This window comes from Citrobacter sp. Cb023, from assembly GCF_030336805.1.
Lineage (GTDB): Bacteria > Pseudomonadota > Gammaproteobacteria > Enterobacterales > Enterobacteriaceae > Citrobacter > Citrobacter braakii.
In genome coordinates this window covers 221,697-277,791 of sequence record NZ_JAOWCV010000038.1, presented here as the reverse complement: position 1 = coordinate 277,791, position 56,095 = coordinate 221,697, and the positions used below count along the sequence as shown (strand labels likewise).

Sequence of the window (56,095 nt, the reverse complement as noted above, 5' to 3'; positions counted from 1 at the left end):
AGAGTTTCGATATCACCGTCGCGTAGACGAATACAGCCGGAACTGACGCGCATTCCGATGCCAAAGTCAGCATTAGTTCCGTGCAGCAGGTACACACCGCCGTATGCCGCTAAGCGAATGGCATGATGGCCCATCGGGTTATCCGGCCCGGCAGGCACCACGGCAGGAAGGTCGATCCCGTTCGCTTTGTATCGCGCGCGGATATTTGCCGTAGGCGTCCAGGTCGGGTTGGCACGTTTATCAGAGATGGTGGTTACCATTGTGGGCGTCAGCGTGTCACCGCCTAACTGGCCAATACCAATAGGATACACGGTCACCGAATTTGTCCCTGGCTGGTAATAATAAAGACGCAGTTCGGCGAGGTTGATAACAATGCCTTCGCGTGGCGCATCCGGCAGCAGGGTTTGTAACGGAATAGTCAGCACGCTGCCCGGACGTGGTACGTAAGGGTCAACGCCGGGGTTGGCCTGTAGCAGCGCCAGAAAGCCGACATTGTATTTTTTCGCAATCGCTTCCAGAGAACCGCCATTGTCTTCGACAACGTGAACGGCATTCTGACCCACCACGCGGCTTCCCGGTGGCGGCAGCGGCCAGGTATTTGCCTGGGCCGGAAGTGCTAACGCGAAGGTCGCGGCAAGCGTAAAAAATGCTAACCAGCGAGAGAGTCGTTTATTGTTTAACATCACCATAAATCCATTGTTTTTACGTGGTTTTTATTATGTAAAAGTAAACAAGAATTATGGCGGTTTGCAGTGTCGGGAAGTGCAGGGAAGTGCAAAGAGTTTGTAAATTCATCAGGCCGGGTGAGTGGAGGACTCACCCGGCTTGACGCTAGGCTACGGCGTTCTCTTCAAGCTGGCGCATAAACTGGCGAACCCAGTCGATCCGTGCTTTACGCTCGCCCAACTCCTGCATGAATTTCAGGCGTGTTGGACCATCCAGACGGAAGTGTTGCGGTTGTTTTTGCAGTAAACCAATTAGCCAGACCGGGTTAACGTGGTTTTTCTCGGCAAACTCAATAGTACCGCCTTTTTCATTGCCTTCGAGCTTTCTGATCCCCAGTTTCTGCGCCTGCTGGCGTAAACGGGCAATATCCAGCAACGTCCGGGCCGGGTCGGGCAGCAGGCCAAAACGGTCTATCAGCTCGACCTTAATTTCTTCCAGCTCGGTTTCGCCTTTCGCACTGGCAATGCGCTTGTAGAACGACAGTCGCGTGTTGACATCCGGGATATAGTTATCCGGCAGAAGCGATGGCATGCGCAGTTCGACTTCGGTTTGCTGGCTGGTGAGATCTTCCAGCGACGGTTCACGCCCTTCTTTGAGTGCATCGACAGCGTTTTCCAGCAGCTCCATATACAGTGAGAAACCGATGCTTTCCATGGAGCCACTTTGATCTTCGCCCAGCAGTTCCCCAGCGCCACGAATTTCGAGGTCGTGGGTCGCCAACGCAAAACCTGCACCTAAATCTTCCAGTGAGGCGATGGCTTCCAGGCGTTTTTGTGCGTCGGTGGTCATCGCTTTTGGGTGCGGCGTTAGCAGCCAGGCGTATGCCTGATGATGTGAGCGTCCCACACGACCCCGTAGCTGATGCAATTGCGCTAAACCGAAGTGGTCAGCTCGTTCAATGATGATGGTGTTGGCAGTGGGAATGTCGATCCCGGTTTCGATAATGGTGGTACATACCAGCACGTTAAAACGCTGATGGTGGAAATCGTTCATCACGCGTTCCAGTTCGCGCTCGCGCATTTGCCCGTGGCCGATACCAATGCGCGCTTCCGGCACCAGTTCCGCTAATCGGTCAGCGGTTTTCTGGATATTTTCGACGTCGTTAAAGAGATAATAAACTTGTCCCCCGCGCATAACTTCACGCAGGATAGCCTCGCGTACCACCAGGTTGTCATATTCGCGCACGAAGGTTTTGACCGCCAGACGACGAGCGGGTGGTGTGGCGATGATCGACAGGTCGCGCATGCCGCTCATCGCCATGTTGAGCGTGCGTGGAATTGGCGTTGCTGTCAGAGTCAGAATATCCACATCCGCGCGCATTGCCTTGATACGCTCTTTGTGGCGAACGCCGAAACGGTGCTCTTCATCGACAATCAGCAGCCCCAGATCTTTTAGCTTCACATCCGCTTGCAGCAGTTTGTGAGTGCCGATGAGAATATCGATTTTACCTTCGGCAACCTGCTCCAGAATCTGCGCTTGCTCTTTGGCGCTACGGAAACGGGACAGCATCTCAATGCGTACCGGCCAGTTGGCAAAGCGGTCGCGGAAGTTGTCGAAGTGCTGCTGAGCGAGCAGAGTGGTCGGTACCAACACGGCAACCTGCTTGTGATTCTCTACGGCGAGGAAGGCGGCACGCATTGCGACTTCGGTTTTACCAAAGCCGACATCGCCACACACCAGGCGGTCCATGGCCAGCGGTTGACACATATCGCTGAGTACCGCGTTGATCGCCTGCGCCTGGTCGGGCGTGGTTTCAAACGGGAAGCTGTCGCAAAACAGCTGGTACTGTTCACGGTCATGCTTAAAGGCAAAGCCTTCTTTCGCTGCGCGCTGGGCATAAATATCCAGCAGCTCAGCCGCGACATCGCGGACTTTCTCAGCGGCTTTCTGTCGGGCGCGTGACCAGGCATCGCCGCCCAGTTTATGCAGCGGCGCATTCTCTTCCGCGCCGCCGGCGTAGCGGCTTATCAGATGCAGCGACGACACCGGCACATACAGTTTGGCGTCGTTGGCATAGGTGAGCATCAGGTATTCACCGGTAATGCCGCCTGCTTCCAGCGTGGTCATACCGGCATAGCGACCGACGCCGTGCTCCAGATGCACCACTGGCTGACCGGGATGCAGCTCCGCGAGGTTACGAATTAACGTGTCCGGGTTGATGGTGCGACGAGAATCCTGGCGGCGACGCGCCACACGTTCACCGAGCAGATCGCTTTCACAAATCAGCGCCAGATTGCGTTTGCTATCGATGAAGCCGTGCTCGGCTGAGCCAATCATCAGATAACGACCGTTGTCTACGGCTTCGTCGAGTCGCAATATCCGCTTCGGCGCGACTTTGATGCGGGCGAGCAGTTCGCCTAGCGCTTCCCGGCGTCCTTCACTTTCCACCGAGAAAATTACCGGACCGGTAAAGCCCTCCAGGAATTTACGTAATGCATCTAACGGTGCTTTTTGCTGTGCCTGAACGGCGATATCTGGCAGCTTCTGGAACCCGAGGTTGGTATTCGCCGCTTTCTTCGGCAGACTCTCGGTTTTCAGCTGAACACGCGGCCAGCGTTTAAGTTCAGAAAACAGCTCATCAACCCGCAGCCACAGCGATTCCGGTGGCAGAAGCGGGCGCATCGGATCAACGCCGCGATTCTCAAAGCGTGACAGGGTATCGGCCTGGAAGCGTGCAGCGCTGGTCTCGATATCGCCGGTATTTACTAATAACGTATTGGTGGGGAAGTAGCTGAACAGCGGCGGCAGCGGCTCGCTGAAAAACAGCGGTTGCCAGTATTCAATCCCCGTAGGTAATGTGCCTTTGCTGACCTGTTGATAAATATGCTCGGCGTCGCGTTTTACCTCAAACGTATCACGCCACTGACTACGGAACAGCTCAATGGCCGTTTTGTCAGTCGGGAATTCGTGTGCGGGCAGCAAATTAATGGCATCGACTTCTTCCAGCGTGCGCTGAGTGTCAGTATCAAACAGACGCAGGCTGTCGATTTCGTCATCAAAGAAATCCAGACGATAAGGCAATTCGCTGCCCATCGGGAACAGATCTAACAACGCGCCACGTGTGGCGTATTCGCCGTGTTCCATGACCTGATCAACATGGCGGTAGCCAGCACTGTCCAGTTGTTCGCGCAGGGCGTCGCGCGAAAGCCGCTGGCCTTTTTTCATGACCAGCGCATGACCGTGCAGATAACTGTGCGGACAGACACGCTGCATCAGCGTATTTACCGGAACGATCAGCACGCCGCGCTGCATGGCGGGCAGTTGATACAGCGTGGATAGCCGTGAGGAGATAATCTCCTGATGGGGAGAAAAGCTGTCATAGGGAAGCGTTTCCCAGTCAGGCAGGTTCATCACCATCTGGTCAGTAAACTGACGAATTTCATCATGCAGACGCAAAGCATTTTGCATGTCCGGCGCGATCAGCACCACTGGACCCGCGTGACGTTCGGCGATTTCGGCGACCAGCGTTGCGCAGGCGGCACCCGTAAGCTCACCCAACTGGCGCTGATCGGAAGCGCCCGTTGGGAGCGTGTAACGATGTTGTTCAGGCATTCGGTTGTCAGGATCTCGTTTAGATATACATCTGATAAGCAATGTTCTTTATTATCCGTGATCGTTTCTCATAAGCAAATTGATTCGCCCCCGAATGGGGGCAAAAAGCGCGAAGGGGTTAGCGCGAGGCGAGCGATAAAGAGGGCGGGGAAAAGAGCAGATCGGCCACGGTTTTTTGTGAAATCTTACGCACCAGCAGGCCAAACAGGGTGCACAGCAGCAGACAGGCGAACGGATACACCAGTAGCAGGGCCAGCTCCGCGTATGCAGGCCAGGCGGCATGATTGATTTTGGGGATAAGCGTTAAGCTGAACAGCTCAACCAGAATACGGTGTGTGGTGTAGATGGCGATGGTATTGGCGCCAATCACGCTTAACGGACTGGACGCGCGCATGCCAAAGTGGAGCTCGAACTGATAAAACAGCTTCATGATCAGCACAATGGAAAGGAGAGAAAGCAATAGCGAGACATTTGCCAGCCACGCGACGACGGCGACGATTGTGCAACCCAGAACAATGACCGCATGGCGGCGCAGGGGCACCTCCTTGATCCACGCCATCAGCGTTGCGCCAAACCATGCGCCGAGGCTATACCAGGGCAAATTGCGAATCACGCTGTTCATTCCCCACCACGGGGTCGGGAAAAAATTGATCGCCACGCTCAGCGCCACAAATAATGCTAACAACGGCATCGCCCAACGGCTGAAAATTTTACACAGAACAAAATAGACAATCAGCGCGTACAGATACCACAGGCTGGTGCTGGCGGTCAGCATCCCGTGGGTAAAACCCGCAATCGAATCCGCATAAGCGGCGTTGGCGGCATGGGTCAGATCGCGCTGCGGGGCGAGCCAGTTATTGAGCGCCACCAACGCCAGCCATTGCACCACACCCCAAAGCACAAGCACCCAGGCGATACTCCAGATCCGTTTATCCACGCAGGTTGTCCACGGGACGTTATCGATGTAGCGGCGGATCAGATACCCCGAAATAAAGAAAAACACCGGCATGCGAAACGGTGCCAGGTACAAATTGAGGTAAATCCAGCATTTGCTCAACACCTCTGACAGTGGATGCTGAAAAGTGGTGAGGTGCGGGTAAAATGTGATCACCGAGTGGTAAATCACTACCAGGCAAATGCATAACCCCTTGATTTGATTAATCCATAGTTCTTTTTTATTCATTGAGACGGCGCATCCATATTGATTGCAATAGACTGCCATCCTGCGCAACCCGCCGTGCGCTGTAATGCGTAACTGTCTGCATTTTGTTTTTTTAGGATAAAGGTCAGGGATCAGGGTTGCAGGGGAGAGGGACAACTTTAGCGGTTTGATTTATTTATACTTTTAAGAATAGTGCTGACGAACACTTACGGTTCAGTCATTTACCCATTCCGCTTTCGCTTATATACTCGTGACTTTGCTAACAGCAACCAGACGGATTTCATGTACCAACCTGTCGCTCTATTCATCGGCCTGCGTTATATGCGTGGGCGTGCAGCAGATCGCTTCGGTCGCTTCGTTTCCTGGCTCTCCACCATTGGCATTACTCTCGGGGTAATGGCGCTGGTTACGGTGTTGTCGGTGATGAACGGTTTCGAGCGCGAGCTGCAAAACAATATTCTTGGCCTGATGCCTCAGGCCGTCCTCTCGTCTGAACAGGGTTCCCTAAACCCGCAACAGCTACCGGAAAAAGCGGTGGTGTTGAACGGCGTCAACCGCGTTGCACCGATAACCACGGGGGATGTGGTACTGCAAAGTGCGCGTAGCGTGGCAGTCGGCGTGATGCTGGGTATTGACCCGGCGCAAAAAGATCCATTAACGCCATATCTGGTCAATGTGAAGCAAACAGATCTGCAGCCGGGTAAGTATAATGTCATCCTCGGAGAGCAGCTTGCCGGGCAACTGGGTGTTAATCGTGGCGATCAAATTCGCGTGATGGTGCCCTCAGCCAGCCAGTTTACCCCCATGGGGCGTCTGCCGAGCCAGCGTCTGTTTACGGTAATTGGCACCTTCGCCGCCAACAGCGAAGTCGACGGCTACCAGATGCTGACCAACATCCAGGATGCATCACGTTTGATGCGTTACCCGGTGGGCAATATTACCGGCTGGCGTCTGTGGCTGAACGAACCGTTAAAGGTTGATACGCTGAGCCAGCAAACGCTGCCGCAAGGCACCAAATGGCAGGACTGGCGCGAGCGCAAAGGGGAATTGTTCCAGGCCGTGCGTATGGAGAAAAACATGATGGGGCTGCTGCTTAGCCTGATCGTGGCGGTGGCGGCATTTAATATTATTACCTCGCTGGGTCTGATGGTAATGGAGAAGCAAGGGGAAGTGGCGATTCTACAAACGCAGGGGCTGACGCCGCGGCAGATAATGATGGTGTTTATGGTTCAGGGGGCCAGTGCCGGGATTATCGGCGCGCTGCTGGGCGCGGTGCTGGGCGCATTACTCGCCAGTCAACTGAACAACCTGATGCCAATTATCGGTGTGCTTCTGGATGGGGCTGCGCTGCCGGTTGCCATTGAGCCGCTGCAGGTTATCGTCATTGCGCTGGTGGCGATGGCCATCGCGCTGCTGTCTACGCTTTATCCTTCCTGGCGCGCTGCCGCCACTCAACCCGCTGAGGCTTTACGTTATGAATAAGATCCTGTTGCAATGCGACAACCTGTGCAAACGCTATCAGGAAGGCACAGTGCAGACCGATGTACTGCACGATGTCAGTTTTTGCGTCGGTGAAGGTGAGATGATGGCGATTGTCGGCAGCTCCGGTTCCGGTAAGAGTACGTTGCTGCATCTGTTAGGCGGTCTGGATACGCCAACTTCCGGCGATGTCATTTTTAGCGGTCAGCCGATGAGCAAACTCTCGTCGGCGGCGAAAGCGGAACTGCGTAATCAGAAGCTGGGCTTCATTTATCAGTTCCACCATCTGCTGCCGGACTTTACCGCGCTGGAAAACGTGGCGATGCCGTTGCTGATCGGCAAGAAAAAACCGGCTGAAATCACCGAGCGCGCACGGGATATGCTGAAAGCAGTAGGGCTGGACCATCGTGCCAGCCATCGTCCGTCTGAACTGTCAGGCGGTGAACGCCAGCGCGTGGCCATCGCTCGTGCGCTGGTGAATAACCCGCGCCTGGTACTGGCGGATGAGCCAACGGGTAACCTTGATGCGCGTAACGCGGACAGCATTTTCGAGCTTCTGGGTGAGCTGAACCGCTCTCAGGGCACGGCATTTTTGGTGGTGACACACGATCTGCAACTGGCGAAGCGCATGAGCCGCCAGCTTGAAATGCGCGATGGTCGCCTGACGGCTGAACTGAGCCTGATGGGAGCTGAGTAATGGCTTCGCCTTTATCGTTATTGATTGGTTTGCGTTTTAGCCGTGGTCGGCGGCGCGGCGGCATGGTCTCGCTGATTTCCGTGATTTCCACCGTTGGCATTGCGTTGGGCGTAGCGGTGTTGATCGTCGGCTTAAGCGCCATGAACGGATTTGAGCGTGAGCTTAACAACCGTATTCTGGCCGTGGTGCCGCACGGTGAGATTGAAGCCGTGAATCAGCCGTGGAATAACTGGCAGGAAGCGCTCGACAAGGTACAGAAGGTACCAGGCATTGCCGCTGCGGCGCCTTATATTAACTTTACCGGGCTGGTGGAGAGTGGGGCGAACCTACGCGCAGTGCAGGTGAAGGGCGTTGATCCGCAGCAGGAGCAGCGTTTAAGCGCGCTACCCTCGTTTGTGCAAAACCACGCATGGGATAATTTCAAAGCGGGTGAGCAACAAATCATTATTGGTAAGGGAATTGCCGATGCGCTGAAGGTGAAGCAGGGCGACTGGGTATCGATTATGATCCCTAACGCCAGTGCGGATCATAAGTTACAGCAGCCTAAACGCGTGCGTTTGCACGTCACGGGGATCCTGCAACTGAGCGGTCAGCTCGATCACAGCTTTGCCATGATCCCACTGGAAGATGCGCAGCAATACCTGGATATGGGATCCAGCGTTTCCGGGATCGCGCTGAAAGTGAACGACGTGTTTAACGCCAATAAGCTGGTGCGAGACGCGGGTGAAGTCACCAATAACTATGTGTACATTAAGAGCTGGATCGGTACTTACGGTTATATGTATCGCGATATCCAGATGATCCGCGCCATTATGTATCTGGCGATGGTGCTGGTGATTGGCGTGGCCTGTTTTAATATCGTTTCCACGTTAGTGATGGCGGTAAAAGACAAAAGCGGCGATATTGCGGTATTAAGAACCCTGGGGGCTAAAGATGGCCTTATCCGTGCCATTTTTGTCTGGTACGGCCTGCTGGCGGGGCTGTTCGGTAGCCTGATAGGCGTCGTCATTGGGGTGGTTGTCTCGCTGCAACTGACGCCGATCATTAACGGGATTGAGGCGCTTATCGGCCATCAGTTCCTGTCCGGCGATATCTATTTCATTGACTTCCTGCCATCGGAATTACACTGGCTGGATGTGATTTACGTGCTGGTGACAGCACTCGTGCTGAGTCTTTTGGCAAGTTGGTATCCGGCGCGTCGCGCCAGCAATATTGATCCTGCGAGAGTACTTAGCGGCCAATAACAATATATACACGAAAGCATTCATGCGGCGGTAAGGCGGCAAACCGAAATCTCCACGAGCATAGATAACGATGTGACTGGAGGGTGAGGGCGCAGCCGACCCCAAGGTATCTTGAAGGATGACGTGTATCAAGGAGCGGTGATGTATTACGGATTTGACATCGGCGGGACCAAAATTGCGCTTGGCGTGTTTGATAAGCAACGTCGTTTGCAATGGGAAACTCGCGTCCCTACGCCTCGCGACAGCTATGACGCTTTCCTTGATGCGGTCTGCAATCTGGTGACGGAAGCGGACCAGCGGTTCGGCGTTAAAGGTTCGGTAGGTATCGGCATTCCTGGCATGCCGGAAACGGAAGACGGCACGCTGTATGCGGCCAACGTTCCTGCTGCCAGTGGTAAGCCGCTCCGCGCCGATCTCAGCGCTCGCCTTGACCGCGATGTGCGTCTGGATAACGATGCTAACTGTTTTGCCCTCTCCGAAGCCTGGGATGACGAGTTCACCCAATATCCGCTCGTGATGGGGTTGATCCTCGGCACCGGTGTTGGCGGCGGTCTGGTGCTTAACGGGAAATCCATCACCGGACGCAGCTATATCACCGGCGAGTTTGGTCATATCCGTTTGCCAGTCGATGCGCTGACGTTGATGGGCTTTGATTTCCCATTGCGCCGCTGCGGGTGCGGTCAACTGGGATGCATCGAAAGCTATCTTTCCGGCGGTGGATTTGCATGGTTGTATCAGCATTACTACCATCAATCGCTGGATGCCCGGGAAATTATCGCGCTGTGGGAGCAGGGTGATGAACAAGCACGTGCCCATGTTGAACGCTATCTGGATTTGCTGGCGGTGTGCCTTGGGAATATCCTGACTATCGTCGATCCTGATTTGGTGGTGATTGGCGGAGGCTTGTCGAATTTTACCGCTATTACGACGCAACTGGCGGACCGACTGCCACGTCATCTGCTGCCGGTTGCCCGGGTGCCGCGTATTGAGCAGGCGCGACACGGTGATGCGGGCGGGATGCGCGGAGCCGCTTTCCTACATCTTACCGATTAATACAAAGAGGTTGTTATGCTGTCGCGCCGGGGTCATCGGTTAAGCCGCTTTCGTAAAAATAAACGCCATATGCGCGATCGCCTGCGTCAACGAATCTTTTTCAGAGACAGAGTGGTGCCTGAATTGATGGAAAAACCAAGAGTGCTGGTACTGACGGGAGCGGGAATCTCCGCTGAGTCAGGAATTCGAACCTTTCGCGCGGCGGATGGTCTCTGGGAAGAACATCGGGTAGAGGACGTTGCGACTCCGGAAGGATTCAGTCGTAATCCGCAACTGGTCCAGTCGTTTTATAACGCCCGTCGTCATCAGTTGCAACAGTCAGAAATCCAGCCTAACGCGGCGCATATCGCGCTGGCAAAACTCGAAGCCGAGCTGGGCGACCGTTTTTTACTGGTGACGCAGAACATTGATAACCTGCATGAACGTGCGGGCAGCCAGAACGTAATCCATATGCACGGCGAACTGCTCAAGGTTCGCTGTTCGCAAAGCGGGCAGATTCTGGAGTGGACTGGCGATGTGACTGCGGAAGATAAATGCCATTGTTGCCAGTTTCCGGCGCCGCTGCGCCCGCACGTGGTGTGGTTTGGTGAAATGCCGCTGGGCATGGATGAAATTTATATGGCACTGGCAATGGCCGATGTGTTCATTGCGATTGGTACATCGGGCCATGTATACCCGGCAGCGGGGTTTGTGCATGAAGCTCGACTACATGGGGCGCATACGGTAGAGCTAAATCTCGAACCGAGCCAGGTAGGAAGCGAGTTTGAAGAGAAGTATTACGGTCCGGCAAGCCAGGTGGTGCCTGAGTTTGTTGAGAAATTATTGAAAGGACTGTGATTTTTTTGCCCGATACGCGCAGCGCTATCGGGCATTCCTTACAACGCTGAATTAGCGTCCTGCTTTCAGCTTCTGATAATACTCTTCATAGATAGCGCTGGCGGAACCGACATCATTCTGCCATTCCCCTTTGTTGATGGTTTCTGCATCAGGGTAGAGGGTTTTATCGTTCGCGACTTCAGGGCTTAACAGCTTACGTGCTGCCAGGTTTGGCGTCGGATAACCGATGGTTTCCGCGACTTCTTTCGCCACGTCCGGGCGCAGCAGGAAGTTAATCAGCTTCAGCGCACCTTCTTTATTTTTTGCGTTCGCTGGAATAGACAGGCTGTCCATCCAGAAAATCCCACCTTCTTTCGGCCATACCACTTCCAGCGGAGTACCTGCCTGACGCGCAACATACGCGGAGCCGTTCCACACCATCCCCAGATTGACTTCGCCTTCCATATACGGGTTGGCCGGGTTGTCAGAGTTAAATGCCGCGACGTTAGGCATCAGCTTCTTCAACTCGTTATAAGCGGCTTCAATCTCTTTAGGATCGGTGGTATTGCCGGAGTATCCCAGCTTGCGCAGCGCCATCTGGAACACTTCACGCGCATCATCCGTTAACAGCAGGCTACCTTTGTACTCCGGTTTCCACAGATCGGCCCAGCTGGTTACTGTTTTCGGGTCGATGGCATCGCTATTGATGCCAATGGCCGTCGCACCCCAGATATACGGGATAGAGTAGTCATTGTTGGGGTCGAATGGCTTGTTGAGCATTTCCGGATCGAGGTTGTGGAAGTTGGTCAACGTCGACTTGTCGATCTTCTGGATCATGCCTTCTTTGCGCATTTTATCGACGTAATAGGTGGACGGAACCACCAGATCGTATGCGCCGTCTTTATAGGTTTTGAGCTTGGCGTACATGGTTTCGTTCGACTCGTAGGTCGAATAGATAACCTTAATGCCGGTCTCTTTGGTGAACTGCTCCAGCAGTCCAGGCGGGACATATTCGGTCCAGTTATAGAAATAGAGCGTGTTGTTGTCATTAGCGTGAGCGGCGCTCATGCCCAGTGCCAGAGCACCCGCCGCGAGCAGGTGGCGTGACCATTTTTTCATCATTTAACGTCCCCTGAATTAAGGGCCTTAGCGGCCCTTGGTTTTATCACGTGCAATAAGCTGGCTGGCAATCACCATAACCAGCGACAGAACCAACAAAATGGTCGCCAGCGCGTTCACCTCTGGTGATACGCCGACTTTTACCATTGAGTAGATTTTTAACGGCAAAATTTCATAACCAGGCCCGGTAACGAAGGACGACACGACGACATCATCCATCGACAACGTAAAGCTCAGCAACCAGCCGGCAGCCACTGCAGGCATTGCCAGAGGCAGTATAATCTTGCGCAGAATAGTCACTTCACTGGCGCCGAGATCTTTGGCGGCTTCAAGCATTCGTACATCAAAACCTTTCAGACGTGAGTAAACCGTCACCACCACAAAAGGTAGACAAAAAGTGATATGCGAGAACAGCAGTGACCAGAAACCCAGTTGAATGCCGATCAGCATAAACAGCACCAGCAAAGAAATCGCCATTACGATATCCGGCGACATCATCACCACGAACAGCATGCCGCTGACAAACGGTTTACCGCGAAAACGGTAGCGGTACAGTGCAACCGCTGTGAGTGAGCCGATCAGCGTGGCAAACGTGGCGGATAGCACCGCCATCGTCAGCGAGTGTTGCGCTGCCTGTAGCAGGCTGTCGTTGTTCATCAGCAGGCCGTACCATTTGGTGGTAAAACCCTGCCAGTTGATGCCAAAGCGCGAGCTGTTAAAGGAGTTCACAATCAAAATAATGATTGGAATATACAGATACGCGTAGATGGCGGTCATAAAACCGCCTCTGAGCAGCCGACCGATCATTCGCGTTTCACCTTCTTGTTCAGAAGGCGCGATGTTTTCAGAGTATTGAAAATAATCAACTTTTTCTCTTCTCCAAAATCTCTCCAAAACTTCCCGCCAAAACAGATAGCCAAAAAGAAGCAGCTATCACTAAGGCCGCGAATTTTACAACAATTTTTAGGATGATCGGGAAAAAAAGGCCATTTAAATGACCCGCTTTACCCATTCCTGACTGCGAGTGGCGGTATAGCAATCGGTTCAGGGAACAATTAGCGCACGCTACCGCTGTGGTGGTAAAGGGGAGGTACTTGACTGCAAAGCCACGAAAGAGCATGGCGTCCCAGTGTTTGAAACCTGTGAACGCTGCAGGGAGCATGCTTAACGAAGGGGAACGAAATTGACGGGAATAGTGGTTTTTTGGATATCAATTTCCTGGACCGGTGGTAACAAAAAACAGAAAACACCAGAACGGCGTTTTACGCTATCTACAGCGTAAATTTCTTGAATCACCCTGTTTTACGACACAAGAATTTACCTTTAATGACACCGTCAAAGAAACGGCCTTTAGATTGCACTGTGAGAAAAGAGTTATAGATGCTTTCAGGAACGCCCACATACTGGAAAGTTGAAGAATTTACGAACCCAATCTCCAGAATCTTTTCTAATGGGTAGTAACCAATAAATTTTATTTTTGATGAAATCATTGCCTGTCGTTGCATTTTTTCTCCTTCAAATTTTTTAATTTTCCTTCCCTGATAATACACTGATATGAAACAAAAGGAGCATAGTTTTGTAAATGTTATGGCTGTTTCAGAATTTACTGGTTGGAAGAAATGATTTTCTTTGTTGCTATTAATTTCCTCAGCTGCGAAAAATAGTACGAAAATTCGTTGCTGGATTTTTACGGATTGAAACGGGCTTTCCTTTAAGTAACTGATAAATATGTTCTATTTTATTTTTCGTTATCCGGGTGGCGACCGGCTGTATGTTATTGCTAGTGAACAGAACTCCTTGATTATGCTGTCTCAGTTTCCATTTCTAAGATTTTGCGAAAAATTAAATGAAAAAATAACTTGCTATTGTTTGTGGGGTGTGTGATTAATGAGGGGTTGGTTAGGTACACAGACCCATTAAAGCGGTTTAGTAAAGCAGTTCTCATCTCAAGCGTTATCCACAGATAATCCTTTCTTTTGAGCCTTCTTATCGTTACTAATTAGATTGTGTGCGAAGCCCTTTTCGCCGTAAGGCTACATAGAATTTAAGGAATTACCTGTGTCTAATAAAATGACTGGTTTAGTAAAATGGTTTAACGAGTCTAAAGGTTTTGGTTTTATTACCCCTGACAATGGTAGTAAAGATGTGTTTGTACACTTCTCTGCTATTCAGAGTGGTGGCTTTAAAACGCTGAATGAAGGCCAAAAAGTTGAGTTCAGCATTACTGCTGGTGCAAAAGGGCCGTCAGCTGAAAACGTTGTAGCTGCCTGATATTTTTCCTGATGTAAACTAATATACGATAGCGAAGACGGTGAATGCCTGAGTAGATATATTAGTTTTTCAGAAACTCAACATCTGTCGACATAAAGCTGAACAGATGTCTGAGTCTAATCATTGGGTAGAACAGTTGAAATGATTATTTTATGAATGTCATTTGTTGTTTTACCTCTGTAGTTTTTCTTGCACGCTTAAGTGCATTCGTAAAAGCTAACAACATCCAAAAAATCGCTGGTGCTATAATATAAAGAAAATTATATTATTTTAGATTCCTCATGTGAACTGATAAGAAATATTTATTTTTTATTGCTTTTAATAGTGAGTTGTAACCTGATACTGAAAACCAAGAGAAATCATTAGTTAAATAGATCTTTTGGATATCACTGCGGTAGTGAGTGTTGTAGCAAATAAAGGCTAACATCATGACCGACCATATTTATTTTAAGTGCCCTTGTTGTCATGGGTCACAGTACAGAACTTCCCATTTTGATGTGACTGAGAAAAATCCCTTTGGTGCAAAGTGTATTTTTTGTAAATCATCAATGATCACACCTGATAACTATGCGCCATATACTTCCAGTAAATCAAATGAACAGGTGTTGCGAAAGTAACATTTGGCTCTGACCTTCCAGTTAAGGCGGCAAGATTCATTATCATTGCCAGGCACTGGTTTAAGTCCAACAAGGGCCGTCAGTCAGCTACTACCTCATCGAATTGAGCGGGCGACTTTTGAACTTGCAGGAGACGAGGGTTTGATCCTCTATGGTTACACCATGAATAAAAACCTCGTTCTAACGGGGTTTTGTCATTTCAGGGTTATCCGTGCAACATACAAGTAAGTTGGGCAAAGAATTGTATTTTTTGTTTTGCTATTAACATCATGTCTGATGTGTAACGGTATTACTAATAACCATATAACGGGCAACGCATTGAGAATCATACAAAACCATATTATGGCCCAGGAAATTGGTGAAACAGTTATCCAGCTACTTGAAAATGGCAAAAGGGTTACGACAGGGAATATCATTGATTTGATCGAACGGAAAAGTCATGCCTTGCACGGTCAAAAAGCCGATGAGATAAGAGAAATATTGATATTTATCAGGAAAAAATCTGTTCTGTAAACGAGTTATAAATCACCTACGGTGCTCACGGATTATGGTTTCTCAATCAAAGACCTACTGAGAGGCATCCAGCCTGGTAGTGCAAAACTCTTCTTTTCTGGCCCACACAATAGAATGGGCCTTTTTCATTACTAAAAGATAGGTTGTGATATCTGGACGGTGTGAGGCAATAATGATTACATATTTGTCGATTGACATTGAAATTAATTATTTTCTGTAAGCGCTTTTGTGATTAGGGTTGATAGTGCTTCAAGTTGGATAGCAAGCTGAATGCTCAACCAAACATATCCGTGAACGGCGCTTTCAATGATTTCCTCGCCCTCATTGGCGAGTAAAAGACAATGCAACTCTTTAGTAATTTCGAGAAGATGCTCGCTATTTGATGCTATCGGCGTTGGGTTTCCTTCATGCAAGGCATGTGCGAGGGTGTTGAGGGTGCTACGGGTCATTTGTTCCATATCTGACAGCGTGTGAGTATTCAATATGAGAAATCGACTGCCACGGGATGCCCAGTGGGCATTTATCTGAAATTTTTGCGCCGCTATCATATCGCGGGTTATCGATTGAATATCTTCAAGTAGACTCTTCGCAATCTTTGTTTCTTTATTTACTGGTGTAATAAGGCTGCGCATTTTTACTACATTATTCAGCGCTCGCATTTGAAGTTTGGCCATTCTCGGAGGCGCAAGAACGTTTCGGGAGACTCCCGCAGTTGTTATTTTTAGATAATCAGAAAGAAAGTCAGCAAGTTGTATACGCCAGTTAATGAATGCTCTCTGGGGAAAAATGCTGGTAAACAACATCGCCAGAATGCATCCTATAATAATGTTGGTGCTTCGCCACAATGCTGTTTGTAAGTCTCCTGCAGGAGCGCTGCTGACAACTGCCAGCGTGATACCAATCAATAATGCGGCATAGGGACGTTTACTCATGGCCAGAAAACCACAAAGGAAAGCTGCGCATCCACACCACAGCATCATCATAGTGAGAGAGTACATTTCAATGTGTAATGCGATGATCCCCAAAATCGCACCCCCTACAGTTCCCGCCATACGTTCAAGTGCCCTGGGTATCACATTGCCCATGTAACTAATTGGTCCCATGACCACAACCAGTGTAATCAGGGGCCAGGAGTGGTCTGGTAAATTCAACATTCTTATCAGTAAGAAAGTTATAACAAATGCTAAAGCAATACGGATCCCATGAACTACGCGATAGTTGCGGTAAATCTTAAGTTCTAAAGGACTTATCGGTTTATTCCGTTCAATGGAAAAAATATTGTTTTTCATTGGTTAAAATCTTTAACATAGACAGAATTATAAAGGATGTTCAGATATACACTGAAAAAATAATCTCGTCTTACTTTTTTAACTTATAAAAAAGGAGGGCGATGCCTGACATAGGTTATTGTTAATCAATTGCTAATGCAGTAGCGAAAGAAGAAGTAATTTTTAATACCCACATTATCTTTGGATTTGCCATTATGGTGGTAAGCGGTTCTACACATCTTGAGTGGCCCATGACTTAAATTCAACATGTTGACTTTGACAGATATTAAAAAGTTGTGGACTTCCAAAATACTGGTTAGCATGTTTAAAACGTTTTCTTTTTCAGGTTGTTATAAGGCTAAGCAAAACAGGTCAGATGGTTTCTGTGCACGGCTTTATATCAGCAACGGTATCATTATATTTATAACATATGCACTTTGATGAGCTAAGGCCCGGACCAAAGCTCATGAGATATAAGTTCTGGCTACATTAGATGGAAGCAGTACACAACCTATTCATGTGTTATCGAAAAGCAACTACGTAAACAGAAAGTGCAAGTGCGAGAAATATCCAGTATTGAGAATGGTAATGGAAAAGTTTGAGCATAAATATCCTCCACAGATTCGGTTCCTAATTAATGGCAGATTTAAATGTCAACAACAAACAAAAAAGCATGGGCATTGATTGTTTGATTGTTTCATATTGTTTCAGTGATGCGCTATGACGGTGCGTTTGCACCAACAATAAGATTCTTGCATTGTTATGGTGAGCTTAATGTCAGCCGGGCATTAAGACGCGATCAATCTACTGATAAATATAACCCAGGCAGCCATATGCGGCTTTTTCTATCCTGTCTGTCACTCTTTGCCAGCTGCACACCGATGCAACAAAGCTTGCCCGCCGCCTGAATGCCGCAAAGCACACCGGAAATCTTGCCGTTCCTGCCAAAAGCAAAACAGCCGGAGCTGACGTTGTAATCCTCTCTGACATGCTCGGAAATTTCGTGGTAGATGCTAAATATTATGCTGAGATGGAGGAAATACGACTCTTCCGTGAGTCAAAATCCCTGAAAACTTAGGGTGATAGATAAAGGTCTTAAGCAGCATGACATAATTTTCGATTTAAGCTATTTAAATTCATTTTTATGATAAGAATCATGTGCGATTTCCCTATAAAACTAAATCTTGCTATGTTTGGTTAATCATGCGTTAATGAATTCTTGGTTTGTAACGAATTTATCTAAAGCAAGTGCTGTAATAATTTTATCTCTTGTTCCTGTTGAGACTTCCTTGCTGGCTTTTCTCTCTGATGATTTTTTTCGGACCATTCTACCCAAGGGCTTTCTCAAGAAAGGTAATAATTATGTCTAATAAAATGACTGGCTTAGTTAAATGGTTCAATCCTGAAAAAGGTTTTGGGTTTATCACCCCTAAAGATGGCAGTAAAGATGTGTTTGTACACTTTTCTGCTATTCATAGTAACGATTTCAAGACGCTGAATGAGAATCAGGAAGTTGAGTTTAGTGTTGAACAGGGACCTAAAGGCCCCTCAGCAGTTAATGTCGTGGCTGTATAAGGTAACTGTTATTACACATCATATTCACTTCAGATGCCCGTGTTGCCACGGATCTCAGTACAGAACGTCGAGCTTTGATGTTACTGAAAAAAATCCTTTCGGAGCAAAATGTATTTTTTGCAAATCGGGAATGATTACATTTGACAATGTTGCGCTATACATTCGTTCTGGTCAGACTTCGTTAGATTTTAGAAAATAAAGTTCAGGTTCCTTATGGAGCCTTTTTTGTATGCTAAACCGTTCATCTCTGTACGAACCATCACGGTATCATTATGAAAAAAGTAATCGTTTTTTTTAACTCAGAACCGGCAGTTGTTGTATCCGTAATGAAGGGAATTACTTCGATAATGCGTGAGTTTCCCAATGGGGAAAAAGCACACCTGTCCGTGATGTCAGCAGGATTTCCATCTCTGACAGGAGACCATAAAATAGTTTATGTTGCCTCTGATCGCGATGTCAGTTCCGAAGAGATTCTCGAGGCAGCATCGAAGCTTTTGAAGTGACATCTGATTGTTTCTTTACCGACCGAGATAGTAGTCCAGTGGTTTGCAGATGTTTTGCGCTTTTCTTGTATGAAGATTGTACTGCAACCTCTTGATTATTGAGTCTTTCCATTCTATCTTTTAAACATGTCAGCGCTGTTATAAGTGCTCCACGGGGAATGTTACATACTTGGCGTTGATACGTTAGAGATCAAGAGAGGTAAATAATGAACGTCGAAGAGTTAAAAACAAAAACTGAAGCGGATATTTCTGAATTCATTACAAAAAAAATTGTTGAACTCAAAAAAAAGACAGGAAAAGAAGTTTCCGACATCCAGTTTACTGCTCGTGAAAAAATGACTGGGCTTGAAAGCTATGATATTAAAATTACATTGATCTAATTGTTAAAAGACCCAGCTTGAATGAAAAGCATTATCTTAAAAGGTAATGCTTTTTTTATTGCTGTCAAAAAATTTGGATGTTGTCAAAACCTTCATTTTTAACCATAGAGACAAGGCCTGACTTTTTAATGGGGCTTTTCCGATGCCAGCCCGCGCTATCGGGCTACTGCTGGCTCAGGGCAGGGAATGCACTTGTCGAATATTTCGTGGTCAGTGGGTATCACATTGAGGGGAGTGGGATGACGTAGTAGCCTGCGAATGGGTTAATTATCATTTCGGTCGGGATTGTTAGATAACCCAACTCCTACTTTTACCGCAGCAAACAACATAATGCACAGAGCGGTAATGACGGTAAATACCAATGAAAGGCTGGTAATCATAAATTTTCTTCATTTCAGATGGATTTGATTATTAGACTAAGGCATAAAGGAAAAGTTCAGGGTAAATATCATAGTATTTTCCGGAAAAAATATCGAAGCGGGTGATTGTATACCAGAGCGGGCTGCAGGGAGCCATATCCAAGAGTGGCGGATCAACGGTCTCAACGGCCCCTGTGGCTGCAAATATCTATCTTGGCAAACGTCGTCATCTACCCTGTGATATCCCCCTTTTGGATAAAAAATAGGAAGATAAATTAAATGGTTAAATTTTATCCAAACGTGGTACAGTGAATCTCATTCATCGAAAGGGTAATCATCATGTCTCTCATCGATTACGCAATGAAGTACCTCGGCGGCGTATCGACGACTACTGTCATCTGCCCGGCCTGCGGCTTACGTTCATCCCAATCTATTTCTAAAATTCGCCTTAAGCAGACAATGCTGTGCCCTGGCTGTAAAACACTGTTTGTTTCACCACGATAACCCTGACACTTAGTTGCACCTAAACCCGGTGTTCTATACTTAAGTCAAATCCCGGCAGCTGTTAAATCCCTGATGCCTTACGCCCATCCTGAGAGAACGTTTCTGAACTGATTTCGCAACTGCTCCTGCATGCTAACTCTGCATCAGAGCAATGCTATGAAAATGAATCCCAGGGCGTGGTTTAACCGCTCCCATATTCCGATGAATGCTACCGAAAGCGTAACGTTTTCGGCAAACGATCCTGCCGGTGAAAGCACTCTGCAGTCAGAACTCTTTTCGACCGCCCAGATGGAACGCTACGGTCAGAAGCTCGCACGGACCCATAAATTATCGCCGGATAAACATCCTTATTATCTTCTAAAAAGACTCGGCGAGAATGAGGCCATCATTACCCAAAGCTGTTATGAGCTTAACGCGGGTAAAAAGACCAGCATCATGCCTGCCGGGGAGTGGTTGCTGGACAATTATTATCTGATTGAGGAACAAATCCGCACTGTCCGCCAGCACTTGCCGAAAAGCTTTGGTAAAGGTCTCCCGTCGCTGATGTCGCCGCTGAATTGCCCACGAATTTACAATATTGCATCAGAGGCCATTGCTCACGGTGACGGGCGCTGGGATGCTGCCAGCCTGACCAGCTATCTCACCGCCTATCAACAGGTGACCCCGCTGACATTAGGTGAAGTCTGGGCGTTACCGGGAATGCTGCGCCTGGCGCTGATTGAAAATCTTCGTCGTATCAGTATCGAAGTGATCAAAGCGCAGCAGGACAGAACGCTGGCTGATATGTGGATAACAAAGATTTTCGGATGTGCAGAGAATGCCCCTGGCGATTTAATCATGGTGGTTGCCGATATGGCACGCTCCCGACCTACGTTAACCAGTGCGTTTGTCGCAGAACTGGTGCGGCGTCTGCAGGGGCATGGCAATGCGCTGTCGTTACCTCTGACCTGGGTTGATCAGTGCCTTCGGGAACAGGGGATCACCACCGACGTTCTCATACATAATTTCAATCAACAGCTTGCTGCCAGCCAGCTATCTGTCAGTAACAGCATCGCGGGTCTGCGATTACTGAGTGAAACGGATTGGGCTGATTTCGCCGAAACGATAAGTGTCGTCGAACAGGCATTACGCAATGATCCTGCCGGTATCTATCCTCGGATGCACTTCAATACCCGGGATCATTACCGGCACGTTGTTGAGGTCCTGGCCAGAGACAGTGGTCTCAGCGAGCCTGAAGTTGCTGACAGGGTGCTGACGCTTTCAGGAAACAGTGCTCCCGATACACTGGAACATCATATTGGTTATTATCTCGCAGGCGAAGGTCGGCAGGCGCTGGAAATTCATCTGTTAGCAGACACCTCAAGGCTCATGCGCTTGCGGCACAGTTTCAACAGAATAACCCTGCTGTCATGGCTTGGAAGCCTGGCGTTGTTGACAACCGCAACGACCGCGGCAATTTTGCACGAAACAGCCATGCAGGGCGCAGACTGGCTGTTGATCGCGGTGATATTCCCTCTGATTATCGCTGTAACTCAGTTAATGAGCGATTTACTCAGTGACGCCACCACCCGTTTTCGCGTTCCTCGCCCCTTGCCGCGGATGGATTTCTCAACCGGCATTCCCCCTGACAGCGCCACCCTGTTAGTCATCCCCTGCATGCTGACCAGCCACGCAAGTTTCAGCGAACTCCTCACCAGTCTTGAAGTCTGCTGGTTGGGGAATGAAAACGAAAATCTCAGGTTTGCGCTGCTCACTGATTTCGCTGATTCTGCAAATGAACCCTCGCCGGAAAGCCAGATGCTGCTCAGACAGGCGATCGCCGATATGCAGGCGCTGAATCGCCGCTATCCCTCCAGCCGCCCGCGTTTTTACCTGCTACACCGCCAGCCTGAATGGAACCCTGCTGAAGGAACGTGGATGGGCTATGAACGCAAGCGGGGAAAACTGGCGTTACTGAACAGCTGGTTGCGCCATCCGGGGACACAATTCGTCAGCGTTGCAGACATGCCTGCTAACCTTTTACCGGGCCACATTAAATACGTCATTACCCTGGACAGTGATACGGTGCTGCCGCGCGATACGGCGCACAAACTGGTCGCGACGATGGCGCATCCGCTGAATACGCCAGAGTATGATCCGGTACGCCAGAGGGTTATCAAAGGATTTGGCATTTTACAACCCGGTCTTGCGGAGGAGATACCACGCAACGGTCAGGGACGTTACGCCGCCATGCGCAGCAGCATACCGGGCAATAATCCCTATTCGATGATGTCTTCGGATATCTATCAGGACCTTTTTGGGGAAGGATCGTTCGTGGGCAAAGGGATTTACGATGTTGACATTTTTATGCAGGCCACGGCCAACACCTGCCCGGAAAACCTGGTTCTCAGCCATGATCTACTCGAAGGATGCTATGCACGTTCGGGTCTGCTCAGTGAGGTGTTACTCTATGAACAGTACCCGAATAATTATCTGTCGGATGTTGCACGCCGTTCACGCTGGATCCGGGGTGACTGGCAACTGCTTAACTGGCTGAAACCACGTGTCAGAAGAGCCGATGGGACCCGGACCAGGAATCCGCTGACCGCGCTTTCTTACTGGAAATTACTTGATAATCTGCGTCGCAGTCTGGTCGCCCCCTCATTACTGGTATTGCTGTTCTTCACCCTGCTTGGGGTACCTAATCCGGTTTACTGGCTGGGCGTACTGTCGCTGATATGGCTGTTGCCAACCATCCTCTGCATCACCCATGACCTGCTGCATAAACCTCTGCGTCGCCGCCTGAAGCCGCATCTGTTACTGGTAGGGACGGGCGCGCTGAAGCGTTTGTCAGGTATCGGCCTTAATTTTGCGATACTGCCGCACGAAGCCGGATATTCGCTAAAAGCGATCGCCGTGACGTTATGGCGATTGGGGATCAGCAGGCGTCACCTCAGCCAGTGGGTCAGTCACAGCCTGGACAGCAATCAGGCCGGACCTACTGTCGCGCGTTTTTATCAGGCGATGTGGCTGAATGTTGCATGTGGTGTGATGCTGATAATACTGACCGGACAATTTGCTCCACAACTGCTGGGGATTGCGTTGCCGATCGGTTTGTTATGGTGTGTGGCACCGCTGCTGATGAGCTGGCTGAGTCGCCAGCCTGCGCGTAAGGTGTTTTCGCCCAATCCGGAACAAAAACAGCTGTTGCGCCAGACAAGCCGTGAAATCTGGGCGTTTTTTGAAACCTTTGCCACAGAAAAAGAGAACTGGCTTCCGCCTGATAACTACCAGGAAATACCGCAGCCGACGGTGGCCCATCGAACTTCTCCTACCAATATTGGCCTTTCCCTCATGGCTAACCTGACGGCATGGGACTTTGGCTACCTGCCCGGCGGGGAAGTGCTCCGGCGCGTGTCGCTCACGCTCGACACAATGGATAAAATGGAGCACTACCGGGGCCATCTCTACAACTGGTATGACACTCGTACGCTGGCCCCCCTCAGCCCACGCTATATCTCAAGCGTTGACAGCGGCAACATGGCAGGGCATTTGTTGACCCTGCGTGCAGGGCTGTCCGCCATGCGTCATCAGCCAGTTTTAAACCGCCAACAGATACTGGCAGGGCTGAATGATACGCTGGATATTCTGGAAAAACAGTGGGGTCAGAACCCGCCTGACAGCTTGCGGTTGTTGCGAAAACACTGCCTGAGCGCGGTGTCGCTCTCTCCGCAGACATTTTTCAGCGAGCTGAAAAATATGCGCACCCAGTGCAATCACCTGAACAGGTTATGCCATCAGGGATCTCCTCTTCAGATGCGTTGGGCAGGACATCTGGAGCATCAACTGGTTCAGCTTTGCCATGAGTGGTCGCTGCTGCTTGGCTGGTTACCTGAATCCTGGAACGAACAGACGCTGCCGACTTTGTGCGAGCTTGCCCGCGCAACATTTACTGGTGTAGGAACCCCCCCGGCGTCAGCGAGGGAGCAGGCCCGGATGCGACTCAATATTATCACTGAACTTGAACAACGGCTGGATGAGCATGCCCGGATGGATTTCGCCTTTCTGTACAGCGAAGCAACCAGTCTGCTCAGTGTTGGCTATAACTGTGACACGAATATGCCTGACAAGAGCCACTACGATCTTCTGCCGTCTGAAATCCGCCTGACCAGCTTTCTTGCCATTGCCACTAATCAACTGCCTCTTAAAAGCTGGTACGCGCTTGGGCGACTGTTCACCACCATTGACAATGAAACAGCCCTGATGTCATGGAGCGGGTCAATGTTTGAATACCTGATGCCGAATCTGGTAATGCCCACCTGGCCTGGCAGCCTGCTCGATGAAATGAGTCAGTCGGCGGTTATGCGCCAGATTCATTGGGGGAAAGAACGCGGAGTACCGTGGGGCGTTTCAGAGTCTGGTTATCATGCTTTTGATGTTCAGCATAATTATCAATATCAGGCATTTGGTGTGCCGGGTCTCGGCCTGCGCAGGGGGCTTGCTGATGACATGGTTGTCGCCCCTTACGCCACACTGCTGGCGTTGATGGTCTCCCCACAGAAAGCCTGTGAGAACCTGATCAGGCTGCAAAAAAATGGCGCGCATGGTGAATACGGTTTTTATGAAGCGCTGGACTATACTCCCTCACGCCTCGCAACCGGTCAGCTCTATGCGGTGGTTCAGTCCTGGATGGCGCATCACCAGGGCATGGCGTTTCAGGCGCTGGCTCATGTGCTACTTGACGCCCCGATGACTGAACGCTTCATGTCCAGTACGGTCTTCCGATCAGCGAGCCTGCTGTTACAGGAACGCGTGCCGGATGCGGTCGATCTGTACAGCCCACGCCGTCATTTTGAATCTCATGAGGGCAGGGTCAAACCCGTTCGCTATGAACCCCGTATTTTCTATGGCGTGGACACGCCGGCCCCGGATATTCAACTGCTGTCCAACAACCATTATCATCTGATGTTGACCACGGGCGGCGGCGGCTATAGTCGCTGGAATAATATTGCGCTTACGCGCTGGCGCAGTGATACCACCCGCGATAACTGGGGAGCATTTTGCTATATCCGCGATATACAGACGGGGAATGTGTCGAGCAATACATGGCAACCGACAGCCCACACCAGCGGGCATGACGAGGAAGTGATATTCACCGATGCGAGTGCTGAATTCAGACGCACTTTTGATGGGCTCAGCGTCAAAACTCAGGTTGTGATCTCCCCGGAGGATGATATTGAGTTGCGACGGCTCACACTGATTCATCGTGGTCGCCAGCCCCGCTCTCTGGAACTGACAACCTATGCCGAAGTAGTACTGGCACCTGAAGCCAGCGATCTGGCACACCCGGCATTTAGCAATCTGTTTATTCAGACGGAACTGGATCCTGAGCGTGACGCTATTCTTTGCCACCGGCGCCCGCGTTCTCCGGGTGAAGCGAGTCCCTGCCTGTTTCACATGATGGTGGTGCATGGCGATAACCGTCATAACGTTTCGTTTGAAACAGACAGGGCAAAATTTCTTGGTCGTGGCAGAAACCCTGCTGATGCCCAGGCAATAAAGGCAGGCGGGGCGCTCAGCAACACATCGGGGTCAGTGCTGGATCCGATCCTGGCAATACGCCACACCATCACTCTGCAGCCGGGGCAGCCGGTCACGATTGATATCATTTATGGCATCAGCGAGACCCGCCAGCAGAGCCTGGCGTTGCTGGAAAAATACCGCGATTACCCTATCGCTGATCGCGTCTTTGAACTGGCCTGGTCTCACAGTCTGGTGGTATTACGCCAGATGAACGCCAGTGAAGATGATGCCACTTTGTTTAATCGTCTTGCCAGCGCGGTGCTTTACCCTGTCCAGGAGCTGCGTGCCGAAGGCCAGGCGATCAGCCGCAACCGGCGTGGTCAGTCCGGTCTGTGGGGCTGGGCAATTTCAGGCGATCTGCCGATAGTGCTTCTCAGTATTACCAGCGAGGAAAGTATTGCCTCAGTGACCACACTGATTCAGGCGCACCGTTACTGGAGACAGAAAGGGCTGGATGTTGATTTGGTTATCCTGAATAACAGTCCCGGCGGCTACCAGCAGGGCTTACAAAATCAGATTATGGACTTAATTTATGCCGGGTCTGAAGCCAGTCTGCTGGACAAAACGGGCGGTATTTTTGTTCGTAATGGCGAGCATCTCTCTGCTGAGGATAAGTTGCTTTTGATGAGCGTGGCCTGTCTTTATCTTGATGACCGCACAGGTAGTATCAATGAGCAGCTTAATCAGCGTACTCACACCCTTAAACCTCAGGCCAGAGCACTCATTCCACGGGCTGTACGCGAGCGTAATCAACATACGGACTGGAGTCCCGATATCAGTCAGTTATGCCATTTCAATGGTTACGGTGGATTTTCTCAGGATGGTCGGGAATATCAGATTGTCCTGCGGGAAGATGCGCAGACACCGGCTCCCTGGTCAAACGTACTGGCAAATACCCGTTTTGGCACTGTGATTTCAGAGGCGGGGCAGGCCTACTCCTGGTATGAGAATGCACATGAATACCGGTTGACACCGTGGGAGAACGATCCGGTGAGCGATCGCAGCGGCGAGGCGTTTTATCTGCGTGACGAAGAGAGCGGTGAGTGTTGGTCACCGACGGCTTTACCTGTTCGCGGACATGGTGATTACCTGACCCGCCATGGTTTTGGTTACAGCGTGTTTGCCCATCGAGAGAGTGGTATAGACAGCGAGCTGACGGTTCTGGTTGCCGAAGAGGCGCCGGTTAAATTGGCGCTCCTGACGCTCAGTAACTCTTCGGGTCGGACACGCAAACTTTCCGTCACCGGCTATGTGGAGTGGACGCTCGGAGGAACACGAACTCGCTCAGCCCCTCACATTGTGACACATGCGGCCAGACCGCCTGGCGGCTGCGGAGTGCTGGCGAACAACTTTTATGGCGATAACGGTAGCGGTCGTACTGCCTTTTTTGCCGTCAGCGGTAATGACTGTTCGTTGACCGGGGACCGCCGGGAGTTTATCGGTCGTAATGGTTCTCTGCACGCCCCGTCGGTCATGAAGCTACGCAGGCTTTCAGGTAAAACGGGCGCCGGTCTGGATCCCTGCGGGGCAGTACAATCGGCGGTTACATTAATTGATGGCGATCAGAGGACGTTTATTTTTATCCTCGGCGCAGAGGAGAATCATATTCGAGCTCAGGAGACGCTTGCCCGTTATATGAATGAGGAGACGGTCCGCGACGAGCTGAACCGGGTTCACAACCACTGGCACAATGTGCTCGATAAAATTGTGGTTAACACCCCCGACACATCGGTAAATTTACTGGTGAATGGCTGGCTATTGTACCAGACGGTAGCCTGTCGCCTGATGGCTCGCAGCGGTTACTACCAGTCCGGCGGCGCATTTGGTTTTCGCGATCAACTGCAGGATACGCTGGCGCTGAGTCATGCTGATCCGAACCGGATGAGAGAACAGATAATCCTGTGTGCATCACGGCAATTTATTGAGGGTGATGTACAGCACTGGTGGCACCCGCCACACGGCAACGGGGTGCGCACGCGCTGTTCCGATGACTATCTGTGGCTTCCGCTTGCCGTTTGCCACTATGTTGAAACGACGGGGGATATGGATGTACTGGAAACACGTATTCCTTATCTGGAGGGACGTCCGCTTCAGCCTGGTGAAGAGTCTGCCTATGATACGCCGGTGATCAGCGGTACCGAAGAGACACTCTGGTTACACTGCGTCAAAGCCATTAAGTATGGACAACAGTTCGGGGAGCATGGTCTGCCGCTGATGGGGGCGGGTGACTGGAATGACGGCATGAACCGGGTGGGGATCGACGGCAAGGGTGAAAGCGTCTGGCTGGGCTTCTTTCTGTTCGACATTTTGCAGCGGTTTGCGGCGCTGGCTGATCGCAGGCTGGATGAAAGCGTCGCCTCAATGTGCCGTTCACAGGCTGTGCGCCTGCAAAGTAATCTCGAAGCCCACGCCTGGGATGGGGAATGGTACCGGCGTGGATATTTTGACGATGGTACTCCCCTAGGGTCGAAAGCCTCACAGGACTGCCGGATTGATGCGATTGCCCAGAGCTGGTCAGTATTGTCCGGGGCCGCTAGCCCGGGACGGTGCGCAAAGGCCATGCAGGCGCTGGACAAACACCTTGTGGATAGTGAGGGGGGACTGATAAAACTATTAACGCCGCCTTTCGATGGGCACGGTCCAAATCCGGGTTACATACAGGGCTACCTGCCTGGTGTGCGGGAAAACGGAGGGCAGTATACACATGGCGCTATCTGGGCTGTGATGGCTTTTGCCCGAATGGGGAATGCCGAACGTGCCTGGCAACTCTGGTCCATGCTCAGCCCGATAAATCATACTCTGAATGCGAACTCAGTCGGGATTTATAAAGCCGAGCCTTATGTCATGAGCGCTGATGTCTACAGCGTCGCTCCCCATATCGGACGTGCCGGATGGAGCTGGTATACCGGTTCATCAGGCTGGGCCTGGCGTTTACTTACCGAGGAATTACTGGGGATAAAACGTTCCGGTGCTGATCTTACGGTTCATGCCCGGTTGCCGGATGGGTGGCCGTCTTTTTCTATGGCTTATCAATATGGCGAAAGCCATTATCAGATTAGTGTCTCACGCGGCGATGCAGAATATCGCGTTACACTGGATGGTGCTCTCCTCCCTGATGACAGAATACCGCTGCGGGATGATGGACAAAACCATACGGTTGAGATTATTCAGAACTGACACTGAGTCCGGACGCGCATTAACGTCTGCCGTTAATGCGCTGATTATCCCTGAGAACCTCAATTGCTGTCTGCATGGCGATTTTGTCATCTCGTTTTTTTTGCTTGTCCTGCATGACCTGAAGGTATTCCAGCAAAGTTCGGGTATTAATAGGTCGGCCCTGTTTGCCCACTGCCAGCACGGCTTCGCCAAGAATAATTTTCACTGGTGGCAACTGGGCCGGGTACCAGTCAAGGGTGTCTTCTGATTTCATGATAAATTTCTCACGGAAGGGTATTATATCATAAATCAGACGTTTAATTTTCAATATCTGATATCCTGATTTAATCATAAATTAACATAACTTAAGCCAGTTATTTTTATATTAAGGCGTATAATAATTACTGTGTTCCTCAGAGAATTATTTATGTCTTATACAAAAGGACTCAGGCACTTTAAAGAAAGACCGGTGCATGTTGCCTGCCCGGTATGCGCATACAGAGCCGATCAGAAAGCAGGTAAACTAAGAAAAGATGCGGTTCTGGAGTGCCCTGCCTGCGGGCTGTTGTTCAGACCATCAGAATGCTGGTGTATCGGCGGCTGATCGGCTTCTGCTACCTAACGTGAGTGATGTTGGGAAATGACAATATTGCTCCTGTACTGTAGTTTGAGAGGATATGATGATGAAATCTAAAAAATCTATTTTTATTGAAGGACATATCCTTTCGAACAGCTGTCATGGGCAGGTTGGTCAATCTTTCTGTATCCACAGGGCCAGGTTTAATAATGGTAAATATGCGATTATCCGAGAAGCATCAGGAATATGTTTCAAGCCTGGCGAAATTATTCAACGAAACGATTGCGAGTGGTTTTATAACCTTACCAAAATTCGCCTTCTCTCATTTGAGTACCTTGAAGATGATGAATCCAGAAGACAATTTCTTGAATATCGATAATAAATTCATGCGTATCATGACGGCATAATTTTGCGGGTTTACAATTCCTTTCTGATTTTACAAATCTTATCCCCGTCCGTGACCTGGCATGCAGTTTACTTGAGGGTAAACTGCATGCCATGATCATTTTAACTTTTTGAGTAATATCGGTTAACTATCAATATCGCTAACCTTCTTGTTCAGCAAGCGGGAGGCGCGCCAGTAGATCAGCAGCATCAGACCCATGACGATGGTCAGCGTAATGCTGGTGGCAGCACCGAACGGCCAATCGCGGATGTTCAGGAACTGAACTTTAATCACGTTACCAATCAGCAGGTTTTTCGCCCCGCCCATTAAATCGGAAACGTAAAACAGCCCCATTGCGGGCAGCATAACCAGCAGGCATCCGGCGATAATTCCCGGCATCGTTAACGGAATAATGATGCGGGTGAAGGTCTGAAGTTTACTGGCGCCCAAATCGCGCGCGGCTTCCAGCAGCGGTTTATCGAGCTTTTCAATGCTGGAATAGAGCGGCATCACCATAAACGGCAGCAGGATGTACACCAGGCCGATAATCACCGCGCTGGGGGTAAACATGATGCGAATGGGGGTATCGATCACGCCGAGCCACAACAGAAATTCGTTGAGGTAGCCCTTGGTACTGAGGAATATTTTGAGTCCGTAGATGCGAATAAGCGAGTTGGTCCAGAACGGAACAATCAGCAGGAACAGCAGCAATGGACGCACTTTTTCCGGCAGTTTCACCAAAAACCAGGCAAACGGATAGCCGAGCACCAGACAGGCGAGCGTGGCAATCAGCGCCATATTGAGGGAGTGAACCAATACCTCAAAATAGAGCGGATCGAGCAGGCGTGTATAGTTTTCCAGCGTAAAGACCATTTTGACGAAATTGGCATCGTCGCGGGTCAAAAAGCTGGTGCCGATGATCATCAGGTTGGGCAGAAAGACAAATAACACAAGCCAACCGACAATGGTGACGATCACCACACTCTGGAATTTACTTGTGTTCTTCATCAGCCAGTACGACCTCCCAGCTTTCTACCCAGTTAATCGCCATTTTCTGGTCGAGAGAGTGGTCAAAGTCAGGATCGTCTTCGTTGAAGAATTCACTGACCATCACCATCTTGCCATTTTCCAGTTCCACAACCGACTCCAGCGTCATGCCCTTGTAGTTGCGTTCACGCACGTAGCCGATCAGGCCTTCGATATGATTGTCGTCGTTGATTTCATCAACGCGCAGATCTTCAGGGCGTAACAGGACGTGCAGCTTCTGCCCGGGAATCACCGCGAAGTTGACATAAATATTGCACTCACGACCTTCAACGTTAGCACGAACGCGCTGTTCGTCCAGACGTTCTATCACCGTCGCGTTAAACATATTGATCTCACCGATAAACCCGGCGACGAACAGGTTTTTCGGCTCTTCGTAGATTTCGCGGGGCGTACCGTCCTGCTCAATCTTGCCATCGCGCATCACCACGATACGGTCTGACATGGTCAGCGCCTCTTCCTGATCGTGAGTGACAAAGACAAAGGTGATACCAAGCTTACGTTGCAGCGCTTTCAGTTCGTTCTGCATCTGCTTGCGTAGTTTGTAGTCCAGCGCAGAGAGAGATTCGTCTAACAGGAGTAAACGGGGTTTATTGACCACCGCTCGGGCAATCGCTACGCGCTGCTGCTGTCCACCGGAGAGTTGATGCGGTTTTCGCTGGGCGAACTCTTCCAGCTGCACCATGCGCAGAGCTTCGGTAACGCGGGGAGGAATGTCGGCTGCGGGCGTTTTTTGCATGCGTAAGCCAAAGGCCACATTCTCAAAAACGGTCATGTGGGGAAATAACGCATAACTTTGGAAGACGGTATTCACGTAGCGGTTTTCCGCCGGAACGTGAGTGATGTCCTGGTTGTCCAACATGATATGACCGGAATCAACCGTTTCCAGACCGGCAATCAGGCGAAGAACGGTTGTTTTACCGCAGCCAGAGGGGCCAAGCAGCGTGAGAAACTCGCCATTATTGATGGTCAAATCCAGGCTGGAAATCACCTCTTTGCCATCGAAACTTTTGCGAATTCCCGCTAATTGCACCAGTGGAGAAAGCGAACGCGGTTGTTTATTCAATTTTTTACTCTGTCCCATGTAAACGCAACGGATGGCTGACCGCTGCGGGGTTCGTGGTTAACCACCTTGATGACTCTTAATGAGGGCCGTTATTCTACGGCAAACCATGGTAATCGCCAATCCTTGTTGCGAATTACTGACTTAGCCCTATAGTCAGAGGGGATGTCAGGGCGAAATATTCTCACTTGCGGGGATAAAAGTGACCTGACGCAATATTTGTCTTTTGTTGCTTATTGATAATGTTGTCACAAAAAGTGAGGGTGACTGCATGGATAAACTACTTGAGCGTTTTTTACACTACGTGTCGCTGGACACCCAATCAAAATCGGGCGTGCGGCAGGTACCCAGCACCGAAGGACAGTGGAAATTATTACAACTGCTCAAACAACAGCTCGAAGAGATGGGGCTGGTTAACATTTCACTGAGCGAAAAGGGGACGCTGATGGCCACGTTGCCCGCTAACGTTGCTGGCAATATTCCCGCGATCGGCTTTATTTCCCATGTGGATACCTCACCGGATTTCAGCGGTAAAAACGTTAATCCGCAAATCGTTGAAAACTATCGCGGCGGCGATATTGCGTTAGGCATTGGTGATGAAGTTCTGTCGCCGGTGATGTTCCCGGTGCTGCATCAACTTCTGGGTCAGACGCTGATCACCACAGACGGTAAAACGCTGCTGGGCGCGGATGATAAAGCAGGCGTGGCGGAAATCATGACCGCGCTGGCGGTGCTCATCCAAAAAGATATTCCGCACGGTGATATCCGCGTGGCCTTTACGCCGGACGAAGAGGTAGGTAAAGGGGCGAAGCATTTTGACGTTGCGGCATTTGATGCGCAGTGGGCCTATACCGTTGACGGCGGTGGCGTGGGAGAGCTGGAATTTGAAAACTTCAACGCTGCGTCGGTTAATATCAAAATTGTCGGCAACAATGTCCATCCCGGTACCGCAAAAGGGGTGATGGTGAATGCGCTGTCGCTGGCTGCTCGTATTCATGCTGAGGTTCCGGCAGACGAAAGCCCGGAAACGACGGAAGGCTACGAAGGCTTTTATCATCTGGCGAGCATGAAAGGGACGGTCGATCGGGCGGATATGCACTACATCATCCGTGATTTTGACCGCAAGCAGTTTGAAGCGCGCAAACGCAAGATCATGGAGATCGCCAAAAAGGTCGGCAAAGGGTTACACCCGGATTGCTATATCGAACTGGTGATTGAAGACAGCTACTACAATATGCGCGAAAAAGTGATTGAGCATCCGCACGTGCTGGATATCGCTCAGAAGGCGATGCGCGATTGCGATATTGAGCCGGTGCTGAAACCTATTCGTGGCGGCACCGACGGCGCGCAGCTGTCGTTTATGGGGTTACCGTGTCCGAATCTGTTCACCGGAGGCTACAACTATCATGGTAAACATGAGTTTGTAACTTTGGAAGGAATGGAAAAAGCGGTGCGGGTGATTGTACGTATTGCGGAGTTAACCGCAAAGCAGCAGTAAATTTATCGATAGATGCCGGATAGCGCGTTGCTTATCCGGCCTACAGTATTTCACTCCAGAAGGCCTGATAGGACGCGCTAGCGTCGCATCAGGCACCGTTCGTATTATCCTTCGAAGAACCAGTATCCGCTGTTTACCAGTGCGGCAAGCATGGCAAGGAAAGACGGATCTTCCAGCGCATCCTCAAAGTTCTCGGCCGTCAGAACAATATGGCTGGCAAGCGCTTCCAGGGCAGGGCGATGCGGGGAATCAATTTTCTCACCGTTGGCGTAGACGTCATCGCCGATGCGCAATACGCGCAATCCGCCCAGACGCACTAACACATCCCCTTGCTTCAGGGCATCGTAAATTTCGTCTGGCTGATACGGCGGCTCCGGTGGAGCAATATCCAGCTCATGACGAGACTGAGATATAAACTCGCCAAACCACTGCTGGAAATGTTCCGGCTGATTAATCAGTCCGAGCATCATTTCACGCAGCTTGTCCATTTCCTGCGGCAGAACGTCAGCCGGATGATCGCGCGGCGGCAGGTCAGGATCGCTGTAATACGTGCTACCCAGCTCACGTTGCAAAACGTAATCGGCGAACCCGCTGATCAGTTCGCGAGTATTCGGCGCGCGGAAACCGACCGAATAGTTCATGGCGTTTTCCAGCGCATAGCCTTCGTGCGGGAATCCTGGTGGAATGTACAGGATATCGCCGGGTTCCAGCTCTTCATCGATGATGGCTTCAAACGGGGCGACCTGCAGCAGGTCCGGGTGAGGGCAGTGCTGCTTCAACTGCAGTTTTTCGCCCACGCGCCAGCGACGTCGCCCGGTTCCCTGAATGATAAACACATCGTACTGATCAAGATGTGGGCCAACGCCGCCGCCGGGGACAGAGAAGGAGATCATCAGATCGTCAATCCGCCAGTCCGGCAGTTCGCGAAACGGACGCATCAGCGCGGCGGTGGGTTCATGCCAGTGATTGACCGCCTGTACCAGCAACGACCAGTTGTTCTCGCCGAGATGATCATAGCTTTCGAACGGACCGTGGCTAACCTGCCATTTACCGTCCTGGTGGCTGACGAGTCGGCTGTCGACTTCGCTTTCCATTGCCAGTCCAGCCAGTTCGTCAGGAGAGAGTGGATCAATAAAGTTGTTAAACCCGCGTTTTAAGACCACCGGGCGTTTCTGCCAGTGGCGTTCAAGAAAATCGGGCCAGTTAAGTGTGAGTTGGTATTCCATAATGAGCATCCCGCAGGCTGGTATCTGCAACCGATTATAACGGATACTTAACCGCAAGCGGGAAATCAGTACATATTTATTACATGCGGCGATTACTCGTCTATCTGCCCCGGCTGCTGGCGGCCAAAAATAACTTCCATGCGCGCGCCACCCAGCAGGCTATCGCCTGCAATAATCTGCCCGTCATACTGTTCGGTGATTTCTCGCGCCACAGCCAGTCCAACGCCTTGCCCTGGTCGTAGCGTATCGACACGCTGTCCACGGTCAAACACCACTTCCCGTTTGCTTTGCGGAATACCAGGACCATCATCTTCAACCAGAATGTGTAGCTGATCTTCGGACAGATGCGCTGAAATCTCGACAAACTCCAGACAATATTTACATGCGTTATCCAGCACGTTGCCCATTACTTCGACAAAATCGTTCTGTTCGCCCACAAAACTGATTTCGGGTGAGATATCGAGATTTATGTTGACGCCTTTACGCTGATACACCTTATTTAGCGCCGAGGTGAGTTTATCCAGCAACGGCGCGACTGGATGCAGTTCGCGGCTAAGCAGCACGCTGCTGCCACGCATGCTGGCGCGATGCAGGTAATAGCCAATCTGCTGGGAAATACGGCTGATTTGTTCCAGCATGATGGGTTCCGCGTCGCTCACGTTCATTTTTTCATTACGCATCGAGCGGAGCGTACTCTGTAATACCGCCAGCGGTGTTTTCAGGCTGTGGGTGAGGTCTGTTAACGTCGTACGGTATTTGTCGTAGCGCTCGCGTTCGCTTTTTAAAAGTCGATTAAGATTGCGGACCAGGCTGGTCAGTTCGCGCGTGGTGGCGGGGTTTAGCATCTCTCGATGATGTTCCTCAAGCTCACGGACTTCACGCGCCAGCGATTCGATAGGCCGCAGACTCCACCAGGCGGCTACCCATAACAGCGGAATGACCAGCAACAGATTGGCGACCAGCACATAAATAAACCAACTCCAGACCATATACGAGCGCTTTAGCTCAATAGGAATGGTATCGACAACCACTATGGTCAACTGTGGCATTCTGGCAGTGGCGGGGTAGACGTTCACGGCGACCGAGTGGGTCATTTCGGCATCGTCGTCATCTTCTCTGACTTCTTTTAGCTGCTGCTGAGCGGAGTGATCTTCGCCCAGTAAGGTGCTGGTGGCATCTACATTGGCTTCAATCTCATGAAAACCGTTCGCTTTTAGCCATTCCGGTTGGATACTGTGCGTCAGCCAGGGAACATTGCGCTGCGCCCACAACAACTCACCGTCTTCGTTATAGATCAGCGACATTGTTGGGCTTTGCATATCGAGATTCTCAGGCAGCTCGACGTTTATCTTACCGTTCTCCCATTTTGCCAGGGTATAGAACAGGTTACTTTCGCCCCGCAGCAGGCGGAACGTTGTTTTATCAAAGCTGACGCTGTAGCCCACCAGGGCAACCATGCCGTAGGCCAGCGAAAGCACCAATACCACGCCCGCGGTTGCCAGTAAAAAGCGCAACCGCAGTGATAACGGGAATAAATGACGCAATAATTTATTCATTAGCGCAGTTCAAAAAGATATCCCTGGCCACGCACGGTGGTGATGACATCATCCGGGTATTGCGCCTGTATTTTTTTACGCAGACGCCCCATCAGAACATCAATGGTGTGGCTTTCACGTAGCTCGGCATCCGGGTAAAGCTGTAACATGAGCGAATCTTTACTGACCACTTTGCCGTTATTACGGATAAGTGTTTCCATAATGGTGTATTCGAACGCCGTGAGCTTGATAACTTCATCATTGACGGATAACTCGCGCCGAGAGAGGTCCACCTGGAAAGGAGGAAGAGAGATAATCTGCGATGCCAGACCGCTGTTGCGACGCATCAGTGCCTGCATGCGCGCTGCCACCTCTTCGATATGAAACGGTTTTGTGACGTAATCGTCGGCTCCGGCGCTGAGGACTTCCACCTTGTCCTGCCAGCCTTCACGCGCGGTTAACACCAGAATCGGCAACGAAACCTCATTGCTACGCCAACGGCGGATCAATGACAAACCGTCTTCATCGGGGAGTCCTAAATCAACGATCGCGATATCCGGCAGATGTTCATTCAGATAATAGTCCGCTTCCTTCGCATCTTCTGCATCATCCACCTGATGCCCTAAATCCTGTAACTGAACCTTGAGGTGGTGGCGTAATAAAGCATTATCCTCGACAACCAGTACGCGCATCATCGTTTCTCCCTAAAATAACGGTATAAATAGTTTAACGCTGATTATGTGGATTGAAAGCAGCGCTATGAAATTAAATAACTTTTCTCATGCTCCCCTGCCCGTGGGGGCGTCCTGGGGGCAATGCCGTTGGCATCTGATTGTTCAGCATGTTGACCTGATCCTGGTTCATGTCGCCAATCCACTTGGAGTAAACCTCGTACACCATTCGCGCATCTTCATGTCCCATCTGACTCGCTATGAATGACGGATTCGCTCCGGCCATCAACGTCCAGCATGCGTAGGTATGCCGTGACTGATAAGGATTCCTTTCGCGGATATTGGCAAGTTTAGTGCCTCGCTTCCAGCCATAGGCAATCGAGTTCTTGGAGAAGTAACTGCCTTTTTTTGACGAATATGCTGTCGGTGAAAAAACGAAGCGAAGAGATTGCTGCTCAGTTTTTCCGATCTCCCGATGGTGAAATCGAATTTCTTGCTTCGGATTAGCGCCGGTGACTTCGTATTGTTCCTTCAGTGCATCCAGAGCAGGTTTAAGCAACGTTATCGTCCTTATTCCGGCATCTGTCTTAGGGGGTACAAATACTCGCTTATTCGTCAAACTTCTGGATACGTGGATTTCACCTTTTACCAAATCAATGTCTTCCCATGCCAGGGCGCATATCTCGCCCGGCCTCATCCCCGTATGTACGGCAACAATAATGATTAATGCCTGGCTACGGGGAAGGGCGGCTATCAGAGCCTGGTACTCATGAAGTAAAAGTGGGTCGGGATCATTTTTAGATAACTTGAGTCGCGACACTCCTTCATAAGGAGCATGCAATATAAACTGGCTTCGGTTTGCGAGCTTAAGCATTTCTGATAAAACTGCCATCTGTTTATTGACTGTTGAGGGCGCGCGGCCCTGCCTGGTCAGATTCGGCATTGCCGGGTTAATAATTGTCCCGGTCAATAACTCCTTTCGGTAATGCAAAATATCGGCATGCTCAATATCTACCAGACGGGTATTTTCTCCGACTACACGCAGTAACGTATTTACGACCGAAGTAAGCGATAGCAGTGTTGCACCAGATACCTCTAAGGCTTTGGTGTCTGTAAAAAAATCACTTAGTTCTTTAAACGTGGTAATTTTTTTGGTTGTGATGAACTTCTTAAGCGCTTTGGATTCCGGGAAACGTTCCGCATAGTCGAACTTACCGAGCTGTATTTCACTTGTTATGAGCGCACGAAGATTTCCAGCTTTTTTGATGTTGCTGCTGTTCACCGTCCAGCCGCGAAGGACTTCGCGGCAACGTTTGCCGCGATAGGTAAATGTGATCCGTATTTTTCCATTATGCAGCTCAACGCCGGTTGGAAAGTCCATCATGCATCCTGTACTAATTGGTTAATCTTTGGATAGTTGTACCAAAGCAGACCTTTAGAATTGTCAGTTTCCCCGAGAGCTGTCAGATGTTTGAAATGCACGCCTTCGATCCACAAATTCAACCGATAACTTTTAATTTGTCTTTCCGACAAGCCGGTCTTTTCTGTTAGTCGCGCTTCAACCATCCACTCTTCGCTGAAAATGAGTTGCGACATACATAACTCCGATGCCGCCAGCCACAACAGTACATGCTGCAGCTGGCTGTAAGTGAAAACCTAAAATCAGTTTTTTGTCAGGCGCTGCCAGATTGCAGATACGTATTTGACCTGATGCCGGGCGTCAGAAAGCGCATTGTGCATGTCGCCTTCAAACGGGATGTCGAAGCGCGGGTTGATACCGACAGATTTACCCAGTTCAACCATGGTCCTTACGTCCCTGTCATTCCAGAACGGAACAGCGAAGGGAGTCTCTGCTAATGCATATGCGCGGCGGAGAATGACGTTATCAAACGAGCATCCATTACCCCACAGCTGAACAGTGTGACTACCGTTAGCAGCATTTTCAGCAATGAAGTCAGCCAGTAGTTCAAGGGTTTCACGCAGCCCCATGGCCTCATCAACCAGAATTGCAGAGCGGGCTTCAGATGATTGTTTCAACCACCACTGAATTGTTGACGCATCCGGTTTCATGCCAAACGACATCGATGATTCAAGACTGACAACCTGGTAAAATTCGGCACCAGTGTTACCAGTTGAAGGATCAAAATATACGGCGCCGATAGAGACTATTGGTGCATCAGGACCGCTGCCCATAGTTTCCAAATCAACCATCAGGTGAGTATAAAAAGCGTTCAGGTGATCCGTATCTATATGGTGAACGGGTTCATTATTCAGGGAAGCTGGAGGCTCACCAGTTGCATCAGTGCTTTCAACTGGCAAAGCTGCTGCTTCGCCCTGAGGCACATCAGGATTGGCTTTGATTTCGCTGTTGTCAGTTTTTTCCATCTGCACATCGCTGGTGGTTTCCTCGGTATTGGCTTGATGTAATTTTTCTTCGACCGCGCGCTGGCGTACCTGGTCTACGACAGAAAGCGCTGGCGCCGGCTGGTTACCCATCAGGCCATCAATGGAGAAAACACCGTTGCCCATGTTGGCGATTTCTGGTTGCTCGGTTATTGCCTTCTGTTCAGCTGTGGACTTCTCTTTAATCTCGTTTTCCCAGCTTTTTTCTGGTACGTGACCGGCTGCCGCCAGAGTTTCTTCAGTTGGGTGCTGGTGGTCGGTTTCAGTCAGGTTTTTGTTGATGTAACGGCTCAGCAGTTCCGGGAAATGGTGAGTGTTTTCTTCTGCACTACGAATAAGCGCGAAAATAGCGGCGCGGGAATAATCCAGGATACCAGCGCGTTTGCGCAGGGCGGCGGACCACTCTTTGAAAGGGCTTTCGTTTTTAGAAATGATCTCTTTTGCACGACGGAAAACGCCACCAGGAATATCGTAGATGTTGAAATCCATTGGAAGTGTGGCCAGCGCAATATCAATGTCCAGAGTATCCAGCGTGTGGACAAGTTCCGGGTTGCGATCGGTCTTATTGCCTCCACCAGCGTTGGTTCCGGAGTCAGTGCGCTGAATCTGCGACACACGATTGCCCTTACACCACTCTTTAACCAGCAGCCCACGGTCAATGTGCTCAGTATTGAACCAGGCCTTAAAGAACTGAATGACGGTGACCAGTTCAACTCGTTTTCCATCAACCGGAAAAACGGTTTTCAGCGCGCTGACAATCTTCCAGATATCGATCTCTGGCGCCTTCCTGAATGGTTCTACATTCTCGGCGGCAAGCAGCAGGTTCTGCACATAGCTGTTATCCACATCCAGCTCGAGTTCTTGAATGGTTTTCTTCTGCTCAGTATCAATATGGTAAGCATATTCTTCAGAAATAAACTGAGCTAAGAGGCGCTGGCGTAGCGGCAGAGTCGCAACGGTAATAAGCTCTGGCGTTACAGGTGGAGTGGCATGTTCATCACCCGCAACTCCTGCTTTCTTTTGATTAACCCACTCCTGAACGGTAAGAGCTCGCTTTTCTGGTTCTTCAATCCATTCGGTAATAAATTGCTCAAATGAAGCAACGGTATAGACCTGCTCACGGTCGAAGACTTCTTTTACAGCGCTTGTCAGCTTCCACTCGACATGAGCAGAAAGCTCTTTCACCGCTGGCACATTCGAAACGGCCTGTAACAGGTTTTGTACATAGAGATCATTTTCGTTCAGTACCATTTGCCCGATCTGGATGTGCTGCGCTTCACTGATTTCCTTCTCTTCAGTGTCATTGACCAGGTGCGCAATCAGTCGCTGAGACAGGCGCAGGCGAGATATGGGGCGGAGCAATGCTGGCGCATCGCTGTTGGGTACATTGTCGCTGGAAGTTTCAGGTTTTTGCTGACAGGAAGTCTCCTGATTCTCATTATCAGGCTTCTGTTTCAGTTGCCACGTTTGCTGGTCTTCTGCCAGTTCGTAACGATCGCACCATGTGTCATCAAGTTTGCTTTCCTCAGGAAGATCGTCAACAACAAACCAGTTGGTGCGGACAGGTAATTGATAGTCGGCGCCACGACCGACGGCAATATCATTGTCTTCGAGAATATTGAGGATTTCGCGTTCTGCACGGGAATCTGATTTCGCAGAGAACCAGCAAAACAGGTTTTTTGCCTCAGTTGCTTTCGCTTTGGCTTTAATAAGATACGCATACGTTAACATTGCGTTCGGGCTCCATAGGATTGTAAGATACCCGGCAGCTGATGATCGCCGCCTAAGGTAGTGGTTATTGGTCAAAACTCGTTCCGGAAAGCTTTGGTCGGCTGACCGGGTACTTAACCCGCCTTGCGCGGGTTTTGTGCTTTATGGGGTAGGGGATTTTCCCTGCGCCAGCTGTGCGACGGGGACCCACTCCAGAGCATTCAGCACGGGCTCAAATGAATCAGGCGTGTGAGTAACGGCGCGAACGACGTCAGCCACGCTGGGGTTTGCTTTGCTAAGGTGGTACCCGCCACCAGCGCCACGCTGGCTGGTGACGATTTCACTGCTGCGCAGCTTCGAGAAAATCTGCTCGAGGTAAGACACAGACAGCTTTGATTCTTTACTGATAGATGCGATGGAAACCGGACTGCCGTTGTAAATCCTGTTGAGGATGGCAACGACCTGAACAGAAGCCACCACGCGTTTCATTCCAAACTCCATCATGCATCCTTTGCCGGTTCGCGACCGTATCCCGGGTTATCGTTTAAGGCGTCATTCAGAACCTGCATTGCCTCATTATGTGGGAGAGTCAGAGCAAGTTTGATCGCCGTTCCAAGAGCTTCAGCCGCACATTCAAACTTACGAGCGAGCCTGGCTGTTTCATCAACTTGTTCACCCATCGCTTCCATTTCAAAGTTGTGCTCAGTCCAGATTTCATCCATCACATCACTTTCAACTTCTTCACGTAATGCTTCTTTTACTTCCAGAACAGGCAAAACCCCGATTAATGCCTCGGCTGGTGCGCTGCTGAAGCGCAATGCCAGATCGTTAGCTGACATAAAAACCTCCGGAAAAAAGCCCGCCACGGGACGGGCAAAGAACACTTTTCCAATTTAACCAGAACAGGTCTTCGTCTCCTGTTTGGTTACGATGGTGGTATTACCATCACAATGCCCTGTGCACCGGGCATGAGGCTGGCAACAGCCATTGGTCAAACTCGTTATGAACGAACAGCAGTCTGTTGGTCGGCAGACGGGTCGCCCTTCTGGGCAAGCGTGTAGCAAATCAGTCGAATGATTACTTCAATGCGATTTAGATGTACGGCCTGACACCGCACTGGTTTACGTGCGAAATCGATCATGGATTTATCCTCTTGTGTTGCCCTTGTCGCCAGGCTGGCGGAACGTTGAACCTGCTGCGTGTTAATGCCTGTCATCTCATCCGGTGATTCGTATGCCGCCGGCAGCTACTTCGTGGGCATCCTGCCTTGATGACGTTTTGCAAACTGTGTTTATATTTAAACTCTAAATGTGTTTATAAGTCAACACGACATGTGTTTAAAGCTGTATGGATGAAAACGATATGGGAAAAGGGAAGGGGATAGGCATAAAAAAACCAGCCAAATAGGCTGGTTAGGTAGCTTAAAATTGTTGCTTAGTCGTCTGTTGGCTTGAATCGTCCTCGAAGGTACTTCTCGACATATTCATCAATTTCTTTCAGTCGCAATTGAAAGGTATCGATCATTTTGTCTTGTTCAGACTCCGGTAACTGGTCAAAAAGGGTGATTAACTTACGGTGTTTAGGCGTTAACCATGATTCGGCGTGATCATCACCAAACATTAGCTCTGCCGGACTAATACCGAGAGCTTTCGATATTGTTATAGCGTCGTCAACGCCAACATTGCGGCGACCTGCTTCATAGTTCCCGATGCGCGACTGAGCCCACCCACATAACTCTGCGAGTTTAGATTGCGACATATTTTTCTGTTCGCGTAACTGCTTCAGTCTGGCGGCAATTGCAGTGTTTATATTCATTACTGATTTTTACCACGTTACGTGTTATCGCTCAAAGAACGTTTCGTCTTGACTATCTAACACATTATGTGTTTAATTCAGCTAAACACTATATGTGAGGACAAGATGAACAACATCGCCAAAGAACGGCAAGCGCTCGGTTTAACTCAAGAGCAATTAGCCAAATTATTCGGGTGGCGTCAGTCAAGACTCTCAAATTATGAGAACGGGACACGCCAGCCTGGACTACCGGAATGCAGATTAATTGTGGAGAAGCTTAACGAGTTAGGGCGCACCTGCTCTCTTGATAGTGTATTTCCGCCACAAAGTGAGGTCTGAAAGATGCAATCAGTAGCTTATACCCATAATAAAACACGGTTAGCCGCTCCGGTGAAATCGCAAAATCATTTTAAACCCCAGCGCCGTGACAGCATTCAGCACCGCGTCATATTGGCAGCCGTTCGTGAATGGGAATCGACATTACCAGGACAGGCACAGGAACGGATCGCTCAGCTGGTGGCTGAAGAGTGGGCCAAGGCAGATGGCCGCGGAATTGCTGTTAATAAGCAGAATTTATTCCGATATCTGAAAAACGAAGGGGGGTCAGAAAAGTATACGGCTTACGTTATGCAGCTGTCAGGCTCAATCATTGCTGCTATGCCAGTTCAGATTGCCAGGAAGCACGGGCTAAGTAATGCGAGCACAGAAGCGGAGTTGGTGGCAAGCGCTATCAAAGAATGCAGTGAGGCACATCAGGCGAAATTAATCGGCGCTCCGTTACAGAAACTGGAGAAGGAAATTCGTGAAGCAGCCATCGCTTTGTTCAACATGTTACCAGCTGATGCGGCGGGACCATTACTGGCGAGTATAAGCGCCGTAGCGCCGCAATTGTTTTAATCGAGTTTTGACCAATGACCATTATTACTGCAACTCGCGGGGTGAAGTATGCCTAATCCTTTGGCTAAGGCCATGCCTAAGAGTAAGGCTAGTAACGAGCCTTACCGTAAGGTGAAGATCACCATGTGGGATGATCCTAAGTTTCGAGCCTTATCACCACTCCCGCCAAGTGGGCAGAGTCTGTTTATTTACCTGCTTACGGGTCCATTCACAGGGATTATTCCCGGGCTGTATAAGGCGGGAAGGGCGGCTATGGCCGAAGAATTAAACTGGGATGTCGAAGCCTTCGACTTAGCCTTAGGCGAAGCCATAGCGTTAGGTATGGTGGAAGCCGACCTTAAAGCCAGAGTTTTTTGGTTGCCTAACGCGGTGAAACATAACCCGCCAGCATCAGTGAACGTGATCAAATCATGGGCAAGATCGTTTGAATTACTGCCTGAATGTTCACTGAAAGATAAAGCATATGAAGCTCTCAAAGCCGCCTGCTACGGGGTTTCTGACGCTATGGGGACGGCTTTTGATAAGGCTTTCGCCTTGCCTAAGGATAAGGCTAAGTCTTTGGCTAAACCTTTGCCATCAGGTATCCAGAAAGCAGTAAGCAGTAAACAGATCTTAAACCCCTCTCTTAACGCGGGCGCGATGAAAAATCCGAATGGGGATGTACTGCCATCCCCGGCCATGCCCCGATACCTGGACGGTGTTGATGAACCGATCGGGAAATTCAGCATGACAGATAGCTGGCTTCCCTCCAGAGACTTCCGACAGCGCGCTGCATCGTGGGGTATCTCCCTGCCTGAACCAGATTACCTTCTGACTGAACTCGCAGAATTCACCGCGTATTGGGAGTCGGAAGGGAAAGTTTTTACACAAATCCAGTGGGAACAAAAATTTGCCCGACATGTAGCCCGGGTTAGAACGCAGGTAAAACCAGAAACCGGAGGTAACAGTCATGTGGGAGCAGGATCCGAACCAACAGCATCCCGGGCAGTTCAGCAAATTCAGTCAGCACACGCAGAGTGGCGCCGCAGGAATGGACTTGATGGCGACGGAAACAGCCTGGCGACTGTGGCAGGTCATGGGGGAGGTGTATTCGAACCGATGGACCCAGAAAAACGGGGCGGAGCCTTCGCCTATCTGGATAGCCCAGATAGGTTCGATGACTGAACCTCAAATTCGGCTGGTCTGTCAGCAGTGCATGGAGCGCTGCGCGATGGGAAATACATGGCCGCCTGACTTGGCTGAGTTTGTTTCTCTGGTTTCAGAGAGTGGGGCGAATCCATTCGGACTGACATCGGAGCAGGTTATGACGGAATACCGGCGCTGGCGCAATGAGTCATATCGGTATTCAGGAAGCGATAAATATCCATGGCCTCAGCCCGTGCTGTATCACATCTGCATCGAAATGCGCAGAACGGGCGTTGAACGACAAATGACAGAGGGGGAACTGAAACGACTGGCGGAAAAGTTACTTACGAAGTGGTCGAAGCATGTTGGTAACGGACTAAGTGTGCCACCAATTCGACGTCAACTGGCGGCGCCGCACCATCCGGCGGGACCAACGCCAGCGCAACTACTGATGGATGAATACAGGCGTCGAAAAGCGGCAGGGTTAACGAATTGAAGAATAAACAAATTGTAAACACGAAATGAAATTCACGTAACTATCATATTTGAATTTTCGAATATGATAGTTGACGGCACTCAACTATTGCAGGAAACTACGGAGAGAATTCAGGAGATTAAAATGGTTGAACTAACTTCTCTACAACTTTTCAAAAATCTCTCAGATGAAACCCGGTTGGGTATCGTGTTATTGCTTAGAGAGATGGGAGAGTTGTGCGTGTGCGATCTCTGCACTGCGCTGGAACAATCTCAGCCCAAGATCTCCCGCCATCTGGCGATGCTTCGGGAAAGTGGATTATTGCTGGATCGCAAGCAGGGGAAATGGGTTCATTACCGCTTATCCCCGCATATTCCTTCCTGGGCTGCTCAGATTATTGAGCAGGCCTGGTTAAGCCAACAGGACGACGTTCAGGCCATCGCCCGTAAGCTGGCTTCAGCCAACTGCTCTGGTAGCGGGAAGGCTGTCTGCATCTAAAAAATTTGCCTGAACATATATGTTTTTTCAAATGTGAGGTATTGAAATGAAAACGTTAACGGTATTTGACCCAGCGATGTGTTGCAGCACCGGAGTCTGCGGTACAGATGTTGATCAGGCTCTGGTCGATTTTTCTGCGGATGTACAATGGCTCAAACAACGTGGTGTACAAATTGAGCGTTTCAATCTCGCACAACAACCGATGAGCTTTGTACAGAACGAGAAGGTCAAAGCGTTTATAGAGGCTTCCGGGGCAGAAGGTTTGCCATTGTTGTTACTGGATGGCGAAACAGTGATGGCTGGGCGTTATCCGAAACGCGCTGAGCTGGCTCGCTGGTTTGGCATTCCACTGGAGAAAGTGGGATTAGCGCCAACAATCTGCTGTGGTGGTAATACTTCTTGTTGTTAAGTATGTCAGGAGGACATATGAACTTCTTACAGAATATCCCCCCTTATCTGTTTTTTACTGGTAAAGGAGGCGTTGGTAAAACCTCTATTTCATGCGCCACGGCGATCCGTCTGGCAGAACAGGGGAAACGGGTGCTGCTGGTCAGTACCGATCCGGCCTCAAACGTAGGTCAGGTGTTTGGACAGACGATTGGCAATACCATTCAGCCAGTAGCTTCTGTTCCAGGATTATCGGCTCTTGAGATTGATCCTCAGGCCGCTGCACAACAGTACCGGGCCAGAATCGTTGACCCCATTAAAGGCATCCTGCCTGATGACGTCGTTTCCAGCATCAACGAACAACTGTCGGGGGCATGCACAACAGAGATTGCGGCTTTTGATGAATTTACCGGATTACTGACAGATGCTTCTCTACTGACCCGGTTTGACCATATCATTTTTGATACCGCACCGACGGGTCATACCATTCGCCTTCTCCAGTTGCCAGGTGCCTGGAGTAGCTTTATTGATAGCAATCCCGAGGGTGCGTCCTGCCTCGGCCCGATGGCCGGTCTGGAAAAACAGCGTGAACAGTATGCCCAGGCTGTTGAAGCATTATCTGATCCAGCACGTACCCGACTGGTTCTGGTTGCTCGTCTGCAAAAATCCACGTTGCAGGAAGTTGCCCGGACTCATCTGGAGCTTGCCGCCATCGGTCTTAAAAATCAGTACCTGGTCATCAACGGCGTTCTGCCCAAAACTGAAGCAGCAAACGATACACTGGCTGCGGCAATATGGGACCGTGAACAGGAGGCGCTGTCCAATCTTCCCTCTGATCTTTCCGGTCTGCCAACTGACACGTTATTCCTCCAGCCGGTCAATATGGTCGGCGTGTCTGCACTCAGCGGACTTCTCTCCACTCAGCCTATAGAGGCGTCATTCTCTGAAGAATACATTCAACAGCGCCCTGACATTCCGTCACTTTCTGCGTTGGTCGATGATATTGCCCGTAATGAGCATGGCCTGATCATGCTGATGGGTAAAGGTGGTGTAGGGAAAACCACGATGGCGGCTGCCATTGCTGTCAGACTGGCCGAAATGGGATTTGATGTCCATCTGACAACATCTGATCCTGCAGCGCATCTCAGCACAACCCTCAACGGCAGCCTCAACAATCTGCAGGTCAGCAGGATCGATCCTCTCGAGGAAACTGAACGCTATCGTCAGCATGTTCTTGAGACGAAGGGAAAAGAACTGGACGATGCGGGAAAACGCCTGCTGGAAGAGGACTTACGCTCACCCTGCACCGAGGAAATTGCGGTATTCCAGGCCTTTTCACGGGTGATTCGCGAGGCGGGTAAGCGCTTCGTGGTGATGGATACGGCACCGACCGGACACACGCTCTTGCTGCTTGATGCCACCGGGGCATATCACCGCGAGATTGCCAGAAAAATGGGGGAAAAAGGCCATTTCACCACACCGATGATGCAACTGCAGGACCCGGAGCGAACCAAAGTGTTACTGGTCACGCTACCGGAAACCACGCCGGTACTTGAGGCGGCAAATTTACAGGCCGACCTTGAACGTGCAGGAATTCACCCCTGGGGCTGGATTATCAATAACAGCCTTTCCATCGCGGATACCCGTTCACCGCTGCTCCGCTTGCGAGCGCAGCAGGAACGTCCGCAGATCGAGAGCGTTAAAAATCTACATGCCAGCCGTGTAGCACTTGTACCCGTACTGGCGTCAGAACCAACCGGCATCGATAAACTCAAACAACTCGCGGGTTAGTTATTACCATCATTCGGGGCAGCATTGCTGCCCTTTCAGGAGGTTATATGTTACTGGCAGGAGCCATTTTTATCCTGACCATCATATTGGTTATCTGGCAGCCAAAGGGATTAGGGATTGGCTGGAGCGCCACGCTGGGGGCCGTACTGGCTCTGGCATCGGGTGTGATTCACATTGCTGATATTCCGGTGGTGTGGAATATCGTCTGGAACGCGACGGCAACATTTATCGCCGTTATTATCATCAGTCTGTTGCTTGATGAGTCAGGCTTTTTCGAATGGGCAGCGCTGCACGTTTCTCGCTGGGGGAACGGTCGTGGCCGCCTTCTGTTTACGTATATCGTTCTGCTCGGCGCGGCAGTCGCGGCACTGTTTGCCAACGATGGCGCGGCACTTATTCTGACGCCGATTGTTATCGCTATGCTCCTGGCGCTTGGCTTCAGTAAAAGCACCACACTTGCTTTCGTGATGGCCGCAGGGTTTATTGCCGATACCGCCAGCTTGCCGCTTATCGTATCGAACCTGGTCAATATCGTTTCGGCTGATTTCTTCAAACTGGGATTCACGGAATATGCCTCGGTAATGGTGCCGGTGGATATCGCCGCCATCGTCGCCACTCTGGTGATGCTGCATCTATTTTTCCGCAAAGATATCCCGCCCACTTATGATATTGCACGACTGAAAGAGCCCGCAAAAGCCATCAAAGATCTGGCAACATTCAGAACAGGTTGGATTGTATTAATTCTTTTATTAGTGGGCTTTTTTGTACTCGAACCACTGGGTATTCCGGTCAGTGCCATTGCAGCAGTAGGGGCAGCAATCCTGTTTGCTGTGGCAAAAAAAGGTCACGGCATTAACACCGGTAAAGTGTTGCGTGGGGCACCATGGCAGATCGTGATCTTCTCGCTGGGAATGTATCTGGTGGTCTATGGGCTGCGTAACGCAGGGCTGACAGAATATTTGTCTGACGTGCTGAACTTACTCGCAGATAAAGGCCTGTGGGCAGCCACGCTGGGAACGGGATTCCTGACCGCATTCCTCTCTTCTATCATGAATAACATGCCTACCGTATTGATTGGCGCATTGTCGATTGATGGCAGTACCGCGTCGGGCGTTATCAAAGAAGCAATGATTTATGCCAACGTCATTGGCTGCGATCTGGGGCCGAAAATTACCCCTATTGGTAGCCTGGCAACGCTGCTCTGGCTACACGTACTTTCACAGAAGAATATGACCATCACCTGGGGATACTATTTCCGCACCGGGATCGTCATGACTCTGCCTGTGCTGTTTGTAACGCTGGCCGCGCTGGCGCTACGTCTCTCTTTCACTTTGTAATGAGATACTGATATGAGCAACATCACCATTTATCACAACCCAGCCTGCGGCACATCGCGTAACACGCTGGAGATGATCCGCAACAGCGGTAATGAGCCGACCGTTATTCTTTACCTTGAGACTCCACCTTCACGCGATGAGCTGGTCAAACTCATTGCTGATATGGGCATTTCCGTCCGGGCGTTACTACGTAAGAACGTCGAGCCATATGAGGAACTGGGTCTTGCCGAAGATAAATTTACTGACGACCAGTTAATTAACTTTATGTTGCAGCATCCGATCCTGATTAATCGCCCCATCGTTGTAACACCGCTGGGAACCAAACTGTGCCGTCCTTCTGAAGTTGTTCTGGATATCCTTCCTGATGCTCAGAAAGGGGCTTTCGCCAAGGAAGATGGCGAGAAAGTCGTTGATGATGCAGGCAAAAAATTGAAATAAGCGACAGGAGAGCCGCCTGTTATTTAGGCGGCTCCTTTATCAAATAAAAACAATGGATTGCCTCGATTTAAATCTTTGGACTGTTGATGCAACATTCTTCGCGTAGAAAATCAATAATCGACTCTAACTTGTCATATTGAGAAACGCAGATTAAGGAGCGGCTTTCGCGATTTTGTTTGACCAGACCTACGGAAACAAGTGCGGATATATGATGACTCAGTGTTGAAGATGGAATCGCAAGTTGTTTTTGTAGATCACCTACAGGTAAACCTTGTTCACCGGCTTTAACAAGGTGTTTGAAAATAAACAAACGTGTTGGATGTCCTAATTCTTTCATAGCTTTAGCTACTTCTTCTAGTTGCATGGTACCTTCCTCATCTATTGATATTTCGATAATACCAGAAATATGTTGATCTAACCTCAATAATTCGATTATTCTAGAAATATGGTTTATAGGGGGTTTCATGAATAGCTGGATTTCTATGTTTACTAACGCGGCAGAGATGTTCTTGTTTCTTGCTGTCGAGTTGTCTGCGCTTTTTTTTCTGATTAGTGCGGGTGTTAGCCTTATCAGGCAAAAAATTCCGGACCAAAAGATTCAAAGAATGTTAGGGGCGAGAAAGGGGAGAGGTTACATACTTGCATCGCTGTTAGGAGCTGTAACACCGTTTTGCAGCTGCTCTACAATTCCCATGTTACGCGGACTGTTATCAGCAAAAGCAGGCTTCGGTCCAACACTTACATTCTTGTTTGTTTCACCTCTGCTTAACCCGATAATCATTGGTCTGATGTGGGTTACTTTTGGTTGGAAAGTTACCCTGCTATACGCTGTTATAGCTGCAACAGTTTCCGTACTGGCAAGTATTTTGTTAGATGTGCTTGGTTTTGACCGACATATTGTCGAAACATCAAAACCGCTGGCTAGCTGTTGTGGTGTTAGCAGTGGAAAAACTCCTGAAACTAAACTACAGAGTGTTTCAGCTTGCTGTTCTGTATCAAATCAACAGGACATAGGGGCTAATAGTTGTTCTAAACCACAAGAAACGTTTAAGAGTTTCTCAGCATTTCGGGGCACAAATTGTGAATTGAGCTGCGAGACGGGCCAAACAAATAAACAATTCTTCCCGAAAAGTGTAGTAAGAGAGCCTGGTGCGATACGACTGGCATTTCAGGATGCCTGGACTCAATTTAAAGATGTATTACCTTATCTGATGTTAGGTATTGTTATAGGGTCGTTTATCTACGGTTTTATACCTGCAGAGTGGATTGCTGCTCATGCTGGGAATGATAATCCGTTTGCGATTCCACTAAGTGCAATTATTGGAATACCGTTGTATATACGTGCTGAGGCAGTAATTCCGTTGGCATCAGTCTTGATGGATAAAGGCATGGGAACGGGAGCAGTAATGGCTCTGATTATTGGTAGCGCAGGAGCTAGTCTGACGGAAGTAATACTGCTTAAATCAATGTTCAAAACACCCTTGATTGCTGCATTTCTGACCGTTATTTTGGGCATGGCGATTATTATGGGATACCTGACACAGTTGTTATTTTGATTGGGTATGTTAGACAGAACCTGAAAAAGTTGCAGGGGGAGACGAGCATATGAAAGTTGCGCAATCAATCCCAATCAAAGCAGTTATCCAAATTTAAGGACGTTGATATCTCAATACTTACAATGGTGTCAAAACAACAAGTCCGCATTGGATTGAACCCGCTTCGGCGGGTTTTTTTTGCATCTCATTTATAGGCTAAGGTTAACAATTTGTGCTCTTAAGTCATTGATCATTTCAATGTATCGGTGTACTGTACAAATATACAGTATATGCAGTGGAGGCTAATATGAAAGTTGAACTCACCATTGATCGTACTAAAGAACTTCCAAAGGGAGCAGTGCCGGCGCTGGAGAAAGAGTTACTTAAAAGGCTGGGTAATCAGTATGAGAACTGCAGCCTGAGCATACGTCGTACAGGCTCTGATGGCTTAAGTGTTCTTGGTGGTGACAAGGAAGATAAAAAGAAAATAGAGACTATCCTCCAGGAAACCTGGGAAAGTGCTGACGACTGGTTTTATTAATTATTTTGGGTGTTACTTTTATCCCGTTTGCATGGGGGAGTTTAAGTGAAAGAAAAATTAGGATTGCCCAAAAAAGGCTACGCAGTCATCAGATGTCACGATGGAGTCATCGTTGCCAGGCTGCAATCATTTCCTGAGTGTGAGCGCGCCCTGATGTACCGACGCGATAGCATGGTGTCATTTTTGCCTCTTCAGGATAATGAAATTATTGGTACACCTACGTTGTTTACTCAGATGCTGGAAAGGGCTGGTTATCGCGTTACCCAAAAATCTGTTACACTCCCGTCATAGGCCTGAACAACCTATACCTGCTGCGCCACAGGAGAAAAGCCCATGGCGCAAGATCAATTCAAGCAATCCCACATACTGACGTTAACTAACGCCAGCGATTTTCTTTTTGCCGCATCCAGAGGTGCGTTATGAAGAAAAGCTGGTTTCAACATACTCAACTCACCACTGAGCAGGCTGATGAACTGGAAGCCCGCTATCGCGCAAAGCAGATTAAGACAGAGCGTAGTCTGGATAATGACTTCATTCACTGGACGATCAGCGCGTTCTTGCCAGAAGCATCTAAGCCTCCGCGTCAGGAGAGAACCTGGCAACAACGGATCTGGAGGTGAATGTGAAAGTCTACGATATCACCCCAATGGGCAAGCCCAGAATGACGCGCGCTGACAAATGGAAAAAGCGTCCCGAGGTTCTGCGTTACCGGGCTTTCTGTGATGAAGTTCGTCTGCAGGGTGTTGAGCTGCCGGAAAGCGGTTCACACGTCACCTTCATTCTTCCGATGCCGGCGAGCTGGGGCAAAAAGAAACGGGCTGAGTTCAACGGTAAACCACACCAGACTAAACCTGATTTCGACAATATGATGAAAGCCCTGATGGATGCTATTTACGAAGATGACGCTCACATCTGGGATTCACGTGTCACTAAATTATGGGGAGAGAAGGGACAAATAATTATCGGGGAGATAGCAGAATGAGGGCGCTGCTTAAACCCGTGGTTGCACGTGAGCTTGGAATTGTGCTGCTCAAGCCGGGCAGCGAGCTGATGTCATTATTCAGTTGTGAACGTGTGTTGGTGGAAAGTCAGCCTGCAAGCATGGAAAGGTTGCCTGCAGGCCCTGTTCCTGACGTTCGCCAGCCGCTGGCCAGTGACGAATCCCTGTGGCCGTTCTTCCAGGATGAAAAAGTTATAAAGGCTGCTGGTGGTTTTAGTGGTCTTGATTACTGGCTTCTGCGTTATGGCGGTAGCTGCTGCCAGTGGCCACACAGCAATTACCATTATCACGAGTTAACCACTCTGCGTCATGAACCCGGATCGGTTCTCCTGTGTGGACATTGTGATAACCATCTGCGTGACCACTACAGCGAACAACTTGCAGAGCTGGCGAGACGTAATGTTATTAACTGGATTATTAACAGCATCATGGTGGCGCTAAATATGGATTCTTCCAGAGAGTTGTCGCTGGCTGAGCTTTGCTGGTGGGCGGTTCGAATGGGAGTTACCGACGCAATTCCCGAATCAGCAGCCAGTCGGTCGCTACGTATTCCTTCGAAAGAGCATCATTCAGTCATGCGTGAATGCGATATCGAACCGGGTGTAACCGCCACCAGCATCATTACAGCCAGAGCCAACGCAGTAACCGTGAACATGCCACCAGCGCAAGTTCCAGCGATTAAACCCGTAGTCGGTGTCCTGGTAGATCCCGAGTCCCCGCAAACCTATATGAAACGTCCGAAGAGGATCCGTTGGGCGAACCCCAGATATCTTGCATGGATTAAAACACAGCCCTGCGAATGCTGCGGCAAACCATCAGATGACCCACACCATTTAATCGGCTGGGGGCAGGGAGGGATGGCAACGAAGGCGCATGATATTTTCGCGATCCCCTTGTGTCGTCAGTGCCATACAGAACTACATAACGACCCGGTGAAGTTTGAGCGAAAGCATGTGCCTCAGCCGGTAATGATTATCAGAGTGCTGGACCGGGCTTATGGGCTCGGCGTTCTGGCGTAAGGAGAAGAACAGGATGACACCACGTCAACGCCGCAATCATCTGGAAGCGCTGGGTAAAGCGGCTTCTGCTCCACGCAAAAGCTGGCTGGGTAAATGTATTCTCCTTACAGGGATCCAGTCCGGATGGATTAAATCCCTGCTCACTATATGGGGCGAGGGTGTGGGAGGAAAAACTGCACCCCGTTTGCTGCGAAGTCATGCATGCTGGAATGTTATTAAAGGACGGATTTGGTCAGATAAGGCGTTAGAGCGATTCACTGTTGCGTTAAATCAGGCGAGAGAAGAGGGATTCCGTGGACAGCAGGCAATGAACAGGGCACATAGCATTCTCTGGCCGCAGTCATCCGCTAGTGTGATTGATGAAGCCCTGCATAATGATGATGTCGATTTTGTTGAGCAATGCGTACTGCAGGCGCTGGATATTAATGATCCGGTTTATGTGGTCGGTCTTCAGTATTACACCACCCGAAAAAAAATCTCAGACATAACCCGGGAGTTGCAGGCGATTGCGCCATGGTTAACTGATGGGGAGGCGAGAAAGCGCGTGCGCTGGTGCCTGGAAATATTCAGAGCAAAGGTCTTTTTGGAAGCACGCAAACTGTTATCTGAATAGACTCACTGAAATCATTTTTTAGCTATTGATGCTATTTTTTTGATAATGGTGTTGAAAACGGGCCAGAAAATCAGATAATTTATTCATGCTTGGCAGAGCTGCGCCACTATGGCAGCGACAAAAAGCGAACAATTTGAACATAACGAGAACCCCGCCACAGCGGGGTTTTTGGTTTCCGGCGATACGACAGGGGTATTCGCGAGGTGCATAGCACCAGTACCCCTGTCATATCGCCGATCTGAAATCGTTAACTCGAAAACAAGTTCTCACAATCCTTTTTCGTTTCTAACTCAGAGGAAAAATGATAGGGGGTCACTGCTAAACGTAGACATCAATATTTTTAGTATTATTCCCTGCAACGTTCGAACTTGATTTGTCACTTACCGTAGGTAATGCACCCGACGCCATTTGGTTTTTTTCTGCTTCTTGTTTTTGTAATTGAGCAATTTTTGCGTACATAGACTCGATTTGCCTTTGAATCATCTCCATCTGCTGTTTAAGCAGTTTTGCCTCATCTTCGGAGGTTACTTCATTTATTTTTGAACCCATGGCGCTGAGTTCTTTTGTCAACTCACCAATTTGTTTTTTCAGGTTTTGAATTTGTTGTGAAACAGAGTTGCCAGTACTTGAAGGTGCTTGTTTTACTGTGCTTTGCAGTATGTCCTGACCCAAAGTGCTAACTGTCATGCTCATGGTGGTTCCTCCGGCCTTACATTTATTACCCATTATCGTCATCTTTCGAAATTACTTTATAGCAAAGATTAAGTTGTGGCTTCCTGCACCACAGCATTATTTGTACTGCTCTATACTATCTGCTGAGTATCGCGGAGGAGCTTATGAAAGAAGGGTATTACTGGATTCAGCATGTCGGTGTTGTACAGGTAGCGTACTACACGAATGACACTGTTGATGACTTGGAAACGGGGAAAATAATCACAGGTGTTTGGCATCTGACCAGAGGCGATGACATTTGCCATAACGGTGAAGCAGAGGTGTTAGAAGGTCCTCTCTCTCCACCATTGTAAACAACCGTACTTACTTCGAGGCTGCCGCATGGCGGCCTTTTTTTTATTCCCCTCATTCCTGAGAGGACTCACAGCAATTTAGAGGGGGCTAAATGCCCGATCCGATTTCCGGTACTGGGCTGGCTGGTGGTGTCCTGACGGGGGCCAGTGTCTATGAACTGTTAACCGGAACCGATTACGGTGTGGTGTTTGGCGCATTTATCCGGGTAGCCCGTTCACGGGTCATAAGTAACGAAGTGTGATGTATATGTAAGATCGTATGCGCCTGTTAGGACGCAACTGGAAACAGAGCCTTATAGGCGTATCAGAAAAACCTCCGGCTATGCCGGAGGATATTTAAATAATTTCACCAGTCTTATAACCAAATTTCTCAAGTTTTAGCCTGGCTTCTTCTGCAATCTGCCATGATGAATTAACGGCTACCCAGATATTAGAATGTGTTTCGGGCTGATTCAGTGTTAAAGAATCTATGAAAACTTGAATCGGGTTTATAAACCCCTCTCTTTTTGTGCTCTCCAAAACAGAGTTAAGACTGTTGCTGATACTTTTACAGGCTTCTGTTAGTGCTGCAATATCCGCATCAAAACTGGATAAGTACACTCTGAATCGTTCATTTTTCCCATTATTCACGATCTATCCTTTTTCATTGGTTGCTAGAACCAAGTAGTAGATCAGGAATTGAATTGGAGAGCAAGCTACTGTAATTGGCTAGTCTAACCTTGCTCGATGGAAAAATTATCAAACATCATTTTTAGGCTGCCAACTGGCGGCCTTTTTCATTTCAGGCTCACGGGAATCATCCGCTACGTGCTTTGTTGATAAATCCAGCCCGTGAAGCCTGACCCTTTAATCACACACAGCGCCATCCGAAGAATCGGAGGTGAGGCTATGACCAGAATGAGCACCATTTACAGCAGACTTTCATATGGAACAGGAACCACGCTGACCGGCT

At 49.6% G+C, this 56,095-nt stretch carries 58 protein-coding genes and 2 pseudogenes (1 of these 60 running past the window's edge); 36 read left to right on the top strand and 24 right to left on the bottom strand.

Translation table 11 applies throughout. The features are described from left to right. From ldtC to OGW44_RS15080, 3 genes are all read right to left on the bottom strand, one after another. Positions 1-683: the 5' portion of a L,D-transpeptidase LdtC gene (gene ldtC, locus OGW44_RS15090; protein WP_016156209.1), read on the bottom strand. The gene continues 283 nt to the left of window position 1, outside the view; 683 of the gene's 966 nt are visible here — the first part of the coding sequence; the start codon lies at positions 681-683; its stop codon lies off the left edge, out of view. A gap of 148 nt (positions 684-831) precedes the next feature. Further along, entirely contained in the window at positions 832-4,278 is a 3,447-nt protein-coding gene (gene mfd, locus OGW44_RS15085; protein WP_109017722.1) for a transcription-repair coupling factor, read from the bottom strand. Between the two features lie 118 nt (positions 4,279-4,396). Beyond that, positions 4,397-5,461, bottom strand: a complete 1,065-nt coding sequence (locus OGW44_RS15080; RefSeq protein ID WP_016156211.1) for an acyltransferase family protein — start codon at positions 5,459-5,461, stop codon at positions 4,397-4,399. Positions 5,462-5,722: 261 nt separating this feature from the next. On the opposite strand from OGW44_RS15080, the gene lolC reads away from it, so the two are divergent. The 5 genes from lolC to cobB all read left to right on the top strand — a co-directional run bounded on the left by lolC (position 5,723) and on the right by cobB (position 10,750). Beyond that, complete coding sequence (gene lolC / locus OGW44_RS15075; RefSeq protein ID WP_003030806.1) at positions 5,723-6,922, top strand: lipoprotein-releasing ABC transporter permease subunit LolC; 1,200 nt, start codon at positions 5,723-5,725, stop codon at positions 6,920-6,922. After that, positions 6,915-7,616 carry a lipoprotein-releasing ABC transporter ATP-binding protein LolD gene (gene lolD, locus OGW44_RS15070; RefSeq protein WP_003832278.1) on the top strand — a complete coding sequence of 234 codons (702 nt, stop codon included), beginning with the start codon at positions 6,915-6,917 and terminating at the stop codon, positions 7,614-7,616. Before lolC ends, lolD begins: the two co-directional genes overlap by 8 nt. Then, entirely contained in the window at positions 7,616-8,860 is a 1,245-nt protein-coding gene (lolE, locus tag OGW44_RS15065) for a lipoprotein-releasing ABC transporter permease subunit LolE (protein WP_049041348.1), read from the top strand. The genes lolD and lolE overlap by 1 nt, the downstream gene beginning before the upstream one ends. 141 nt (positions 8,861-9,001) lie before the next feature. Next, a complete protein-coding gene (gene nagK / locus OGW44_RS15060) occupies positions 9,002-9,913 on the top strand; it encodes an N-acetylglucosamine kinase (RefSeq protein ID WP_016152684.1) in 912 nt (303 codons plus the stop codon). 15 nt (positions 9,914-9,928) lie between these two features. Next, positions 9,929-10,750, top strand: coding sequence for a Sir2 family NAD+-dependent deacetylase (gene cobB, locus OGW44_RS15055; protein ID WP_016152685.1), 822 nt, complete (start codon positions 9,929-9,931; stop codon positions 10,748-10,750). Between the two features lie 51 nt (positions 10,751-10,801). Here the strand turns inward: cobB and potD are convergent, their stop codons facing one another. Continuing rightward, positions 10,802-11,848 carry a spermidine/putrescine ABC transporter substrate-binding protein PotD gene (gene potD, locus OGW44_RS15050; RefSeq protein WP_029139492.1) on the bottom strand — a complete coding sequence of 349 codons (1,047 nt, stop codon included), beginning with the start codon at positions 11,846-11,848 and terminating at the stop codon, positions 10,802-10,804. 27 nt (positions 11,849-11,875) lie between these two features. Then, positions 11,876-12,655: a spermidine/putrescine ABC transporter permease PotC gene (potC, locus tag OGW44_RS15045; protein ID WP_003030794.1), complete on the bottom strand. Its 780-nt coding sequence runs from the start codon at positions 12,653-12,655 to the stop codon at positions 11,876-11,878. Between the two features lie 238 nt (positions 12,656-12,893). On the opposite strand from potC, the pseudogene OGW44_RS15040 reads away from it, so the two are divergent. Continuing rightward, a pseudogene (locus tag OGW44_RS15040) lies at positions 12,894-13,001 on the top strand (antitermination protein Q); the annotation flags it as partial. A gap of 139 nt (positions 13,002-13,140) precedes the next feature. Here the strand turns inward: OGW44_RS15040 and OGW44_RS15035 are convergent. Then, the gene (locus OGW44_RS15035; protein ID WP_016152687.1) at positions 13,141-13,353 is read right to left on the bottom strand and encodes a KTSC domain-containing protein; all 213 of its coding nucleotides are present in this window, start codon (positions 13,351-13,353) and stop codon (positions 13,141-13,143) included. A 553-nt stretch (positions 13,354-13,906) separates the two neighbouring features. On the opposite strand from OGW44_RS15035, the gene cspE (OGW44_RS15030) reads away from it, so the two are divergent. The 3 genes from cspE (OGW44_RS15030) (at position 13,907) to OGW44_RS15020 (ending at position 15,249) form a co-directional block, all read left to right on the top strand. Further along, positions 13,907-14,119 carry a transcription antiterminator/RNA stability regulator CspE gene (cspE, locus tag OGW44_RS15030; RefSeq protein WP_005127641.1) on the top strand — a complete coding sequence of 71 codons (213 nt, stop codon included), beginning with the start codon at positions 13,907-13,909 and terminating at the stop codon, positions 14,117-14,119. A 428-nt stretch (positions 14,120-14,547) separates the two neighbouring features. Next, positions 14,548-14,736, top strand: a complete 189-nt coding sequence (gene ymcF / locus OGW44_RS15025; RefSeq protein ID WP_071600303.1) for a cold shock small protein YmcF — start codon at positions 14,548-14,550, stop codon at positions 14,734-14,736. Positions 14,737-15,078: 342 nt separating this feature from the next. After that, entirely contained in the window at positions 15,079-15,249 is a 171-nt protein-coding gene (locus tag OGW44_RS15020; RefSeq protein ID WP_223307937.1) for a hypothetical protein, read from the top strand. A 203-nt stretch (positions 15,250-15,452) separates the two neighbouring features. Here OGW44_RS15020 and OGW44_RS15015 read toward each other — a convergent pair whose 3' ends face one another. Further along, on the bottom strand, positions 15,453-16,538 hold the full coding sequence (locus OGW44_RS15015; RefSeq protein ID WP_185654373.1) for an FUSC family protein: 1,086 nt from the start codon (positions 16,536-16,538) through the stop codon (positions 15,453-15,455). An 826-nt stretch (positions 16,539-17,364) separates the two neighbouring features. Between OGW44_RS15015 and OGW44_RS15010 the strand changes: the two genes are divergently transcribed. From OGW44_RS15010 to OGW44_RS14990, 5 genes are all read left to right on the top strand, one after another. Further along, the gene (locus OGW44_RS15010; protein WP_146086843.1) at positions 17,365-17,595 is read left to right on the top strand and encodes a DUF2514 family protein; all 231 of its coding nucleotides are present in this window, start codon (positions 17,365-17,367) and stop codon (positions 17,593-17,595) included. A gap of 284 nt (positions 17,596-17,879) precedes the next feature. After that, the gene (gene cspE, locus OGW44_RS15005; RefSeq protein WP_185654374.1) at positions 17,880-18,092 is read left to right on the top strand and encodes a transcription antiterminator/RNA stability regulator CspE; all 213 of its coding nucleotides are present in this window, start codon (positions 17,880-17,882) and stop codon (positions 18,090-18,092) included. Positions 18,093-18,102: 10 nt separating this feature from the next. Further along, a complete protein-coding gene (gene ymcF / locus OGW44_RS15000) occupies positions 18,103-18,291 on the top strand; it encodes a cold shock small protein YmcF (protein ID WP_094169075.1) in 189 nt (62 codons plus the stop codon). A gap of 73 nt (positions 18,292-18,364) precedes the next feature. Then, positions 18,365-18,595 carry a hypothetical protein gene (locus tag OGW44_RS14995; RefSeq protein ID WP_019076503.1) on the top strand — a complete coding sequence of 77 codons (231 nt, stop codon included), beginning with the start codon at positions 18,365-18,367 and terminating at the stop codon, positions 18,593-18,595. 206 nt (positions 18,596-18,801) lie between these two features. Next, positions 18,802-18,975, top strand: a complete 174-nt coding sequence (locus OGW44_RS14990) for a GnsA/GnsB family addiction module toxin (RefSeq protein ID WP_016152691.1) — start codon at positions 18,802-18,804, stop codon at positions 18,973-18,975. A 263-nt stretch (positions 18,976-19,238) separates the two neighbouring features. Here OGW44_RS14990 and OGW44_RS25680 read toward each other — a convergent pair whose 3' ends face one another. Continuing rightward, positions 19,239-19,355, bottom strand: coding sequence for a YnaM/YnfT family protein (locus OGW44_RS25680; RefSeq protein WP_350185928.1), 117 nt, complete (start codon positions 19,353-19,355; stop codon positions 19,239-19,241). Positions 19,356-19,673: 318 nt separating this feature from the next. Here OGW44_RS25680 and OGW44_RS14985 point away from each other — a divergent pair, with 318 nt between their 5' ends. Both OGW44_RS14985 and OGW44_RS14980 read left to right on the top strand, forming a co-directional pair. Continuing rightward, positions 19,674-19,838, top strand: coding sequence for a YnfU family zinc-binding protein (locus OGW44_RS14985; RefSeq protein WP_175299807.1), 165 nt, complete (start codon positions 19,674-19,676; stop codon positions 19,836-19,838). 156 nt (positions 19,839-19,994) lie between these two features. Next, entirely contained in the window at positions 19,995-28,577 is an 8,583-nt protein-coding gene (locus OGW44_RS14980) for a GH36-type glycosyl hydrolase domain-containing protein (protein ID WP_185654375.1), read from the top strand. Between the two features lie 19 nt (positions 28,578-28,596). Here the strand turns inward: OGW44_RS14980 and OGW44_RS14975 are convergent, their stop codons facing one another. Continuing rightward, on the bottom strand, positions 28,597-28,830 hold the full coding sequence (locus tag OGW44_RS14975; protein ID WP_029139493.1) for a YnaE/YdfK family cold shock protein: 234 nt from the start codon (positions 28,828-28,830) through the stop codon (positions 28,597-28,599). A gap of 153 nt (positions 28,831-28,983) precedes the next feature. On the opposite strand from OGW44_RS14975, the gene OGW44_RS14970 reads away from it, so the two are divergent. Beyond that, the gene (locus tag OGW44_RS14970) at positions 28,984-29,160 is read left to right on the top strand and encodes a YnfU family zinc-binding protein (RefSeq protein ID WP_213083733.1); all 177 of its coding nucleotides are present in this window, start codon (positions 28,984-28,986) and stop codon (positions 29,158-29,160) included. A gap of 502 nt (positions 29,161-29,662) precedes the next feature. Here OGW44_RS14970 and potB read toward each other — a convergent pair. Both potB and potA read right to left on the bottom strand, forming a co-directional pair. Further along, on the bottom strand, positions 29,663-30,526 hold the full coding sequence (gene potB, locus OGW44_RS14965; RefSeq protein WP_016150058.1) for a spermidine/putrescine ABC transporter permease PotB: 864 nt from the start codon (positions 30,524-30,526) through the stop codon (positions 29,663-29,665). After that, positions 30,510-31,646 (bottom strand): spermidine/putrescine ABC transporter ATP-binding protein PotA, encoded by a 1,137-nt coding sequence (gene potA / locus OGW44_RS14960; RefSeq protein ID WP_016152695.1) that lies wholly within the window; start codon positions 31,644-31,646, stop codon positions 30,510-30,512. The genes potB and potA overlap by 17 nt, the downstream gene beginning before the upstream one ends. Before the next feature lie 250 nt (positions 31,647-31,896). On the opposite strand from potA, the gene pepT reads away from it, so the two are divergent. After that, positions 31,897-33,123 (top strand): peptidase T, encoded by a 1,227-nt coding sequence (gene pepT / locus OGW44_RS14955; protein ID WP_016152696.1) that lies wholly within the window; start codon positions 31,897-31,899, stop codon positions 33,121-33,123. Between the two features lie 104 nt (positions 33,124-33,227). On the opposite strand, the gene roxA is transcribed toward pepT, so the two are convergent. The 10 genes from roxA to OGW44_RS14905 form a co-directional block, all read right to left on the bottom strand. Continuing rightward, complete coding sequence (gene roxA / locus OGW44_RS14950; protein WP_016152697.1) at positions 33,228-34,349, bottom strand: [50S ribosomal protein L16]-arginine 3-hydroxylase; 1,122 nt, start codon at positions 34,347-34,349, stop codon at positions 33,228-33,230. A gap of 92 nt (positions 34,350-34,441) precedes the next feature. Beyond that, positions 34,442-35,905, bottom strand: a complete 1,464-nt coding sequence (gene phoQ, locus OGW44_RS14945) for a two-component system sensor histidine kinase PhoQ (protein ID WP_137352015.1) — start codon at positions 35,903-35,905, stop codon at positions 34,442-34,444. Further along, positions 35,905-36,576 (bottom strand): two-component system response regulator PhoP, encoded by a 672-nt coding sequence (gene phoP, locus OGW44_RS14940; RefSeq protein ID WP_003846709.1) that lies wholly within the window; start codon positions 36,574-36,576, stop codon positions 35,905-35,907. The genes phoQ and phoP overlap by 1 nt, the downstream gene beginning before the upstream one ends. Positions 36,577-36,649: 73 nt before the next feature. Then, positions 36,650-37,936 (bottom strand): site-specific integrase, encoded by a 1,287-nt coding sequence (locus OGW44_RS14935; protein ID WP_044700610.1) that lies wholly within the window; start codon positions 37,934-37,936, stop codon positions 36,650-36,652. Next, positions 37,936-38,151 (bottom strand): excisionase family protein, encoded by a 216-nt coding sequence (gene xisR / locus OGW44_RS14930; RefSeq protein WP_032943036.1) that lies wholly within the window; start codon positions 38,149-38,151, stop codon positions 37,936-37,938. The genes OGW44_RS14935 and xisR overlap by 1 nt, the downstream gene beginning before the upstream one ends. 66 nt (positions 38,152-38,217) lie before the next feature. Beyond that, the gene (locus OGW44_RS14925; RefSeq protein WP_053090400.1) at positions 38,218-40,689 is read right to left on the bottom strand and encodes a 3'-5' exonuclease; all 2,472 of its coding nucleotides are present in this window, start codon (positions 40,687-40,689) and stop codon (positions 38,218-38,220) included. Between the two features lie 141 nt (positions 40,690-40,830). Next, entirely contained in the window at positions 40,831-41,157 is a 327-nt protein-coding gene (locus tag OGW44_RS14920) for an RrF2 family transcriptional regulator (RefSeq protein ID WP_032944383.1), read from the bottom strand. A gap of 11 nt (positions 41,158-41,168) precedes the next feature. Then, positions 41,169-41,507, bottom strand: coding sequence for a hypothetical protein (locus OGW44_RS14915; protein ID WP_135912188.1), 339 nt, complete (start codon positions 41,505-41,507; stop codon positions 41,169-41,171). 161 nt (positions 41,508-41,668) lie between these two features. After that, complete coding sequence (locus tag OGW44_RS14910) at positions 41,669-41,884, bottom strand: hypothetical protein (RefSeq protein ID WP_048235613.1); 216 nt, start codon at positions 41,882-41,884, stop codon at positions 41,669-41,671. 218 nt (positions 41,885-42,102) lie between these two features. After that, positions 42,103-42,483 carry a helix-turn-helix domain-containing protein gene (locus OGW44_RS14905; RefSeq protein WP_049270562.1) on the bottom strand — a complete coding sequence of 127 codons (381 nt, stop codon included), beginning with the start codon at positions 42,481-42,483 and terminating at the stop codon, positions 42,103-42,105. A gap of 66 nt (positions 42,484-42,549) precedes the next feature. On the opposite strand from OGW44_RS14905, the gene OGW44_RS14900 reads away from it, so the two are divergent. The 9 genes from OGW44_RS14900 (at position 42,550) to arsC (ending at position 49,410) form a co-directional block, all read left to right on the top strand. Then, on the top strand, positions 42,550-42,801 hold the full coding sequence (locus OGW44_RS14900) for a helix-turn-helix domain-containing protein (RefSeq protein WP_306299385.1): 252 nt from the start codon (positions 42,550-42,552) through the stop codon (positions 42,799-42,801). Positions 42,802-42,804: 3 nt separating this feature from the next. Next, positions 42,805-43,359 carry a toxin YdaT family protein gene (locus tag OGW44_RS14895; protein WP_049270566.1) on the top strand — a complete coding sequence of 185 codons (555 nt, stop codon included), beginning with the start codon at positions 42,805-42,807 and terminating at the stop codon, positions 43,357-43,359. Positions 43,360-43,611: 252 nt separating this feature from the next. After that, positions 43,612-44,523, top strand: coding sequence for a DnaT-like ssDNA-binding domain-containing protein (locus OGW44_RS14890; protein ID WP_048236453.1), 912 nt, complete (start codon positions 43,612-43,614; stop codon positions 44,521-44,523). Further along, complete coding sequence (locus tag OGW44_RS14885; RefSeq protein ID WP_135912879.1) at positions 44,435-44,980, top strand: replication protein P; 546 nt, start codon at positions 44,435-44,437, stop codon at positions 44,978-44,980. Before OGW44_RS14890 ends, OGW44_RS14885 begins: the two co-directional genes overlap by 89 nt. Positions 44,981-45,103: 123 nt before the next feature. After that, positions 45,104-45,457 carry an As(III)-sensing metalloregulatory transcriptional repressor ArsR gene (gene arsR / locus OGW44_RS14880; RefSeq protein WP_044711237.1) on the top strand — a complete coding sequence of 118 codons (354 nt, stop codon included), beginning with the start codon at positions 45,104-45,106 and terminating at the stop codon, positions 45,455-45,457. Between the two features lie 46 nt (positions 45,458-45,503). Beyond that, the gene (gene arsD / locus OGW44_RS14875) at positions 45,504-45,866 is read left to right on the top strand and encodes an arsenite efflux transporter metallochaperone ArsD (protein WP_044711234.1); all 363 of its coding nucleotides are present in this window, start codon (positions 45,504-45,506) and stop codon (positions 45,864-45,866) included. Positions 45,867-45,883: 17 nt separating this feature from the next. Beyond that, complete coding sequence (arsA, locus tag OGW44_RS14870; RefSeq protein WP_048235610.1) at positions 45,884-47,635, top strand: arsenite efflux transporter ATPase subunit ArsA; 1,752 nt, start codon at positions 45,884-45,886, stop codon at positions 47,633-47,635. A gap of 47 nt (positions 47,636-47,682) precedes the next feature. Beyond that, positions 47,683-48,972, top strand: a complete 1,290-nt coding sequence (gene arsB, locus OGW44_RS14865) for an arsenite efflux transporter membrane subunit ArsB (RefSeq protein ID WP_044711231.1) — start codon at positions 47,683-47,685, stop codon at positions 48,970-48,972. Positions 48,973-48,984: 12 nt separating this feature from the next. Next, entirely contained in the window at positions 48,985-49,410 is a 426-nt protein-coding gene (arsC, locus tag OGW44_RS14860) for a glutaredoxin-dependent arsenate reductase (protein ID WP_038641366.1), read from the top strand. Between the two features lie 67 nt (positions 49,411-49,477). Here the strand turns inward: arsC and OGW44_RS14855 are convergent, their stop codons facing one another. Beyond that, on the bottom strand, positions 49,478-49,774 hold the full coding sequence (locus OGW44_RS14855; protein ID WP_038641364.1) for an ArsR/SmtB family transcription factor: 297 nt from the start codon (positions 49,772-49,774) through the stop codon (positions 49,478-49,480). A gap of 100 nt (positions 49,775-49,874) precedes the next feature. Here OGW44_RS14855 and OGW44_RS14850 point away from each other — a divergent pair, with 100 nt between their 5' ends. The 7 genes from OGW44_RS14850 to OGW44_RS14820 all read left to right on the top strand — a co-directional run bounded on the left by OGW44_RS14850 (position 49,875) and on the right by OGW44_RS14820 (position 54,118). Beyond that, positions 49,875-50,966 carry a permease gene (locus OGW44_RS14850; RefSeq protein WP_044700597.1) on the top strand — a complete coding sequence of 364 codons (1,092 nt, stop codon included), beginning with the start codon at positions 49,875-49,877 and terminating at the stop codon, positions 50,964-50,966. A 286-nt stretch (positions 50,967-51,252) separates the two neighbouring features. Further along, positions 51,253-51,486 (top strand): DinI family protein, encoded by a 234-nt coding sequence (locus tag OGW44_RS14845; protein WP_044700595.1) that lies wholly within the window; start codon positions 51,253-51,255, stop codon positions 51,484-51,486. Between the two features lie 45 nt (positions 51,487-51,531). Next, complete coding sequence (locus tag OGW44_RS14840) at positions 51,532-51,777, top strand: hypothetical protein (RefSeq protein WP_049268782.1); 246 nt, start codon at positions 51,532-51,534, stop codon at positions 51,775-51,777. A 128-nt stretch (positions 51,778-51,905) separates the two neighbouring features. After that, the gene (locus OGW44_RS14835) at positions 51,906-52,106 is read left to right on the top strand and encodes a hypothetical protein (protein WP_003832333.1); all 201 of its coding nucleotides are present in this window, start codon (positions 51,906-51,908) and stop codon (positions 52,104-52,106) included. A 2-nt stretch (positions 52,107-52,108) separates the two neighbouring features. Then, positions 52,109-52,468, top strand: coding sequence for a RusA family crossover junction endodeoxyribonuclease (locus OGW44_RS14830; RefSeq protein WP_049268781.1), 360 nt, complete (start codon positions 52,109-52,111; stop codon positions 52,466-52,468). Then, a complete protein-coding gene (locus OGW44_RS14825; RefSeq protein ID WP_049268780.1) occupies positions 52,465-53,505 on the top strand; it encodes a DUF968 domain-containing protein in 1,041 nt (346 codons plus the stop codon). The genes OGW44_RS14830 and OGW44_RS14825 overlap by 4 nt, the downstream gene beginning before the upstream one ends. Before the next feature lie 13 nt (positions 53,506-53,518). After that, positions 53,519-54,118, top strand: a complete 600-nt coding sequence (locus OGW44_RS14820; protein ID WP_048235605.1) for a hypothetical protein — start codon at positions 53,519-53,521, stop codon at positions 54,116-54,118. 318 nt (positions 54,119-54,436) lie between these two features. Here OGW44_RS14820 and OGW44_RS14815 read toward each other — a convergent pair whose 3' ends face one another. Then, positions 54,437-54,811: a FlxA-like family protein gene (locus OGW44_RS14815; RefSeq protein WP_016152722.1), complete on the bottom strand. Its 375-nt coding sequence runs from the start codon at positions 54,809-54,811 to the stop codon at positions 54,437-54,439. A gap of 143 nt (positions 54,812-54,954) precedes the next feature. Between OGW44_RS14815 and OGW44_RS14810 the strand changes: the two genes are divergently transcribed. Both OGW44_RS14810 and OGW44_RS14805 read left to right on the top strand, forming a co-directional pair. Continuing rightward, positions 54,955-55,143 (top strand): hypothetical protein, encoded by a 189-nt coding sequence (locus tag OGW44_RS14810; protein ID WP_049268779.1) that lies wholly within the window; start codon positions 54,955-54,957, stop codon positions 55,141-55,143. A 92-nt stretch (positions 55,144-55,235) separates the two neighbouring features. Further along, positions 55,236-55,343: pseudogene (locus tag OGW44_RS14805) on the top strand (putative holin); the annotation flags it as partial. A 136-nt stretch (positions 55,344-55,479) separates the two neighbouring features. On the opposite strand, the gene OGW44_RS14800 reads toward OGW44_RS14805, so the two are convergent. After that, on the bottom strand, positions 55,480-55,773 hold the full coding sequence (locus OGW44_RS14800) for a hypothetical protein (RefSeq protein WP_048233519.1): 294 nt from the start codon (positions 55,771-55,773) through the stop codon (positions 55,480-55,482). Positions 55,774-56,095: the final 322 nt, after the last annotated feature.

Bases quoted from the DNA above. Each gene is read 5' to 3' on its own strand.
- mfd (WP_109017722.1), bottom strand. From the start codon at position 4,278: ATGCCTGAACAACATCGTTACACGCTCCCAACGGGCGCTTCCGATCAG.
- OGW44_RS15080 (WP_016156211.1), bottom strand. From the start codon at position 5,461: ATGAATAAAAAAGAACTATGGATTAATCAAATCAAGGGGTTATGCATT.
- lolC (WP_003030806.1), top strand. From the start codon at position 5,723: ATGTACCAACCTGTCGCTCTATTCATCGGCCTGCGTTATATGCGTGGG.
- lolD (WP_003832278.1), top strand. From the start codon at position 6,915: ATGAATAAGATCCTGTTGCAATGCGACAACCTGTGCAAACGCTATCAG.
- lolE (WP_049041348.1), top strand. From the start codon at position 7,616: ATGGCTTCGCCTTTATCGTTATTGATTGGTTTGCGTTTTAGCCGTGGT.
- nagK (WP_016152684.1), top strand. From the start codon at position 9,002: ATGTATTACGGATTTGACATCGGCGGGACCAAAATTGCGCTTGGCGTG.
- cobB (WP_016152685.1), top strand. From the start codon at position 9,929: ATGCTGTCGCGCCGGGGTCATCGGTTAAGCCGCTTTCGTAAAAATAAA.
- potD (WP_029139492.1), bottom strand. From the start codon at position 11,848: ATGAAAAAATGGTCACGCCACCTGCTCGCGGCGGGTGCTCTGGCACTG.
- potC (WP_003030794.1), bottom strand. From the start codon at position 12,655: ATGATCGGTCGGCTGCTCAGAGGCGGTTTTATGACCGCCATCTACGCG.
- OGW44_RS15035 (WP_016152687.1), bottom strand. From the start codon at position 13,353: ATGCAACGACAGGCAATGATTTCATCAAAAATAAAATTTATTGGTTAC.
- ymcF (WP_071600303.1), top strand. From the start codon at position 14,548: ATGACCGACCATATTTATTTTAAGTGCCCTTGTTGTCATGGGTCACAG.
- OGW44_RS15020 (WP_223307937.1), top strand. From the start codon at position 15,079: ATGGCCCAGGAAATTGGTGAAACAGTTATCCAGCTACTTGAAAATGGC.
- OGW44_RS15015 (WP_185654373.1), bottom strand. From the start codon at position 16,538: ATGAAAAACAATATTTTTTCCATTGAACGGAATAAACCGATAAGTCCT.
- cspE (WP_185654374.1), top strand. From the start codon at position 17,880: ATGTCTAATAAAATGACTGGCTTAGTTAAATGGTTCAATCCTGAAAAA.
- OGW44_RS14995 (WP_019076503.1), top strand. From the start codon at position 18,365: ATGAAAAAAGTAATCGTTTTTTTTAACTCAGAACCGGCAGTTGTTGTA.
- OGW44_RS14990 (WP_016152691.1), top strand. From the start codon at position 18,802: ATGAACGTCGAAGAGTTAAAAACAAAAACTGAAGCGGATATTTCTGAA.
- OGW44_RS25680 (WP_350185928.1), bottom strand. From the start codon at position 19,355: ATGATTACCAGCCTTTCATTGGTATTTACCGTCATTACCGCTCTGTGC.
- OGW44_RS14985 (WP_175299807.1), top strand. From the start codon at position 19,674: ATGTCTCTCATCGATTACGCAATGAAGTACCTCGGCGGCGTATCGACG.
- OGW44_RS14980 (WP_185654375.1), top strand. From the start codon at position 19,995: ATGAAAATGAATCCCAGGGCGTGGTTTAACCGCTCCCATATTCCGATG.
- OGW44_RS14975 (WP_029139493.1), bottom strand. From the start codon at position 28,830: ATGAAATCAGAAGACACCCTTGACTGGTACCCGGCCCAGTTGCCACCA.
- OGW44_RS14970 (WP_213083733.1), top strand. From the start codon at position 28,984: ATGTCTTATACAAAAGGACTCAGGCACTTTAAAGAAAGACCGGTGCAT.
- potB (WP_016150058.1), bottom strand. From the start codon at position 30,526: ATGAAGAACACAAGTAAATTCCAGAGTGTGGTGATCGTCACCATTGTC.
- potA (WP_016152695.1), bottom strand. From the start codon at position 31,646: ATGGGACAGAGTAAAAAATTGAATAAACAACCGCGTTCGCTTTCTCCA.
- pepT (WP_016152696.1), top strand. From the start codon at position 31,897: ATGGATAAACTACTTGAGCGTTTTTTACACTACGTGTCGCTGGACACC.
- roxA (WP_016152697.1), bottom strand. From the start codon at position 34,349: ATGGAATACCAACTCACACTTAACTGGCCCGATTTTCTTGAACGCCAC.
- phoQ (WP_137352015.1), bottom strand. From the start codon at position 35,905: ATGAATAAATTATTGCGTCATTTATTCCCGTTATCACTGCGGTTGCGC.
- phoP (WP_003846709.1), bottom strand. From the start codon at position 36,576: ATGCGCGTACTGGTTGTCGAGGATAATGCTTTATTACGCCACCACCTC.
- OGW44_RS14935 (WP_044700610.1), bottom strand. From the start codon at position 37,936: ATGGACTTTCCAACCGGCGTTGAGCTGCATAATGGAAAAATACGGATC.
- xisR (WP_032943036.1), bottom strand. From the start codon at position 38,151: ATGTCGCAACTCATTTTCAGCGAAGAGTGGATGGTTGAAGCGCGACTA.
- OGW44_RS14925 (WP_053090400.1), bottom strand. From the start codon at position 40,689: ATGTTAACGTATGCGTATCTTATTAAAGCCAAAGCGAAAGCAACTGAG.
- OGW44_RS14920 (WP_032944383.1), bottom strand. From the start codon at position 41,157: ATGAAACGCGTGGTGGCTTCTGTTCAGGTCGTTGCCATCCTCAACAGG.
- OGW44_RS14915 (WP_135912188.1), bottom strand. From the start codon at position 41,507: ATGTCAGCTAACGATCTGGCATTGCGCTTCAGCAGCGCACCAGCCGAG.
- OGW44_RS14910 (WP_048235613.1), bottom strand. From the start codon at position 41,884: ATGACAGGCATTAACACGCAGCAGGTTCAACGTTCCGCCAGCCTGGCG.
- OGW44_RS14905 (WP_049270562.1), bottom strand. From the start codon at position 42,483: ATGAATATAAACACTGCAATTGCCGCCAGACTGAAGCAGTTACGCGAA.
- OGW44_RS14900 (WP_306299385.1), top strand. From the start codon at position 42,550: ATGTGTTTAATTCAGCTAAACACTATATGTGAGGACAAGATGAACAAC.
- OGW44_RS14895 (WP_049270566.1), top strand. From the start codon at position 42,805: ATGCAATCAGTAGCTTATACCCATAATAAAACACGGTTAGCCGCTCCG.
- OGW44_RS14890 (WP_048236453.1), top strand. From the start codon at position 43,612: ATGGCCGAAGAATTAAACTGGGATGTCGAAGCCTTCGACTTAGCCTTA.
- OGW44_RS14885 (WP_135912879.1), top strand. From the start codon at position 44,435: ATGGGGGAGGTGTATTCGAACCGATGGACCCAGAAAAACGGGGCGGAG.
- arsR (WP_044711237.1), top strand. From the start codon at position 45,104: ATGGTTGAACTAACTTCTCTACAACTTTTCAAAAATCTCTCAGATGAA.
- arsD (WP_044711234.1), top strand. From the start codon at position 45,504: ATGAAAACGTTAACGGTATTTGACCCAGCGATGTGTTGCAGCACCGGA.
- arsA (WP_048235610.1), top strand. From the start codon at position 45,884: ATGAACTTCTTACAGAATATCCCCCCTTATCTGTTTTTTACTGGTAAA.
- arsB (WP_044711231.1), top strand. From the start codon at position 47,683: ATGTTACTGGCAGGAGCCATTTTTATCCTGACCATCATATTGGTTATC.
- arsC (WP_038641366.1), top strand. From the start codon at position 48,985: ATGAGCAACATCACCATTTATCACAACCCAGCCTGCGGCACATCGCGT.
- OGW44_RS14855 (WP_038641364.1), bottom strand. From the start codon at position 49,774: ATGCAACTAGAAGAAGTAGCTAAAGCTATGAAAGAATTAGGACATCCA.
- OGW44_RS14850 (WP_044700597.1), top strand. From the start codon at position 49,875: ATGAATAGCTGGATTTCTATGTTTACTAACGCGGCAGAGATGTTCTTG.
- OGW44_RS14845 (WP_044700595.1), top strand. From the start codon at position 51,253: ATGAAAGTTGAACTCACCATTGATCGTACTAAAGAACTTCCAAAGGGA.
- OGW44_RS14835 (WP_003832333.1), top strand. From the start codon at position 51,906: ATGAAGAAAAGCTGGTTTCAACATACTCAACTCACCACTGAGCAGGCT.
- OGW44_RS14825 (WP_049268780.1), top strand. From the start codon at position 52,465: ATGAGGGCGCTGCTTAAACCCGTGGTTGCACGTGAGCTTGGAATTGTG.
- OGW44_RS14820 (WP_048235605.1), top strand. From the start codon at position 53,519: ATGACACCACGTCAACGCCGCAATCATCTGGAAGCGCTGGGTAAAGCG.
- OGW44_RS14815 (WP_016152722.1), bottom strand. From the start codon at position 54,811: ATGAGCATGACAGTTAGCACTTTGGGTCAGGACATACTGCAAAGCACA.
- OGW44_RS14810 (WP_049268779.1), top strand. From the start codon at position 54,955: ATGAAAGAAGGGTATTACTGGATTCAGCATGTCGGTGTTGTACAGGTA.